Source organism: Rathayibacter sp. AY1F6 (assembly GCF_002932035.1).
In the GTDB taxonomy this organism is placed as follows: Bacteria; Actinomycetota; Actinomycetes; order Actinomycetales; family Microbacteriaceae; genus Rathayibacter.
Map to the genome: position 1 here is coordinate 1 of NZ_PSVD01000011.1, position 57,220 is coordinate 57,220.

Below are 57,220 nucleotides of genomic sequence, written 5' to 3' on the forward strand. Positions count from 1 at the left end.
GGGTGGGCCGGGATCGCGGGCACCTCGGAGCCGATCGAGCCGGCTCCGGCCTGGACGGTGATGATCGCGGTGCCGACGTCGACCGTCTGGCCCTCGTCGACGAGCACGTCGACCACGGTGCCGCTGAACGGCGAGGGGAGCTCGACGAGCGACTTGGCGGTCTCGATCTCGACGAGGACCTGGTTGACGGCCACCTCGTCGCCGACCTTGACCTTCCAGGCCACGATCTCGGCCTCGGTGAGGCCCTCGCCGACGTCGGGGAGGAGGAACTGCTCTGTCATCGGGGGGACTCCTGTGGGCTCGTGCGGGCGGATGTCGCGCGCGTCAGTACGCGAGCGAGCGGTCGACGGCCTCGAGCACGCGGTCGACGTCGGGGAGGAAGAGCTTCTCGACCTTGGCGGGCGGGAAGGGGGTGTCGAAGCCGGCGACCCGGAGGACCGGCGCCTCCAGCGAGAAGAAGGCGCGCTCGGTGACGGTCGCCGCGATCTCGGAGCCGAGGCTCACGTTCGCGGACGCCTCCTGCGCGACGACGAGCCGGCCGGTCCTGCGGACCGACGCGAGCAGCGGCTCCCAGTCGATCGGGGAGAGCGAGCGCAGGTCGACGACCTCGACGCTCGTGCCCTCCTCGCCCGCGAGCTCGGCGGCCTGGAGGAGGACGGCGACCATCGGGCCCCAGCCGACCAGCGTGACCTCGGTGCCCTGGCGGACGACGCGGCTGGCGTGCAGCGGCGCGGCGGACCCGCTGAGGTCGACGTCGCCCTTGGGCCAGTAGCGGCTCTTGGGCTCGAAGAACATGACGGGGTCGTCCGAGGCGATGGCCTCCTGGATCATCCAGTAGGCGTCGTTGGGAGTCGACGGGCTGACCGCGCGCAGGCCCGCGGTGTGCGCGAAGTACGCCTCGTTGCTCTCCTGGTGGTGCTCGACCGCTCCGATGTGCCCGCCGTAGGGCACGCGGATGACGACGGGCATGGTGATCGCACCCTCGTGGCGGTTGGTCATCTTGGCCAGCTGCGAGGTGATCTGGTCGAACGCCGGGTAGATGAACCCGTCGAACTGGATCTCGCAGACCGGGCGGAAGCCGCGCATCGCGAGCCCGATCGCGGTGCCGACGATGCCGGACTCGGCGAGCGGCGTGTCGAGCACGCGCTTCGCCCCGAACTCGGCGTGCAGGCCCTCGGTGATGCGGAAGACGCCGCCCAGGGGGCCGATGTCCTCGCCCATCAGGAGGACTCGGTCGTCCTGCGTCATCGCGCGGCGGAGGCCGGCGTTGAGCGCCTTGGCCATGGACATGGACTCGAGCTGCGACCCGGTGAGGGGCGGCTGCGCGGCCGTCGTGCTGGTGTCGATCGTCATCACTCGCCTCCGAACGATTCTTCGTAGCGCTGCAGCCACGCCTTCTGCTCCTCGACGAGCACGTGCGGCTCCGAGTAGACGTGGTCGAACATGACGCCCGTGGGTGGGACCTCGAGGGCGAGGAGGCGGCGGCGGATGTCGGACGCGAAGTCCTTCGCCTCCTCGTCGACCTCGTCGAAGAAGGACTGCTCCACGCCCTCGCTCCGCAGGAACGCGGCGAAGCGGGTGATCGGGTCCTTCGCGACCCACGAGGCGAGCTCGTCGTCGGTGCGGTACTTCGTCGGGTCGTCGCTCGAGGTGTGCGCGCCGATCCGGTAGGTCAGCGCCTCGATGAACTGGGGACCGCCGCCGGAGCGCGCGTCCTGCAGGTGCTTGGCGGTGACCGCGTAGCTCGCGAGCACGTCGTTGCCGTCGATCTGCACGCCGGGGATGCCGAAGCCGGAGGAGCGGAGGTAGAGGGGGCTGCGCGACTGCGTGGCCACGGGGACCGAGATCGCGTAGTGGTTGTTCTGGAGGAAGAAGACCTCGGGAGCCTGGTAGCTCGCGGCGAAGACCATCGCCTCGCTGACGTCGCCCTGGCTGGAGGCGCCGTCGCCGAAGTAGACGACGACGGCCGCGTCCTTCTCGGGGTCGCCCGTGCCGGTCGCTCCGTCGAGGGTGAGGCCCATCGCGTAGCCGGTCGCGTGCAGGGCCTGCGAGCCCAGCACCAGCGTGTAGAGGTGGAAGTTCCCGTTCGTCGGGTCGGTCGGGTCCCAGCCGCCGTGCGTCGTGCCGCGCAGGAGCGCGAGGACGCCGAGCAGGTCGATGCCGCGGATCTTGCCGACGACGTGCTCGCGGTAGGAGGGGAACACGTGGTCCTGCGGGCGCATCGCGAACGCGGAGCCGACCTGCGCCGCCTCCTGCCCGTGGCTCGGGACCCACAGTCCGAGCTGGCCCTGGCGCTGCAGGTTCGCGGCCTCGGTGTCGAAGCGGCGGACCACCGCCATCTCGCGGTAGAAGGAGCGGTGCTGCGCCTCGTCCACCCCGTCGAGGTAGGAGGCGTACTGCTCGGCCGCGGGGGTCGGCGAGAACCGCCCGTCCGCGGAGAGGAACTGGACAGTCGGCGACTCCGTGCTGGTGGCTACCACCCGACTAACCTATCCGTCTCGCGGGGTGGCCCTCGGGGAGGGAAGCCACAATCTCGGCCGCCGCGCTGAGGAGCTTGTCGACAGAGCGCGCCTCGCCGACGGAGACGCGGATCCCCTCCGGCGGGAACGCGCGGACCACGACTCCGGCGCGCTCGAAGACCTCGGCGGCCCGCGCCGTGTCCTCGCGGGTGTCGAACCAGAGGAAGTTCGCCTGCGACTCCGGGATCGTCCAGCCCTGGTCGAGCAGCGCCCGCCAGAGGTCGTCGCGGAGGCGGGTGATGCGGTGGACGCGCTCGAGGAGCTCCTCGCGGTGCTCGAGGGAGGCGACCGCCGCTGTCTCGGCGAACTGGGTGACCGAGAGCGGGATGGCGGTGGAGCGGGCGGCGTCGAGGATCCGCGCGTGGCCGATCGCGTAGCCGACGCGGAGGCCGGCCAGGCCGTACGCCTTGGAGAAGGTGCGGGCGATCACGAGGTTCGGGTAGCGGCCGAGAAGGCGGGTGCCGTCCACGGCCCGCTCGTCGTCGACGAACTCTGCGTAGGCCTCGTCGAGGAGCACGAGGACGTCTCCCGGGACGCGCTCGAGGAGCGCCTCGACGTCGTCGGCGGTGGCGACGGTGCCGGTGGGGTTGTTGGGGCTGCAGACGATCAGCAGGCGGGTGCGCTCGGTGACGGCCTGGGCCATGGCGTCGAGGTCGTGGGTGTCGTCGGCGCGGAGCGGCACGCGCACGCTGGTGGCGCCCGCGGTCGTGACGAGCGAGGGGTAGGCCTCGAACGAGCGCCAGGCGTAGACGACCTCGTCGCCCGGGCCCGCCGCCGCGGTGATCAGCTGGGCGATGACCGCGACGGAGCCGGCTCCGACGATCACCTCCTCGATCGGGACGCCGTACTCCGCGGCGAGCGCTGTGCGCAGGGCGGTCGCCGCCGCGTCCGGGTACCGGTTGAAGTCGTCCACCTCGCGGACCCGCGCGAGCACGGAGGGCAGCGGGTCGAACGGGTTCTCGTTGGAGGAGAGCTTGAAGGCGTCGGCGGCGGCCGCGCGGCCCTGCTTGTAGGCGGGGAGCGCCAGGATCTCGGGGCGGAGGCGGACGGGAGGCTCCTGCTGGTCGGTCACCCGCCCCATGCTAGGCGGCGCGGCGGCGGGCGCCCCGCCGTTCCGCGCGCGCCGTCCCCCGCCCTCGACGGGTGTGCGCCGGGCCCCCTTCCCACCGGTCGAGCGCCGTGGGTGCGGCCCGGAGGTGCGGCCGACCCGGGTCTCGGATGCGCGAACCGCCCCGCTGACCGGCGCCCACGGCGGCCGTCCCCCGATTAGGGTGCAGTGATGCGGAGTCGAGGGCGAGCCGAGCGGCGCGGGGGTGCGCGCCCGCTCCTCCGGGGCGCCACGGCCGCGATCGCCCTGCTCGTCGCCGCCGGCGCGCTCACCGGATGCACGCCCGCCGCGGAGGGCACGCAGGCGACCCCGACTCTCCGGGAGACGTCCATCGACGTCGCCGCTCCCCCGGCCTACACCGCCGCGCGCGAGGCCGGCCTCGCGCTGCGGGACGACTCGCTCGCGCTCCTCACCGCGACCGACGGCACCGTCGCGGGCGCGGCCCGCACCGATCTGCTGGTGGCGATCGGAGCCCTCAACGCAGCGCTCGAGGGAGTCTCGGCCGACGCCATCACCACCGCGACGACCGCGGCCGGGGAGCAGCGGACGGCGCTGGCCGAGCGCGTGCTCGGCCTCGCCACGTCGACCCTCGCCTCCGGTCGCGGATCGACGTCCCGGCGGGCGGTGCTGACCGACGCGGTCGAGCAGCTCCGGAGCGCCCTCGCCTCGGGAGCCGCAGTCGCTCCGCTGGCCGTCGCCGTGATCGAGGCGCGCGAGCCGCTCGTCCCGGAGCCGGGCAGCGGATTCGCTCCTCCCCCGCGCCCCGCGCCTCCCGCCGCTCCCCGGCCGACCAGTGCGCCCGAGCCGACCCAGGAGCCGACGCCCGATCCCCCGGCTCCGGAGCCGGCTCCCGCGCCCGCCCCGGAGCCGACCGAGGCCCCGCAGCCGACGGCGGAGCCCCTGCCGCAGCCCGAGCCCACCGCGGTGCTCCCTCCGCGGACCTGCGCCGACGACCCCCGCCTCTGCACTCCTGCGCCCGAGCCGACCATCGGCGGGCCCCTCACCTGAGCCCCGGCTCGCGGCGCGCCCCGCCTGCGGGGATAGTGGAGGCATGAGCAGACTCCTCCTCGGCCTCCTGACCAACGCCGTCGCGATCTGGCTCACGACCCTGGTCGTGGCGGGCGTGCGCGTGGACCCGTACGAGGAGGGCCCCGCAGCGGCGGTCCTCACGTACCTGCTGGTGGCGGTGATCTTCGGCGTCGTCAACGCCGTCGTCGGCGGAGTGGTGCGGGTGGTCGCGTTCCCCCTGTACGTGCTGACGCTCGGCCTGGTCTCGTTCCTCGTCAACGGCCTCCTGCTGCTCGTGACCGCCTGGATCAGCGGCCTCTTCGGCTTCGGCCTCGTCGTGGACGGCTTCTGGTGGGGCGTGCTCGGCGCCCTCGTGCTCGCCCTGGTGAACTGGTTCATCGGCCTCCTCCTGCGCCCCTTCCTCCGCCGCCGTCAGGACTGACACCACGGCCTCGGCAGTCAGCATCGGCCACGCCGCCGCCGCCCGGGAGGCGTCGCGCGCCATCGGTGGACGGCGGCCGCGATCGGCCTGCTGTGGAGGAGCCGCGGTGCGCCATGATGGGCGGGTGACCCCCGACTCCCCTGCGCCCTCGGCCTTCGCCGTGTGCTTCGTCTGCACCGGCAACATCTGCCGGTCGCCGATGGCCGAGGTGGTGCTGCGCTCCCTGGCGGAGCAGGCGGGGCTCGGCTCCGCGATCGAGATCAGCTCGGCCGGCACCGGCGAGTGGCACCTCGGCGAGCACGCCGACAGCCGCGCCCTCGCGGCGCTGGAGCGTCACGGCTTCGACGGGGGCCGCCACCGCGCCCAGCTCTTCGACCCGTCCCGCTTCGCCGAGTTCGACCTGGTCGTCGCGCTCGACCACGGGCACGAGCGCGCGCTGCGCTCCTGGGCGCGCACCGAGGTCGACCGGCAGAAGATCCGCCGCCTGCTCGACTTCGAGCCCGGCCTCTCCCCGCAGGGCGACGTCCCCGACCCCTACTATTCCGATGCGGCGGCGTTCGACTCGGTGCTCGCGCTGATCGAGCGCGCCTGCCGGGCCCTCTTCGCCCAGATCGAACCAGGACTGCGCGGCAACCGCTCGGTCCGCCCCGACTCCACCGACGCGCGCGCCGCCCTCGCGCAGGACACCTGAGAACCGGAAGGCACCACCGCATGACCTCGCTCCCCACCCAGCCGCTGAGCCCCCTCGACGGCCGCTACAGCGGTGCCGTCTCGTCGCTCGGCGAGTACCTCTCGGAGGCGGGGCTGAACCGCGCGCGGGTGCACGTCGAGGTCGAGTGGCTGCTGGCGCTGACCGACCGCCGCCTCTTCGGCTCCGAGCCCGTCGACGCGGCGACCGCCGAGGAGCTGCGCCGCCGCGCCCGCGACTTCGGCCAGCCCGAGATCGACGAGCTGGCGACCCTCGAGGCCCGCACCCGCCACGACGTGAAGGCCGTGGAGTACCTCGTCCGCCAGTGGCTCGAGGAGCTGGGCCTGCAGCGCATCGCCGAGCTCACCCACTTCGCCGCCACCAGCGAGGACATCAACAACCTCTCCTACGCGATCGTGGTCCGCCAGGCCGTCGGCGAGATCTGGCTGCCGAAGCTGCGCTCGGTCGTCGCGTCGCTCCGGGAGCTGGCCGTCCGCTACCGCGACGAGTCGATGCTCAGCCGCACCCACGGCCAGCCCGCGACCCCGACCACGATGGGCAAGGAGTTCGCCGTCTACGCGTACCGGCTCGAGCGGGTCGTCGCGCAGATCGAGGCGACGGAGTACCTGGGCAAGTTCAGCGGAGCGACGGGCACGTTCGCCGCGCACCTCGCCGCCGACCCCGGCACCGACTGGCCCGCCCTCGCGGAGGAGTTCGTCACCTCCCTCGGCCTGGTCTTCAACCCGCTGACCACCCAGATCGAGTCGCACGACTGGCAGGCCGAGCTCTACGGCAGGGCCGCGCACGCGAACCGCATCCTGCACAACATCTGCACCGATGTCTGGACCTACATCTCGCTCGGCTACTTCCGGCAGATCCCCCAGGCCGGGGCGACCGGCTCGTCCACGATGCCGCACAAGATCAACCCGATCCGCTTCGAGAACGCCGAGGCGAACCTCGAGCTCTCCAGCGCCCTGCTCGACTCGCTCGCGCAGACCCTGGTCACCTCGCGCCTCCAGCGCGACCTCACCGACTCGACCACGCAGCGCAACATCGGCGTCGCGTTCGGCCACTCCCTCCTCGCCCTCGACAACATCGCCCGCGGCCTGCTCGAGATCGACCTCGACCCGACCGCCCTCGCCGCCGACCTCGACGGCAACTGGGAGGTGCTGGCCGAGGCGATCCAGACGGTGATCCGCGCAGAGGTGGCGGCCGGCCGCTCCTCGATCACCGACCCGTACGCGCTGCTGAAGGACCTGACCCGCGGCAAGCGCCTCGGTGCCGACGACCTCGCCGTCTTCGTGCAGGGTCTCGACATCGGCGACGCGGCGAAGGAGCGCCTGCTGGCGCTGACGCCGGGCGGCTACACGGGCCTCGCCTCGTCGCTGGTCGACCGCCTGAGCTGATCCGCCGGGCAGCGAGCGCGCGGGTGCCGCCGTCCTCGAGAGCGAGCACTCCGACTCCTGCGTGCTCGCGGCGGCGCGGTCGACGGCGGCGCGATGTCGGGGGTCGCACCTAGCGTCGGCGGCATGTCAGCGTGCGCGATCGGAGGGTGCGCCTCCTCGGCCGAGACGGGCGCCCCCCTCGCGCTCTGCGCGGCGCACCTCGGGCTCGCGCACGACTGGGTCGCCCGCGAGGACGGCGTGATCGACGTCCTGCCCTCGCCGTGCGCGGCGTGCGGGTCCCGCCTGGGCGTCCGGCTCCCCTCCGCCTGGCTCTGCGCCGCCTGCGAGTGGCGGCTCGGCGACGCTCCCGACGGCGAGCTGCCGCCGCCCCGGGTCGACGTCGTCTACTACATCCGCTTCGGCGAGCGGATCAAGATCGGCACCAGCGGCAATCCCCGGCAGCGCCTCCACCGGCTCCGGCACGAGGAGCTCCTCGCGTTCGAGCGCGGCGGGCGAGCACTCGAGCAGCATCGGCACGCCCAGTTCGCCGACGAGCGCTTGGAGCGCACCGAGTGGTTCGCGCGCAGCCCCGTGCTCGACGCCCACATCGAGACCGTGCGCGCCGGGGAGCCCGACCCCTGGGCCCTGCACCGCCGCTGGCGCAGCGAGGCGCTGGCCCTGCGGCTCTGACGCGTCGGCTGCGAGCCGGCGGCGACGACTCGACCGCTCCGACTCGCCGGCTCCCACTCGACGGTTCCCACTCGCCGGCACTGCATCCACGGGTCCCGCTCCGCCGAGCCGGACACCGCGACGGAGTGCCGGGGAGGGCGCGCCGGGGACGGGTCCCCCGAGGACCGTCCCGCAGCCGCCGCACGACGCGCTCAGCGCCCCCAGGCGTCGACGAGCAGCGGACCACGGACATCGCGGAGCCGGTCGACCAGACGGTCCGCCAGCGCGGCCGTGACCCCCGTGGCGACCAGGTCGTGGGGGCCGAGCGGCAGCAGCTTCCCCGTGCGGATGCGCACCACCTCCCATCCGGCGGAGCGGAGCGCGCGGTCCTTCCGCCGGTCGGCCTCCTCGCGGTGCCCGACGTGCTCGAGTCCGTGACGGCCGGTGGAGTCGTACTCGATCGCGACGCGCAGCTCGCCGAGCACCAGGTCGGGCCACGCCTCGCAGTGCTCGAAGAACGGCCGCGCGAGACGCACCGCCGTGTGCGCCGGATCGAAGACGAGCCGCTCGGCGAGGAGCGCCCGGAGCCGGGCCTCGACGGCGGAGGCGGGAGGAGGCGCGCACCGGCTCGCGAAGGGCTCGCCGACGGGGAGGTCCGGCGTCTTCGGGCACACGCGGGCGGGCCGGGCTCGGGAGCGCGGCCGGAGCGGCGGCAGTTGGAGGGGTGGATCGAGCGGACGGAGGAGTCGACGACGCGGCGGGCGCGGATCCGCTCGGGTCGGCGGGTGACGCGGACCCGCGGCCGGTGGGCGACGCGGACATCGGGAGCCCCCGCGCGATCACGGCGGGCGGCGCCAGGAGGACGAAGGAGCCGTCGTCGGGAGCGGCCGTCGGCGCGAGCACCTCGGCGAGCCGGCCGCCGATCATCGGCGCGGCCCGGGGCAGGCGCGGCGAGGCGAGCTCGGCGCAGTCGGGGCACCAGGAGGAGCGGCGCCGCTCCCGGCCGGGACGGTGGCGCTGCTCCTCGGGGGTGGCGACGAAGACGTGTCCGGCGTCGCAGAGCCAGCACAGGTACACGTCGGCCGCGGGCGGGATCTGGCTGAGCACGATGCCCTCGTTGTACTCGGGCCGGTACTGCCGCACCAGGACGGGGTAGGACGCCCAGGCCTCCCGGTAGGTGCCGACCGCGTAGGGGACGTCGGCGCCGCGCGAGAACCGCCGCCGCTGCCACCACCGCCCGATCGCCTCCGCCACCCTCCGCACGCTACGCGCGACCACCGACGCGGAAGCGGCGCCCGCGTGCGCAGGCGGGATCTCGAGACGCCCTGCGGGCTGCTCGATCGGCATGCGCGGCGGAAGGGACTATCCGCCCGCGCGGCGTGCTCCCGGCCGACTGGGAGCGGCGGAGCCGTCCCTCGCCTAGTGTGCGGAGTCCTGCTCGTCGATGTCCGCGATCTCGGCCTCGTCGGGCTTGAAGGTCAGTGAGAACATGGCGATCGCGACGAGCACGACGATGAAGGCGACGCCGAACGAGATGAGCGCGACGACAGGCTCGCGGGTCGAGAGCATGACGACGAGGCCGACGAAGGCCGCCATCACCGCGGAGAAGCCGATGAGCTCGAGCGGGCGCAGGCGGTCCTTGCGGGTCGGCTGGAACGTGCGGGGCGTGAACTCGCCGGGGTCGCGCGCCGGGGCGGAGTCGGCCGCCGAGGCGCGGTCGGCGGGAGAGGCGGGGTCGGGCTGCTGGCCTTCGGCGGTCATCGGTCTCCTCCGGAGGTCGGTGTCGTGGGGGCGACGGGATCGTGTCCGGTGGCTGCGTCGGCGCCGGCGGCCCATTTGAGCGAGAACGCCGCGATGGCGAGGAACACGGCGACCATCACGGCGTAGGCGCCGAGGAGGCCGACGGTGACGACGGGGTGGGGCGGGAGGAGTCCGAAGGCGGCGCCGAGGAGCATCGTGCCGACGCCGACGATCACGGAGTCGCGGGCGGCGAGGCCCTGACCGCGGCGGCCGCTCGAGAACTCGAGGAAGCCGGAGAGCAGCGCCCAGCCGGCGACGAGGGCGACGAAGGAGAGCAGGTTGGCGACCGGGAGCGCGACGAGCGCCGCGACTCCGGCGACCAGGGTGAGCACCGCGGAGCCGAGGGCGAGCGGGCGGGCCCGGCCGCTCCAGCTGCGGAGCCCGAGAGCGAGCGAGACGGCGCCGGTCGCGATCGCGAAGCCGCCGAAGACGGCGAGGCCGAAGGCGGGCCCGTGGTCGGGCGAGAAGGTGACGACGCAGCCGGCGACCGCCGCGATCACGGCGCGCGCGAGGGGCAGGGTCCACAGGCGGCGGTCGGAGTCGGCGGCGATGGCCACGGTCGAGCCTCTCTGGGATGGAGGGAGAAGGCGTCCGGGAGCGGACGGCTGGGCGCGCGACGGCACGGCGACGCGGACTCCAGCGATTTTACGCTCCCGCGGCTCCGCCCAGGCCCGGAGCGGGGCCGGGGGCGCGATCCGGGGCGAAGTCGCAGGCGGCTCAGCCGAGCCAGACCTCCTCCACCCGCGGGAACACGGCGTCGGCGGAGAAGCGCTCACGGAAGCGCGCCCCGGCCTTCTCGACGACCTCGGCCCGGGCGTCCTCGTCGGTGATGAGCTCGGTCAGCGCGGCGGCGAGGCCCTCCACGTCTCCGGGCGCGACCACGCGGCCGCAGCCGTCGCCGAGGACCTCGGGGATGCCGCCGACCGCGGTCGAGACGACGGCCGCGTCGCGGGCGAGTGCCTCGAGGATGAAGATCGGCATCGCCTCGTCGCGCGAGGGCAGGACGGCGATGGACGCCTCGTCGAGCAGGGCGAGCAGGCGGGCGTTCTCGAGCGAGCCGAGGAACTCGATCCCCGGGACGCCGCGGTCGACGACCTCCGGCTCGCGGATCGGACCGGCGACCAGCAGGCGCCAGCCCTCCTTGCCCTCGACCTGCGCCCACGCCTTCTGCAGCACGTCGACGCCCTTGCGGTGGCTGACGACGCCGCCGAAGACGACGGTGCGGGTCTTCTCGCGCGGGGTGCCCTGCTCGAGCGCGTTGGGCACGAGGTGCACGCGCTCGGCGGGGACGTAGCGGCGGCAGATCGCCGAGGTCTCCTCCGAGAGCGAGATGATCTCGTCCGCGCTGCGCAGCACGTCCTTCACCAGGCGCGGGTGCGCGGCGGTGAAGGCGGCGAACTCGCTGCCGTGCAGGTGGGCGACCGTGCGCAGGCCCAGGCGGTGCGCGAGGCGGAGGAGGGACCCCTCGCGGAGGAACGAGCCGCGCTCCGAGAGGTGGACGACGATCACGGCGCCGGGCTCGCGGCGCGCGATCGCGGCGATGCGGGCGGCGGCGCCGGCGGCCAGGCGGGCCGCGGCGACGTGCTCGCCCGGAGCGGTGCGGGAGGAGATCACCCGGACGTCCGAGCGCTCGAACGGCCAGCGCAGGTACCCGTTGACGACCTGCGTCATGCCTCCGGGGACCTCTCCGCTGCGGCCGACGTGGTACACCCGCGTCTTCGGGCCGGCAGGAGCTGCCGCGGCGGCCGGGCGGCTGCGGGGCGGCACGGCGAGCAGCGCCTGGATGTCGTCGCGGACGCCGCGGAGGCGCCCGCGGGCGACGAGCAGCTTCTCGAGCAGCTCGCTCCGGCGGGCGACGACGGCGGAGAAGGTCTCGACGCCGGCGGCCGGGGTCGTCCGGGACATGTCGACCGTGACGTCGTGGATCCCGATGGTCTCGAAGTGGCGCGAGGCCTTCGTCGATCCGTCCATCTGCAGGCTCACCGGGGCCGCGCCCTCGGTGAACGCCATGATGATCACGTGCAGCCGGTCGCTCATCGCGACGCGGGCCGTGCGGTAGAGCTCGCGCAGCAGGATCTCGTGCTCGTCGTGGGTGTGCGCCGGATCCCAGTCGAGGATGTCCGCGTCGAGGTCGGCGGCGAGACGGCGGGAGCGCTCGGCGTCGACGGCGACCTGCGTGACGACGACGATGTCGAGGTCCTCGCGCTCGGCGAAGCCCTTGATCGCGGCCAGCCACTCCTGCTCGGGGTAGGGGCGGGCGTCCACCTCGTGGTCCTCGCGGAGGGAGAGGACCAGAACGCGCCGCTCCTCGTCGGGCTGCGCGGCGAACGCGGTCAGCTCCGCGTCGCTCGAGCCCTCGCCGTAGCCGAGGTCGGGCATGGCGGCGCCGACGCGCATGTAGCCGGCCGTCTTGTCGTCGCGCCAGCGGGTGTAGCTCGAGAGCGCCATCGAGGGCCACATGATCGCGCGGGGCAGCGGGGCGAAGTTGCGGGTGCCCACGCCGGCGCGGATCACGCGGCCGCCGCCGAGGCGCACGAGGGCGATGCCCGGGAGCATCACGAGGTGCTCCTTCATCCCGATCAGGGTCAGCTGGATCTCTCCCGGCTTGAACACCGAGTTCGCCCGGCCGGCGAGGGCCTCGCGGGCGAGCGCCGCGTACCAGCGCAGGAGCGAGCGGTACACCGTGTCGTCCGGGCCCAGGCGCAGGCCGTCGTCGTAGCCCCACGGCGAGTGGCCCACGTAGACGTGGAGCGGACCCGACTCGCGGAGCCAGTCGAGGAGCTGGCGACGCAGGATGATGTCGCCGATGTTCTCGTACTGGCCGCGGCCGACGGCGAAGATCGATCGGGCAGGTGTCACGGGCGGGCCTTTCGGAGGGGTTCGCGTGGGGGTGACCGGTGCGGAGCGGGGAGCGTCGCGGGTCTCCCCGGTCGATCCTCCTGCCGCGCTGCCGTCGTGGGCCGGGCCGGCCGGGCTCCGCAGGAGCGGGCTCGGGGCCGATGGCGCCCCGGGCAGACTAGCGCAGGCGGGCTCGGCGGCTCGAGGAGGAGTGCTCGCGTCAACAGCCGTTGGTGACCAGGAAGGCCTTGAGGAACGCGCCGGTCTGGTAGACGTACTGGTTCACCAGGTAGTCCAGGCCCATCGGCTCGCCCGAGGGCACCATCGAGAGCTCGCCGGAGTAGCAGCGCTCGATGATAATCTCGGCGCGCACGAGGTGGGAGGCGTTGGTGATCACGATGACGTGGTCCCAGCCGTACTGCTCGGCCATGTCGCGCAGCTGCCGGGCCTCTCCCTGGGTCGTGAGCGGGTCGGCGGAGTAGCAGAGGACGTCGCCGCCGGGCTCGTTGCACTTCTTGTACTTCTTGGCCTCGTAGGGAGCGTTCATCTCGCCGGGGCCGACCGAGAGCACCATCGTGTCCGTCGCCCCGGAGGTGATGATCCGGCGGGCGAACTCGACGCGTGCCCTCGTGGAGGGGCCCAGCACGAAGACCGCGTCCGCCTGCTCGGGGATCGGGTCGATCGGGGGCGTGACGTAGAGCGGGATCCCGGCGCCGAAGAGGGCGAGGACCACGAGGGGGACGAGCAGGAGCCGTCCGATCACGGTGCGAGCGCGGACCCGGGGGCGCCTCGGGCGCTCCCGGGACGGCGGGGTGGACGGGCGGTCGCCGGTCGCGGTCGTGGCCGTGTCCATCGCGTCCTCCCTCTCGTCGGGACCGCCGCTCGCCCGCGGCGGGTGATCCGCGACGCGGGTGCGACGGCGATCACCAGTGGAGAGCCCATCATCGCAGTGTTTCGGCGCGGGGTCGGCCCGGTGAACGCTCGGTCAATTCTCTCGCCCAGCGGCCCGGCCCGGGGCCGTGTCCAGAGTCGCCGGGTAGGGTCGCCGTTCCTCGACCGAGCAGCACTCCCCCTCGTCCATTCCGCGGACGGGCATTCCCGGAGTCCCCTCCCGATCCGACATCCGCCCTCCGATCCGTCGTCGACAGCGCGTGTGACCGTTCCGTATACACGCATGCGCGGCGGTCCGCCAGTCCTTCAGCGGAATCGCTGATATAAGCCCGACCACCACGCCCGAATGGGGTACTACAACCTGAATCCGTCTCATCCAGCCATCAGTCGCAAGGCCCGTCTATAGCGTCGGGAGGACCAGCACCACCCCCTTGAGCAGCCCCCTCGAACCGCCCCCGACGCCCCCTCGAAGACCCGGAGCCGATCGTGAATCCTCAGACGACGCCAGACCCGACCCGCCCTCGCCGACGACGCGCACGCCTCTCCCTCACCACCGCTCTGATCGCCGCTCTCGGCATCCTGGTCGCCCCCCTCACGGCGCCCGCCGCCTCCGCGGCCACTCTCGACCCGGGCGCCGGGCAGAGCACGCGGATCCAGGAGACGAACTCCTCGCTGACCTACAGCGGCTCGTGGCGCACGATGACGGGCGGCGACAGCGGCGGCGGGATCACGTTCCTCAACAGCACCGGCTCCGTCTCGTTCAGCTTCCGCGGCACCGGCTTCAGCTGGGTCAGCCGCACCACCGCCTCCGCCGGCATCGCCACCGTCACGGTCGACGGCGCGAGCACCTCGGTCGACCGGTACACGAAGACCACGGCGTACCAGGTCCCGGTGTTCACGAAGAAGGACCTCGCCGACACCGTCCACACGGTCAAGATCGCCTGGAGCGGCACGGCCAACAGCTCCGCGAGCGACAAGAACCTGGTCATCGACGCGTTCGACATCACCCGCGCGACTCCCGCCACCGAGGAGCCGACCGACGAGACCGGCGGCGGCGAGGACGACGGCCCCGTGCTCGATCCTTCCGGAGCGACCAGCCTCCTCGTGCAGGAGACCGACCCCGCGCTGCAGTACACCGGCTCGTGGAGATCGATGGCGGGCGGCGACAGCGGCGGCGGGATGAAGTACCTGACCTCCGCCGGATCGGTGAAGTTCACCTTCGTCGGCACGTCGTGGCGCTGGATCAGCCGGAAGACCTCCTCCTCCGGCATCGCCGCGGTCTCGGTCGACGGCGGACCCGTCACCAAGGTCGACCGCTACAGCTCGACCGCGCAGTACCAGGTGCCGGTCTACGAGACGACCGACCTCGCCGAGGGCACGCACACCGTGACCATCTCCTACACGGGGACGAAGAACTCCAAGTCGACCGACAAGAACCTGATCATCGACGCGTTCGTCCTCGCCGAGGACGGCCTCGCGACCGACGCCGTGGAGCTCTCCCCCCTGACCGACGGCTACACCGTCGCCTGGGACGCGCCCTTCAGCTCGCGGGTCGTCTCGTACGACGTGCACCGCTCGAACGAGGACGGCTCCGGCGACACGGTCGTCGGCACCGTCGCCGACCCGGTGCGCCAGTACCGCGACGAGACCGCCGAGGCGGGACGCGCCTACACGTACACCGTCACGGCGACCGACGACGCCGGCCGCGACTCGCGGCTGAAGGAGTCGGCCACCACCTCGGCCGACATCCTCGCCTCCCGCGCCTCGCTGCTCGCGGCCTTCGACTGCCCCGCCGCCACCAAGACGGTGTCGACCTCGGCGCAGCTCGTCACGGCCCTGACCAACCCCTCCTCCGGCGACGTCATCCGCCTGGCCGACGGCGTCTACACCGGCAAGTTCGCCCTCCGCGGCACCGCCGCCCAGCCCGGCTCGATCTGGATCTGCGGCTCGCCCAACGCGGTCCTCACCTCCGGATCCACCTCGAGCGGCACCGCACTCATCCTGAACACGGTGAGCGACGTGCACCTCGTGGGCTTCTCGGTCCGCAGCTCCTTCCAGGGCATCCAGGTGCTCGCCAGCAAGGGCGTCCAGATGGCCGGCCTGACGGTGAGCGAGATCGGCTACGAGGCGGTCCACTTCCGCAGCCAGACCACCGACTCCCTGATCGTCGGCAGCACCATCCGCCGCACCGGCCTCGTCTCCGCCAAGTACGGCGAGGGCGTCTACGTCGGCACCTCCGACCGCAACTGGTGCGAGTACAACAGCTGCAACCCTGACCGCACGGCCCGCATCGCGGTCGTGGACAACGCGATCAGCGACACCGGCGCCGAGCCGATCGAGGCCAAGGAGGGCACCCTCGACGGCGACATCATCGGGAACACGGTCCTCGGCGGATCGCGGCTCGCCTCGGACGTCGTCTCGCTGATCCTGGTCTCGGGCAACAGCTGGCTTGCCGCGGGCAACTCCGCCGCGGGCACCACCACCTACGGCTACCAGGTGATCACCCGCGCCGACGGCTCGGGCAACGACAACACCATCAGCGGCAACCTCGCGCTGAAGACCAGCAACGCGGTGGTCTACCTCCACCAGCCGTCCAACTGGTCCACCAGCGGCAACACGCTGAGCTGCTCCAACTCCGGGAAGGACCTGATCGGGAACGTGGCCTGCACGCCGTGACCTGATCCGCTCCCCGCGCGCAGAACCGCCGCCGTCGTCCCCTCGACGGCGGCGGTTCTGCGTCTGCCCGCCTCCCGCCGACCACGCGGGAGTCGGCGGAGTCGCGCGCCAGTACGGCGACTTCTGCGGACTCGCGGGGTGAGCGGGCTCCCGGGAGCCGGTTCCGGCCACGGCGGGCGCTGGAGAGGGCTGGACGGGCCGGGCAGGTCCCGGGGAGTTGAGCGGGCCCGGACGGCGACGCCGCCTCCTGTCGAGTCCGCGGAAGTGGGCGGAGTCGCGCGCGAGTACTGCGACTTGTGGGGGCTCGCGGGGTGAGCGGGCTCCCGGGAGCCGGTGAGGCACGTGATCAGGCCACGGCGGGCGCTGGAGACGCTGAGGAAGGACGGACCGGTCGGTCGGCCCCGGAGAGCCCGCGGGCCCGGACGGTGACGCCGCCTCCTGCCGAGTCCGCGGAGGTGGGCGGAGTCGCGCGCGAGTACCGCGAGTTCTGCGGGCTCGCGGAGTGAACGGGCTCGCGGAGGGGTGGAGGGGGCTGGAGTGCCGGCCAGGCGTCGGAGGGGCCGGCTGGGCCCGGAGAGAGGGCAGCCGGGCCCCCGCCGGGCACCGCGCAGTCCCCGGACGCGGAAGAGCGCACCGCGGCCGGGGCCGGGGTGCGCTCTTCCGCAGCGTGCGAGGACGCGATCAGACGATCGCGGGGGCCTTCTGCAGCTTGTGGCGGGCCAGGACGACCGCGCCGACCACGGGGGTGCCGGCGGTCTCGATCCAGTGCACGTCGGCGGCGGCCTGGGGCGAGTCGACCCTGCCCTCGATCAGGACGAGGACGGCGCCGTCGGCCACGCCGCGGAAGGTCGGCGACTGCTCGGTCGCGCCGAGAGTGCCGGTGACGATCAGGACGATGTCGTAGACCTTCTCGAGCTCCTCGACCAGCGCGCGGAGGGCGTCGGTCGGCATCGGCGTGCCGGCCTGGGCGCCGCCCGCGGGGAGCAGGTCGACGCGGTCGGTCGAGCGCTTGATGATCGCGTCGTCGAGCGAGGCGGCTCCGGCGAGCACCTCGCGCAGGCCCGGGCGTCCGCCCGAGGCGGAAGCGAGAGCCGAGCCCTCGGCGGTGCCGTCCACGATCACGACGGACGAGCCGAGCACGGCCAGCGCCTTGGCGAGCAGCACCGCGCTGGCGGTGTGCGGGGTCTTCTCGGACGCCGGGGCGATCGCGAAGGAGGAGTACGAGCGGGTGCGCGCGATGGCGGAGAGCTCGAACGCCACGGCCGAGTAGCGGGCCGGGATCTCGGTCGAGTTCAGCATCTCGTCGAGCTTGGTGGCCTTGACCGGGACGATGCCCAGCAGCGGCCGGTCGATCGCGGAGCGGACGTCGTCGCCGCTGCGGAGGCGGCGGTCGAGGGCGGTCATCACGATCGCCACTCCCACGCCGACCACGGCGCCGCCGAGGATGCCGAGCGCGAGCAGGACGAGGATGCCACCGGTGACCGGCAGCTCCGGCGGGAGCGCCTGGCTGAGCACCTGGAGCTGGATCTGCGGGACGGCGACGCCGTTCGTGGTGGTCGCCGGATCGGCGCCCTTCACGGCCGCGTCGAGCTGGGCGGCGATCGCGTTCGCGATGACCGCGGCCTGCTCGGGCGAGGGGTCGGTGGCCGAGATCGTGATGACCACGGACTCCGGCTCGGCGAGGACGGTCACGCGCTTGGCGAAGTCCTCGATGGGCTCGTCGATGCCGAGGCCGTCGATGACGCCCTGCAGGACGGTGTCCGAGGTGCCGAGGGCGACGGAGGTGACCGTGGCCTGGGAGGCGGCGCTGTTGGCCGCGACCCGGTCCGCGGTCGAGAGGACTCCGGACGAGGAGACCGCGACGTACACGCGTGCGTCCGCCTTGTACTGCGGGAGGAGGACGGCGTTGAGTACCAGGGCCGCCACGGCGCCGAGCAGAGCGAAGGCGACGATGTAGACCCACCTCCGGCCGATGCCGGCGAACAGTCCGTTCAAGGTCATGGTGTGTGGTGTCCCTTTCGTCGACTGCACCGGAGTGCAGGGGGTCTGACTGTAGCGTCGTGATGTGTCGTCCGCGTTGCGCGGAACCGGCCGCGAGGTTTCGCGCGGGAGCGGTGGATCAGAGGTGTGCCTGCAGGAAGGCGAGGATCGCCTTCTTGTTGTTCGGGGTGTTGTTCTGGAGCCCGTGGTGGCCGGAGCCGTCCACGCCGACCTCGGACGCCACTCCGGCGTCCTGCAGGGCGACCTGCATCGCGTCGGCCTGCTCGACCGGGACGAGCTCGTCCTCGGAGGTCAGCCAGATCTGCGGGGCGTCCGTGGAGTCGACCGAGGTGATCGGCGACGCGGGGATGCTCTGCGGGCAGGTCGTCGAGTCGATCTCGTCGCAGTCCAGGTAGGAGAGGATCTGCTCCTTCGCCTCGGGCACCGGCGTGCCCAGCGACATCCCGGTCTCGGTCATGTCGGCGACCGCCGAGAAGGCGACGACCGTCTTGACCCGCGAGCCCTCGGTGAGGGAGCCCTCGCCGAGCGTGCCCATGGTCGCTCCGATGATCGCTCCGGCGGAGCTGCCCATCACGCCGATGCGGGCGGGGTCGAGGCCGAAGCGCGTGACCTGCGCGGGCTCGCGCAGCCACTCCACGGCGGCCTGCGCGTCCTCGATCTGCCCGGGGTACCGGCTGTCCTGGAGGAGGCGGTAGTCGACGGAGACCGAGACGAAGCCGCGCTCGGCGTAGTACTCGCAGAGCTCGGTCATCCCGCCCTCGTCGCGGGCGCCGTCGACGAACCCTCCGCCGTGCAGCATCAGCAGCGCGGGGCGGTCGGTGCCGCCCGCGGTGGGGAGGCAGGCGTCGGCCTTCAGCGAGACGCCGTCGACCGAGCGGTACTCGATCGCCTTCTCCGTCGTGAAGCCGTCGGGCGTGCGGACGGGCTCGGGCTGCGAGGAGCAGCCGGCCAGCCCGAGGGCGACGGCCACGACGGCCGCCAGGACTCCGGCTCTGCGTGCTCGTGTCGTCTTCACTCGTGGGACTCCGCTCTCTTCTTCTCGTAACTGGGGGAGGTGCCGGGCTCATCGGCCGGGACCGCGACGGGATCGGAGACGACTCCGGGGCCGCGCGCAGGGACGGGCACGGGCTTGCGCCGCTTGCCGGGGCCGCCGAGGGCGGCCGGGGGGACGTAGATCCACTTGACCTTCGAGAGGTAGCGGGTCACGAAGAGCGAGAGGACGACCGCGAGCACCATCACGACCAGCAGCAGCGGCACCTCGAAGCCGCCGATCTCGGAGCGGTCCTCGGGGAGGATCACCCGCAGGATCGTGATGGCGATCACGATGAAGTAGAGGTGCAGCAGGTAGATGTGCAGGCTGCGCTCGCCGCAGATCGTGAAGAAGTTCAGGAATCGCACTCGGGAGAGGGCCCGCGACACGAGGATGCCCATCGCGACGGCGGCCATCTGGCCGGCGAGGGCGAGGAACGGAACCCAGCGGATCGGGAAGAGGAAGAGCACCGCGCTCAGCACGACGAAGACCGGAGTGACGTAGAGGAACGCGCGGCTCCCCTTCTGCTCGACGAAGTCGATGATCCTCTTCGAGTAGAGCGTGCCCACCAGGAAGAAGACGAACAGGGCGCCGATGCGATTCCAGCCCACGTTGGTCGTGTTGAGGAGACCGGTGGTGAACATCGTCCCCATCACCGCGGCGAGGGCGACCTGCACACGGTGGTCGACCTTGCGCAGGAGCCACGCGCCGAGCGTGAAGAGGACGAGGCCGTAGATGAACCAGTAGCTGCTGCTGGGCCAGAAGAACAGCAGGAGCAGGTTGAGCGGGTCGGTCGCGGGGAGCTCGCCGAGTCCGCCGTTCGCGAGCGGCACGACCAGGTAGAAGGCCATGCGGATCACGGACCAGACCACGTAGAGCCAGAGCAGCGGGTAAAGCCTGCGACGCCAGAGGTCGGGGAAGCTCCAGGTGCGGATGCGCGAGCCGAAGAGGCCGGACACCAGGAAGAAGAGGGGCATCGGGAAGAGCTCGAACACGACCTTGATGCGGCCGAGAGTGTTCTCGACCCCGATGTCGCCGAGGTACAACGACGTGTGGTAGTACACGACCATCAGGATGGCGGCACCCTTGGCGAAATCCACCCATTCGCGGCGGGCCCCGCCCGCAGGCTTCAGCAGCTTCATTCTCTCCCCCTTGTGCCCGGTCGTACCGCTCGTGAATTCCATCCGAGGTGAACAAGGCTCAGAGAAGGACGCAGGCTCGGTCGCAGAATGCGACCGAGGATCAAGACTAAGGGTGTACCGTCTGCGCCGCACATTCGTCGGAATAGTGACGAGGACTCGATTGCCGGGAAGCGCACTCCGGCCTCTCCGCTCACCGGGGGGACGACGGTCACCGGCGTCCGTTCCCGGCGCTCATCGCCGCACGGTAGAGCGCGGGCGCCGCGGCGGCGAGCCCGAAGAGGACGGAGCGCTTCAGGTCGCGCCGGCGCACGAGCGCGACCAGGTGCCGGAGCCCCGCCTCGTCGTGCGCGGCCCGCCAGAGCCGGCCGGCCTCCTCGGGGCTGTGCGCGCCCGAGGTGGCGTCCTTGAAGCGGGAGAGAAGGGAGAAGCGCGCGCGGTAGTAGGAGTAGTCCTGCGAGTCGAGGAGGCGCGGGTCGAGCCCGCGGGCCGTCCGCTCGATCACGGCGGCGAGCCCGGCGAGCGAGTCGGCGCGCTTCGCGCCCGAGCGGATGATCGAGCCGGAGCGGAGGCGGTACTCGTAGACGGAGTCGGGGACGACGACGACCTCGTCGGCCGCGGCGAGCAGCTGCGCGACCTGCGCCTGGTCCGAGTGCTGGCGGATCCGCGTGAAGTCGATGCCGTCGAACAGCTCGCGGCGGAACAGCTTGTTCCAGAGGTGCCCGGTCAGCTCCCCGACCAGGAGCGCGGTGAAGGCGCCCCGGCCCGAGAGCGCGAGCGGGCCGCGCAGGGAGCCGACGGGCGTGGATCCGGTGGCGTCGACCGTGACCGCCTGGGCGACCACCACGTCGGCGCGGCCCGCCTCCCCCGCGGTGAGCATGGCCTCGACCGCGGTCTCCGGCCACTCGTCGTCGGCGTCGACCAGCCAGACCCACTCGCCGGCGGCCTCGCCGACGGCGCGCTCGCGAGCGGCGGCGACGCCCTGGTTCTCGTCCTGGCGGAGGTAGCGGATCCGCTCGTGCTCCTCGGCGAACGCGCGGCCGATCGCCTCGGTCCCGTCGGTCGAGGCGTCGTCGACCACGAGGATCTCGAGCTCGGCGTGGGTCTGCCGCAGCAGGCGCTCCAGGGCGGAGGCGAGGTGCGCCTCCTCCTGGTGCGCCGGGACCACCACCGAGACGAGGGTCACTTCTGCCCCACGACCCGGCGGAGCACCGTCTCGAGGTCGCGGCCGCTCGACTCCAGCGAGAAGCGGTCGAGCCAGCGGTCGATGCCGGTGATCTCGAGCTCGCTCGCGCGGATCAGCGCGTCGGCGAGGTCGGAGGCGGAGGGGGTGAGCGCGAGCTCGCCGGTCAGGCCGGGGACGATCGCGTCCGCGACTCCGAGCGCCCCGGACACGGCGACCGAGGGGACGCCGGCGGCGGCCGCCTCGACCAGCACGTTGCCGAAGCCCTCGCGCAGCGACGGGAGCAGCACGACGGCGTTCTCGTCGAAGTGGTGGAACCAGTCCTCGACCCAGCCCATGTCCTGGAAGTCCACGCCGCGCGCGGTCGCCTCCGCCTTCATGCTGCCGAGCAGCGGGCCGCCGCCGAAGGAGACGACCTTCGCGGGGATGCCGCGGCGCTCCAGCTCCTCGGCCGCGAGGATCGCGAGCTCGGGGCGCTTCTGGACGACGAGGCGGCAGGGCAGCACGATCTGCAGGCCCGCCGCGGTGCCGGGGGTGCGCGAGACCTGGCGGGAGCGGTCGACCTTGGCGGTCGCCGGGTTCGGCACGACGGTGCAGCGCTCGCCCGAGACGCCGAAGCCGGCGACGAGCTCGCCTGCGACGGGGTGCGAGATCGCAATGACGTGGTCGGCGCGGCGGTAGAGCGTCTTGGCGAGCCCGAGCTGCACCTTCTGGGTCTTCGAGAAGCCCGGGATGCCGAGCGAGACGAGGTTGCGCTCGCTCACGATGGTCTTCGGGCGGTCCGCCTTCGCGGTCATCTCCGCCGAGGCCAGGAGCACGATGTTCGGGTAGCCCTGCAGGGCGACCGCGACGTCGGGGGTGCGGCGGCGGAACAGCTCCTTGAGCATCCGCGCCTTGCCGACGTGGCCCTTGCCCTCGCCGATGCGGTGCAGCACCGCGCCCTCGGGGAGGTACTCGTCGGTGCCCTTCACCGACGTGGTGACGACGTCGACGTGGTGGCCCTGCTCGAGGAGCCAGCCCATCCAGGTGCGGGCGACGAACTCGGCCCCGCCGCCGTGCAGCGACGTGACGACGAACATGATCCGCATGCGCGGTCCCTTCTCCTGCGCCGCGCTCATCGCACGACCTCCGCGCCGAGGCCGCGGGTGTTGAGCGCCGAGAGGCGGCGCACCTCGGGCATGGCCGCGTCGATGGTGGCGCGCACGCCGCCGTCGCCCGGCTCCGCGAGGATGCGGTCGATCACCGGGAGGACGCGGTCGGCGAAGCCGGGGACCGGCTCGACGCACAGCTGCGGCAGGCCGATGAGGCGCATGATGCCCTCGACCTTGCCCTGGGTGGCGAGGGTGATCGCGGGGACGCCGAGCGAGAGCGACATGATCGCGAGGTGCATCCGCCCGGTGACGGTCAGCAGGGCGTCCTCGGCGAGGCCGCGGATCTCGGCGGGCATGAGCACGCGGTCGACGACGGTGACGCCCTCGGTTCCCACGCGCTCGGCGACCGCGCGGACGGCCACCTTGTCGTCGCCGATGGGGCGGGAGACGTGCGGGAGGAGCACGACGTGAACGCCGGCCGCGCGCAGGCGGTCGACGATGCGCTCGTACTCCGGCACCTGGTCGACCATGCCGGCGACGAGGGCGCTCGCGTTCACGAGCGCGAAGGGGACGCCCTCGGGCAGTCCCAGCCCCTCGCGGAAGCTGCGGTCGCGGGTGCGCGCCGAGAAGACGATGTCCGTGACCTCCTCGACGCGCTGCACGCCGATGCTCCGGGCGCGCTCCGCCGAGAGCGGGTCGCGGAGCATCGGGACGACGCCGGCGCGGGAGGCGGCGATCAGGGAGCGGCGGGCGGCGAGGCGGGCCGCCGCGTTCCAGGAGAAGCCGAGGACGCGCGTGGGCACCCCTGCCTCGGCGGCGGCCTGCGCGAGCAGGGAGCGGCGGACCGAGCCGCGGAGGCTGTACTTGCCGTCCATCATGTCGGCGCCGACGACCGAGACCGAGCGGGCGCGGCGGATCAGCGCGGCGTAGGCGCGGAGATCGGCGGCGTGCGCGTCGCCCACTCCGTAGACCAGGTGCGGGAGCTCGACGACCTCGACCCGGTCGGCCTGCTCCTCGGGGATCACGACGTCGCCGGCGTAGCGCTGGACGACCACGACGGGGCCGGTGGTGTTCTCGAGGAACGCCTCCAGCATGGCCTGGTCGCCGATGTTGCCGCTGCCGGGAGCGGCGATCACGAGGTGAGACTCGGGCTCGGGTCGGAGGTCCGCGAGGGCGGCGCGGAGCACCGCCGCGTCGCGTCGGGCGGGCAGGCGGGTCGTCGTGACGAAGTCCTTCTTCCAGGACTTGACGACGCCGAGCTTGAGTTTCATCGATCTCTTTCGGTGGGAGGAACGGCGGCGGGAGGCCGCTCGGAGTCGGGGATGCCGGCCGTGACGGCTCCGTCGACCAGCGCGCTGTCGCCGGTGGGGCTGATGGCATCGACCGTGGCCGGGGCCGGAGCGGCGGCCGGGCGGCTGCGGCGGAAGTGGCGGCGCAGGTCGGCGAGGCTGAGGATCTGGCGGCGGAACGCGGGGAGGATCAGCATCCAGAGCCCGACCCCGACCAGGACGGCGGCGCCGCCCACGAGGAGGCGGAGGACGGGCTGGTCGGCGGCGATCCAGACGGTGGAGAAGTAGGCGCCCACCGTGATCGAGCCGAACGTGATGCCGCTGCGGAGGCCGTTGGTGAACATCTCGCGGACGGGGGCATCGGAGGTGCGGCCGATCCAGATCAGCGCGGTCGGCCAGGTGAGGGCGAGCGAGCCGGCGTACGCGACCGCGACGCCCGTCACTCCCCAGTTGGAGCCGAGCAGGATCAGGACGACCATCAGCGGGCGGGTCGCCAGGCTGTACCAGACGCTCTGGCGCACGAGGCCCTTGGCGAGGAACACCCAGTTGGAGCAGTACGCCGTGGCCTGGAAGAACCCGGCCACGAGCAGGATCTGGAAGATCGGGACCGAGGCGAGCCAGCGCTCCCCCACCAGGATCCGGATGACCGAGTCGGACTGGGAGCCGAGGACGGCGAGCACGAGGCCCATCGCCGTCAGCATCGCCGACTGGCCGAAGAGGATGAACGTGCGGAACCGCTCGCGCTCGTCCTGCAGCTTGGACAGCACGGGCAGTGCCACGCGCTGCACCGGAGAGTTCAACTGCTGCAGCGGCAGCATCATCAGCTGGAACGCGCGGTTGTAGAGGCCGAGGTCGACCGGGCCGAAGCGCGCGCCGATGATGACGGAGTCGACGTTCTTGCTCACGTAGGTCAGCGCCTGGGTCGCGAAGACCCCGCCTCCGTAGCGGAGGAAGTGGCCCATCGCCTCGCCGCGGCGGTAGCGGCCGGGACGCCAGCCCGTGATGAAGACCAGCATCAGCACGCTGATGAGCGGCTGCACGATCTGGCTCCCGGCCAGCGCCCAGTAGCCGGCGCCGCCGAGCGCCATCAGCACGCCGACCACGAGGCCCAGCACCTGGGCGACGATGTCGACCAGGGTGATCTTCACGAAGCGGAGGTGACGGGCGAGGTCGGCGCGGAACTGCGTCGAGATTCCGTTGAGGAGGAACGTCGAGGAGAGCACGACGGTCAGCAGCTGGAGCCGGTCGTCGCCGTAGAGGGCGGCGATCGGCCAGGAGGCCGCGATGACCACCAGGGTGAGGGTGAGGCCGATGCCCGAGTTCATCCAGAACAGGTTGCTCTTCTGGCCCGGCGTGATCTCCTTCGCCTGGATGGCGGCGGAGGAGAGGCCGAAGTCGCGGAAGATCTCGCCGATGCCGATGATCGCCGTGACCATCGCGAGCAGGCCGTAGTCGGCCGGCGAGAGCAGGCGCGCGAGGATGACGATGCCGCCCAGCTGGACGGCGATGCGGATCGCCTGCCCGCCGATGGTGACGGCGGCGCCGCGGCTCGCCGAGCGGCTGAGGCTCGGTGACGGCTTCTGCGTGGTCCCGGTCATCGGGTCGAGCCCTTCTTGGTGGCGATCGCGCCCTCGTAGGCCTTCTTGAGCTGGAGTCCGAGCACGTCCCAGTCCCGACCGGAGAGGGCGGGGAGCCCCTCCGGCGGACGGGTCCGCGTGCGCTCGAGGGCGGAGGTGATCAGCTCGGGCGTGAGCTCGCCGTCGTATTCGATCACCCAGTCGCTGCCGACCTCCTCGGCCAGGGCCGTGTTGGTGGGCGTGCGCGGCACCAGGATCGGCCGGCCGAGCGAGAGGGCGACCAGGATCGAGCCGGAGTTGTGCATCTCGCGGTAGGGCAGGACGATCAGCTCGGCCCGGCCGATCTCGTCGACCATCTCGGCGTCGTCGACCCGGCGGAGCGTGGTGCGCACCCGGGTGTCGCGGGCGGCCCGCTCCTCGACCAGCTCGCGCTGGCCCGTGCTGGGGCTGCCGACAACGTGCAGGGAGAGGGAGTCGTCCTCCACGCCGCGGAACACGTCCATCAGCTCGACGACGCCCTTGTACGGGCGGATGATGCCGAAGTAGAGGACGCGGCCGTGCTCGCGCTCGGGCAGCGGGTGCTGCGCGAACTGGTCGCGGTAGTGGCCGTGCAGCACGGTGACGGCGGGCGCCCGGCCGGGAGCGACGGTCGTCGGGTTCAGGCGGACGAACAGGTCGGTCGCGCGGTCGACCCGGGCCAGCGAGCGGCGCTCGGCGGCGGGACCGAGCTCGTGCGGGTGCAGGTTGTGCACCGTCCGCACGAGCGGGATGCGCTGGAGCGCGAGGCGCACCAGCAGCACGTCGAGGGCGCGGCGGCGCAGGAAGCGGTGCAGCGGGCTGCGGCCGCGGATCATCAGCTCGGGCCAGTGCACGTGCAGCACGTCGTAGTCGGCGAGCAGGGCGCTGCGCCAGGAGAAGAACAGCAGCTCGACGCCGGGCGCGAGGCCGTCGACGATCGAGTCGACGTACTGCGTGGTCGAGTCCGGCGGCGCGAGCGACTGCTGGACGACGAGCGCGGCCGGCGACGAGTCGTTCCGGCGGGAGCGGCGGCTCACCGGTCGCCCCGCATCCCGACGGCCATCGGCGCGTCGAAGATCCGCGCCCCGAGAGGCTGGCGCATCCGGATGCCCTTGGAGAAGTCGGGGACGTGCACCGGGTTCAGGCAGATGATGACGAGGAAGCCCAGGAGCAGGTGGCTGGGGCGGACCGCGTCGATGGCGTTGTAGCCGGCGAGGCAGACCATGAAGCCGAGCAGGCCGGCCGCGGGGCCGACGTCGCGACGGCTGAGCGTGGCGCCGAACATCGCGGCCACCATGATCACGAAGAGCAGCAGGCCGGGGATGCCGACGCTGATCAGCAGCTGCAGGAACGAGTTCTCGATGACGACGTCCGAGAACCGCCTGCCGCTGATGCCGGACGTCGCCGCTCCGGAGCCGAGCCAGTGCGTGAGCTCGGCCGCCTTCAGCGACACGGTCACCGCGAGGTCGCGGGCGCCGGCCGAGATGGAGGCGTCGAGGTTGTTGTTGCGGGCGGTGACGGGCTCGAAGTTCAGGACTCCGACACCCGCGACGAGCCCGGCGATCAGGATCGAGCCGGGCCGGAGCAGCGAGCGGTTCGGGTTGAGGAAGCCCACGGCGACGAGCGCGACGATGACCGCGACGGCGATGGCCGCCATCGGTCCGCGCGAGACGGTCGCGACGACGCCGCCCGAGGCCAGGATGCCCAGCAGCAGGTCCGACTTGCGGGAGCCCTGGAGCCAGGAGCCGAACGCGAGACCGGCGCCCACCGTGAGGAAGGTGCCGGCGAGCAGCGGGTGGCCGAAGGTGATCTCGGCGCGGTAGAGCGACCAGTGCTGGTCCTGCTCGTAGCCGAGGGCGCCGTAGACGGCACCGAGGATCGGGGAGCTCTGCGCGACCAGCTCGAGGGCGGCGTAGAGGGCGAGCAGCCCCGAGAGGATCACCCACGTCTTGCGCAGCAGCACGGCCTCGCGCTGGGCGTCGAAGACGAGCATCGGCACGCCCACGCAGATCGCGAAGCTGAACATCCACGAGACGCCCTCGGTCGCGTAGGAGCTGCGCACCGTCGCCAGGGCCGACCAGAGCATGAGGGCGATGAACGCGAGGATCACCACGGCCCGCCACGGGGAGAGCACGAGCTCGCGGGTCCACGCCTTGACGGGGGCGCGCCACAGCTCGGGAGCGAGCCCGCGCCGGATCGCCCAGATCACGAGGATGACCGCCCAGAGCGTCATGCGGAACGTCAGGGTCGAGGGGGTGAGCGGCGTCGGGACGAGCGCGAAGAACGCGAGCGCCATCGCCGGCAGCCAGTGCGCGGGGACCCTCAGCAGCACGTAGGCGCCGACGATGCCGCCGACTCCGGCGGCGATCACCAGGAGGCCGGTGGCCGGCTCCCGGGTCGAGAAGATGTACCCCATCCCGAGGACGATCACCAGGGCGACCGAGAAGAGCGCGCCGACGAGGAGTCGTCGCGGGAGGATGTCGATCACGTCAGGGAGTCCTTCTGGCGTCGGAGCGGAGTGGTGGAGGAGGGGGCGGGCGGTGCGGCGCTCACGGGAGTGGTCCCGTCGGCCTCGATGAGGATCGCGATGCCCTCGCGAGCCGCCTCTCGGCGGCTGGGACGCCTGCGATGCCGTGCCCTCCTCCTCCACTGCTCGACCCTGGCGCCGACCCCCGGGGAGGAGGGGTCGCGTCGATCCTGCCGCGGATCAGGCGGGGCCCTCCTGGAGCCAGCGGCGGAAGGTCCCGACCGAGTCCTTGTTGGTGAAGTCCGGGACGACATGGCCGCCCTCGTAGCCGGCGCTGTTGTGGTAGGCGATCGTCGCCTCCTTGGCGACGGGGAGCGCGAGGCGGCGGAGGCGTCCGCCGTGGAGCTCCGCGGGAGCGAGCTGGTCGGCCGTGCCGGCGCTGACGCGCAGACGAATGCCCCTCCACGCGTCCTGCGGCAGACGGGCGGGATTGGTCGCGCGCATCAGCGCCCGGTCTCCGCCGTACACCGCGAGGACGCGGTTCGACTCGCTGTCGTCGCGCGCCGCGAGGTCCTCGACGTCGAAGACGCTGCTGGCGTGGTAGGCCCCGTAGATGTTCGGCACCATCTTCTTCGCGTAGGCCCAGCACATCATCGCGCCGCCGCCGGAGTTCGAGCGGAGGAAGCTCCCGCGGACGTTCCAGAGGCTCTGCACCCAGGCTGTGGCGGCCGTCTGCACGGCGAGCGCCGTGGGGTTGGTGTAGTTGCTCGGGCCGCCGAAGTCCGGGCAGATGCTGACGAAGCCCAGGTCGACGAGCGGATCGGCCGAGTAGAAGTAGGCCTTGTCGAGGGCCCTGAAGCTGCTGCCGCTGGCGTGGTAGAACCAGGCGACCGGCACCGAGGAGCCTGATTTCGGCTTCGCCGAGTGCGGGACGAAGAGGCGGGTGGAGTCGCCGCCGATCTTCACATCGATGATCTCGTAGGGCTTGCTGCCGCTCTTCGAGAACTTGGTGTCGAGGCGCGAGACCTCGCCCGGGAGCCTCGGGATCACGCTGTAGTTCGGCGCGGCGAGCGCCGGGGTCGCTACGAGAGCGGAGGCGGTCGCGGCGGCTCCGACAGCGGAGGCGGCGAGCAGGAGGCGGCGCGAGAGGCCGCGCGGGGTGTCAGTCATATCGAGAATCCTTCGGAGCTTTCGCCATCAGTGTCGAGTCGGCCGACCATTCCGAATTCGACGCACATGAAGTGACGTCCGGCCCCCCAACCCATTCGAGAGTGTACGGGCCGCGGATGACGCGTGGATGTCGTTCTCATCACGTCTGGTCGCTCGGGCGGGGATCAGCGGGAGGAGGGGAAGAGTCGGCGGGAGAGGCTCGAGGACTTCTCGGCCGTCTCGTGCACCACGAAGGGCACGGCGGAATCGGCGGAGACGACCCGCCTCGCCGCGGCGAGTTCGAGCGTCTCGCGGGAGAGGCCCTCGATGTCGACGGTGACCGCGAGGCCGGAGTCGGCCAGGCGCGTGGCGATCTGCACCTGGTGGTCGTCGACGTGCTCGCCGAACGAGGCGCGGCGCGGAACCAGGATCGGCACCCGGCCCTGCTCGATGGCGCTGAGCGCGGTGCCCACTCCCCCGTGCGCGATGACGACGTCGGCCGCCTTCATCGCGGCGTTGAGCTCGTCGTGCGGCACGGAGTGGCGGCCGTCGATCCCGAGCCCGGAGACGTCGTTCGCTCCGGTCTGCCAGAGCACCTCCACGCCCTCGAGCAGCGGCGCGAGCGCGGCGAAGAAGCGGGGGAACGGGTAGCCGTCCTGCGTGCCGACCGAGACCACGGCGCGGCGGATCGGCTGCGGGACGACGTCCTCGACGCGGTAGGTGTCGAAGATCGAGCCGCCGAAGCTCCAGCGGTCGTCGGCCCAGGAGCGGTACTGGGTGTAGGTCGAGACGGCGGGGACCCGGGCGAGGATCCGACCGGTCATCGACGGGCCGAGCACGCGGGCGGCGCTCTCGATGTAGTGCGCGGGGATTCCGCGCGAGGCCGCGAGCGGCAGGAAGGAGAGGGCGGGGCTGGCGCCGGTGCTGAAGACGGCGTCGAAGGACCCGCGGGCCAGCAGGGAGCGGCCGATCATCGCGTTGCGGAGCACCGGCACCACGGCGCGGGGCGGCGGATCGGCGAGGTGGGTCACGCGCCGGTCGGCGAGGAGGGTGCGGCTGAGGGCGCTGTCGACGGTCGCCCAGTGCTGCTCCTCCGGGTCGACTCCGAGGAGCCCCGAGAGGGCGAACATCTCCTTGAGATGCCCGCCGCCGGAGCAGACGAAGAGATACGAAGCCATACGCGCCTTCACTGGTGATGATCGAGATAACAGGCGTGTGGATGATCGATCGTCCGCCGAGAACGACCCCCCGGTCCCTGGTGCAGAAGTCGCCCGATCATAGCAGGGAGGGTCTCCGAGGGGCACTTCTCTGAGAGAACTGTTCACCTCGCCGGAAAGCGATAGGGGCTCATTCGACAGGCGATATCCGCTCACTTCTCCGGAGGGTGGAAAGCGATATCCGCTCGACTCGGGGATGGTCGGGAACGCTCATCGAGCGCTCGATACCGGACTGGCCGATTCCCGTCGATCACCTGCACCGCACGGGCCGCGCGCGTAGCGTCGGACCACCGGCGCAGAGGCCGGTCGACCCAGGAGGAGCGCCATGAGCGACAACGAGCAGAACAGCCCCGTGATGGACGGAGCCGAGGACGCCAGCAACGACGAGAAGCTCGGCGGCCTGATCGACCAGGTCGAGCACGACCACGGAGCCGAGGGCGCCGGCGCGATGGCCGACGCGCTCCGCGACCGCGCCGACGAGACCGACACCGAGATCACCGAGGAGTCGGACGCGTCCGGCCCGGTCGAGGACAGCGGCACCGCCCAGGTCTGAGCGACGGGGCCCGGAGGACGACTCCGGGCCCCGCTCCCTGATCGCTGGGGAGAGCGGTGGGCCCTCCGGATCGCTCGTCAGAGCGGCCCGGCGAGCGCCGCCCGATGTGCACCGGAGCGGCTCGGTGAGCGCCGCCCCACCCCCAAAGCCCTGTTTGACGGTGCGGGAGCCGCCGGTCACCATGGCCGCATGTCCTCTCTCGACGAGCTGCGCGCCACCGCGCATCCGATCCGCCTCCGCCTGCTGTCCCTGGTGACGGGAGCGGCGATGAGCGCCGCGGAGGCCGCCCGCGAGCTGCAGCTGTCGCAGGCGACGGCGAGCTACCACTTCCGCGTGCTGGAGCGCGCCGGGCTCGTGGCCGTCGTCGAGACCGTGCGCCTGCGGGGCGGCGAGGCGAAGAGGTACCGGCACGAGGCCTCCGGAAGGCCCTTCGACGTGACGGCGTCCGTGGACGCAGGGCCGGAGGAGGAGCGGGACCTGCACCTCGAGGCCCTGATCGAGGAGCTCCGGCGGCGCTCGTCGAGCCGGGCGGACGGTCCTCAGCTCTCGACGGACGCGGAGCTCTGGGTCGACCCCGAGGTCTGGCGGCGGGTGGTGCGGCACGTCGGGGAGGCGTCCGCGCTGCTGCACGCGGCGGCCCGGCCGCCGAGGACGCCCGGGACCGCGCCGGTGTCGATGACGACCGCGATGTTCCCGCTCCGCCGGCCGTGACCCGCGACGGGCGCGGGCCGCTGGCGCACGGGCCTCTCGCGCACGGCCCCTTCCGCTGGCTCCTCGCCGCCCGCACGACCGGCGTCCTCGGCAACGCCGTCGCTCCGATCGCCCTGGCCTTCGCCGTGCTGGACCTGACGGGCTCGCCGACGGACCTCGGACTCGTCGTCGCCGCGCGCTCCCTCGCCAACGTCGCCGTCCTGCTGCTCGGCGGCGTCCTCGCCGACCGGATCCCCCGCTCCGTGATCCTCGTCGGCACCTCGCTCGCGGCGGCGGCCACTCAGGCCGCGGTCGCCGTGACGGTGATCACGGGGACGGCGACCGTCCTGGCCCTGGTCGTGCTCAGCGTGCTCAACGGCGCCGTCGCGGCGATGAGCCTGCCCGCCGCGGCCGCCCTCGTCCCCGAGACGGTGCCGGTCGGCGAGCTCCGCCCGGCGAACGCCCTGCTCCGCCTGGGCCTGAACGCCGGGAGCATCGTCGGCGCCTCGGCCGGGGCCGCGCTCGTCGCACTGGTGGGTCCCGGGTGGGGGCTGGCGGTCGACGCCGCGGGCTTCGCCCTGGCCGCGGTCCTCTACTCCCGTGTGCGGCTGCCGCGGACGGTGCGCTCGGGCCCGGGCGCCTCCGTCCTCGCCGACCTCCGCGAGGGGTGGCGGGAGTTCACGAGCCGGCGCTGGGTGTGGATCGTCGTGGCGCAGTTCACCGCCGTCAACGCCGCGTTCGTCGGCGCGACCACGGTCCTCGGCCCGGTCGTCGCCGACCGGTCCTTCGGCCGAGCGGCGTGGGGCCTCGTGATCGCCGCACAGACCGTCGGTCTGGTCGTCGGAGCCGTGATCGCGCTGCGCTGGCGGCCCCGCCGGGCGCTGGGGGCGGGCGTCGCCCTCATGTCGGTGACGGCCGTCCCGGTCGCCGCCCTCGGGATCCTCCCGGCGCTCCCCGCCCTCCTCCTCGCCTTCGCCCTCGGCGGAGTCGCGCTCGAGATCTTCGCCATCGCCTGGGACCAGACGCTGCAGACCCACGTCCCCCGCGAGGCGCTCGCCCGGGTCTACTCCTACGACATGGTCGGCTCCTTCCTCGCCGTGCCGCTCGGGGAGGCGCTCGTGGGCCCGCTCGCCGACCTCGTCGGGCTCGACCGCACCCTGCTCGGCTGCGCCGCGGTCGTCCTCGTCGCCTCGCTCCTCGCGGCCTCCAGCAGGAGCGTCCGCGGGGTGGGCACGGACCGTCCGCGGCCGGAGACGCTCTAGCGCGTCACCGGAGGCGCGGGTGCGCAGGAAGGGGCGCACCACCCGGAGTCCGGGGGGAAGCAGCTCCAGGACGCCGTCCCAGGTGGCGGGGACGTCCGGGAAGCCGTGCACGAGCACGAGCGGAGTGCCGTTCACCGGTCCCTCGTCGAGGTAGTGGACGTCGGTGAAGCGCGTGGACAGGACGCGCGCACCCGTCCCCTCCTGCTCCGGCCCGTCCGAACGGGAGTGCCGCGGCCCGCTCACGGGCGGTAGAGGGAGTCGACGGGGACCTCGCGGCTCGAGCCGTCCCGGGTGGTGATCGTGACCGTGCCGGCGGGCCCGGCGGCGAGACCGTCGGACGAGGGCCACCAGGCGGTCCAGGAGCCGCCCTCGAGGGTCGCGACGACCGGCTCGACGCCGGCCTCGTTCAGCACCACCGATTCCACGTCCGCGGCCGCGAAGCCGACCGCGTAGATCAGAGCGGCCTCCCCCTCTCCGAAGGTTCCGGCCGAGCTGAGCTGGACGGCGTCCGCGGCGAGGGGGCCGACCGGTGCGGCGTCCGCCACCTCCCACATCCCCGCGCCGTTCCCGGCGCTGAGGCAGTAGTAGAGGGAGTCGTCGAAGCGGTAGATCATCGAGGCGGCGTCGCCGCGCGCGTCGAGGTGCGAGACCTCCGCCGGCCCGGCCTCGCCGTTGGGGCTCTGCAGGTTCGTCGCACACCACTGCGTCGCCGACTGCCCGAGCTCGGAGCTCGGCAGGAGGCGCTCGGGGATCGCGGTCCAGGAGGCGAGCACCGCGCGGTTCAGCCCGACGGAGCCGGTGCCGGGGATGAGACCCGGGACCACGACGATCACCGCGGCTGCGGCGGCGGCGGCCAGGAGCACGGTCGCCGCGCCGGCGACGGCCCAGTCGCGGGGGCGGAAGAAACGGGGAGCGGCCGCGTCCTCGCTGACCAGGATCTCGCCGAGGAGCGCGTCCCGACGTGCGGCCTCGGCAGCGGTGAGGGGGGTGCGGGGCTCGGCGTCGTGGGCGCGGAGCAGGTCGAGGAGCTGGTCGGTCATGAGAGGGTCCGTTCTGCCGTGCCGGAGAGGAGGGTGGAGTCGAGGGGGGCGAGCAGCGCCGCCAGCCGCCGCTTCGCGCGGGTGAGCCGCATCGCGTAGGCGGCCCGGGAGCAGCCGAGCACCTGCGCCGCCTCGGCCTGCGGGAGGTCCTCCCACACGTGGAGGGCCAGAGCCTCCTGCTCGGCGAGGGGCAGCCGCTTCCACGCGCTCGCCAGGTCGAGGCGGTCGCCGACCGACGGGTCGGCCTGCTCCTCCGGGGCGAGGGTCCCGATCCGCACGGCCGGCGCCTGCCGGCGGTTCTCGCCGCGGGCGGCGTTGAGGATCGCGTGCCGGGCGGTGCCGAACAGCCAGGGCCGCACGTTCTCCGGCAGGTCCTGCCTGCGACGCCAGGCGGCGAGGAAGGTCTCGCCGTCGATGTCGTCGACCGTCGCGGCGGGAGCGCGGCGGCGGACGAAGCGGAGCAGGTCGTCGTAGTGGGCGCGGTACAGCTCGGAGAAGTCGTCTCGGGAGCGGATGCTCATGGTTCCCCTTTCGCGGAGTCACAGGTACATGTCCGGCTGCGGCGGCGGTGCAACATCCGTGTCGGCGGGAGTCCCGCTGGGGCGGTGGCCGCGGCGTCCTGCGCGGCGCTCCGTGTCCGGGCAGGATCCACCGCGCGGGGGAGGTCCTGCGAGCGGCAGGCGGCGATCCGCATCGACCGCACGCCGGAGAGGAGGGGCCCTCGGCGGGTGGCGGGCTGTCGGAGGGAGCAGCGGACGCGCGGTCATCCCCGAGGCGCACCGGACGCGACTCCCGGACGACGCACCGGACTCCTCCGGCCCGGGACTCTGGCAGAACGCCGCCGAGCCTCTGCTCCCGGCGCCCGTCCCGCCCCAGGAGACCCTCGTGCACCGCGCCCTCGCCCTCGCCGCCGCCTCAGCCCTCGTCGTCGTCGACGTCGTCGCCGCCGACCAGCGCGCCGCTGACGCCCGATGACCGGCTCCGGGAAGCCGGCCGGCGATCAGGCTCCGCTCCGCCTCACGCTCGTGCACGTCGACTTCTGGTCGGCCGTGAAGCTCTCGTTCCTGCTCGGCCTCGCGCTCGCGGTACTCGGCCTCGTCGCCGTCCTGGTCGCCCATCCGCTGCTCGTGCACTCGGAGCTCTTCACCCAGGCCGACACGCTCCTCGGGCAGGTCGTCGGCGATCAGGTCGACCTCGACGCGATCCTCTCGCTGCCGAACGTGCTGGGCTTCGCGCTCGTCGGAGCCGTGCTGAACACCGTCGTCGCCACCGCCCTGGGCGGGGTGGGGGCGCTGCTCTTCGGATCCGCCGCCGCCCTCGCGGGCGGGCTCCCGGTCGACCTCGCCCGGCACTGAGGGGCTCCGCTCCGACTAGGCCGCGAGCCCTCCCTCGGGAACCGGGGACGGACGGTCGTCACCGAGGAGCGGCGCCTGCTCGGGCTCGGCGGCGACGACCATGTCGCGCCCGGACGCGGGGTGAGGAGCTCGCGCGGCCAGAGGCGGTTCACGGCGTGCAGACGGGGATGATCGAAGCGGTATTCCAGCACCGCGTTCGGCTGCACGAGGATCGCGTGCGAGCGCGGCTCCGACTCCTGCAGCGTCCTCCAGGTCAAGCGGAACGGCTGCCCCTGCTCCATCCGCGCGCGCACGGCGATCCGCACGTTCGCGAGCGTCCGGTCCTCGAACTCGATCCGGCGCCGCCAGGCGCCGAAGATCAGCACTCCCACGGGGGCTCTCCTCATCGTGTCGGTCGAGCAGCCCGCAGAACGGCGGGGCGGCGGGCGCGAGGCTCGCAGGGCCGGACCGCCATCGGACGGTCCGGTCGTGGGGACCGGAGTAGAGGTGGGTCCGAGGCTGGTCCCTTCCCGGAGGTGTGCGGACGGAGTGCGCTCCCGCGTCAGTCGGCGAAGATCGCGCCGACCGGCTCGCGCTTCTCGGCCTGGAAGCGGTCCTCGGCGCGGCCGAGAGCCCAGTAGGCCGAGAGCGAGAGCGCCCGGCGCTCCACGCCCCACTCGTCCTGCAGGAGGGCGCGCAGCTGCTTCATCGCGGTGCGCTCGCCGTGCGCGAAGACCTCGAGCACGCCCTCGGGCCTCGGCTCGGCCCGCACGGCCACGACCAGCGCCCGGCCGGCCTCGAGACCGCCGCGGTGCAGCCAGCGCACCTCCACTCCGGCCGGAGCGGGAAGATCGAGCTCGTCGGCGGCCGAGTCGACCTCGATCAGGACCAGGCCGCGCGCGTGCGCGGACATCCCCTCGAGGGCGGAGGCGATCGCCGGCAGAGCGGAGTCGTCGCCGAGCAGCAGGTGCACGACCTCGGGGTCGGCGCTCGGCGACCAGGCGCCGCCGGGCGCGGAGAGGGCGATCCGGTCGCCGGGAGCCGCGGCGAGCGCCCACGGTCCCGCCACCCCTTCGTCGCCGTGCACGACGAAGTCGACGGCGATCGAGCGCCGCTCGAGGTCGACCGAGCGGACGGTGTAGGTGCGGCGCACGGGCAGCTGCTCGGGGGCGACGCTCGCCCGGAGCGCGTCGAGGTCGAAGGGCGGCTGGAGGTCGGAGCCGCGCGGCGGGAGCAGGAGCTTCACGTAGCGGTCGGTCGCGGCGAGGCGCTCGGGGTCGGACTCGGCGAGGAACGCGTCGAGCCCGTCGCCGCCGAGGTGCACGCGGACCAGGTGGCCGGTGAGGCGCTCGGTGCGCAGCACGGTGAGCACGTGCTGGCTGCGGGCACGGCGCGGGCGGTCGGGGGACGGGGCGGCGTCGGTCATCCGTCCAGCATGCCCGGTCGTGCTCGGTGCGGGCCGAGTGCAGGCCGCTCGCGGGCGGGCGGGCGCCGAGGGGTCACGAACGGTCGCTTCGGGAGGGAGGAAGGGACCGTTCGTGACGCATCGGAGCAGGCCGATGCGAGGCCGGGACGTCGCGGCGGTGCCGAGCGCGAGGCGGCGGCGCGGGCGCGCGTACGGACGAACGGTCGTCGAAGGGTCACGAACGGTCGCTTCGGAAGGGAGGAAGGGACCGTTCGTGACGCATCGGAGCAGGCCGCGGCGAGGCCGGGACGTCGCGGCGGCGCCGAGCGCGAGGCGGCGGCGCGGGCGCGCGTGCGGACGAGCGGGCGTCGAGGGGTCACGAACGGTTGCTTCCGACGGGTGGAGGGGACCGTTCTCGACGCATCGGAGCGGGCCGGGGGCACGGCCGGGACATCCTGCGCCCAGCGCGAGGCGGCGGCGCGGGCGCGCGTGCGGACGAACGGGCGCCGAGGGGTCACGGCCGGTCGCTTCGGGAGGACGGAAGGAGCCGTTCGTGCCGCATCGGAGCAGGCCGAGGGCACGGACGGGGCATTGCGGCGGGGATCCGCGCGAGGCGGCGGCGCGGGCGGGCGCTGATCCGTCGCTCACGGCCTGCGGAGGAGCGCAGGACGGGCCGTCCGCGACGGATCGGAGCGGGCCGGGCGCGCCTGGGCGCCGCATGCGGAGCGAGCGCGGGCCTGCCGGAGGGCGCCGGGCGTCGATCCGTCACGAACGGCCCGTGCGTGAGGGCGGAACGGGCCGTCCGCGACGGATCGGAGCGGGCCGGGCGCGACTGGGCGCCGCATGCGGAGCGAGCGCGGGCCTGCCGGAGGGCGCCGGGCGTCGATCCGTCACGAACGGCCCGTGCGGGAGGACGGAACGGGCCGTCAGCGACGGATCGGAGCGGGCGGCCGGAGGCCGGGCCGACGGAGGGGAGCGGACAGCAGCGCACGCGGGCGGGGCGGGCGGCGCCGCGGCCGGTCAGCGACGGCTGGGAGCGGGCGGCCGGAGGCCCCGGCCGACGGAGGGGAGCGGACAGCAGCGCACGTCGGCGGAGCGGGTGGCGCCCCGGCCGACGGCCCGGCGGACGGCCCGGCGGACGGCCGGTGGCGCGAGGTGCGCTCGCGCGGGGCGCGGCGGCGGGGGCGCGCCTACTCTCGCGGGATGACTGCGACGGCTCCGCGACTCCGGCACGACCGACTGGTCGCCCCCGACGTGCTGCGCGGAGTGGCGGTGGCGGCCATGCTCGTCGCGCACGCGATGCCGCTCGTGCCGAGCGCCCGCACGGGGGTCGTCGGGTTCCTGGCGTGGAACGTCAACGATCTCGCGTCGCCGCTGTTCGCGCTGGTGATGGGGATGTCGGCGGCCCTGGTGCTCGCGCGGCCCGGTGCCTCGCCAGGGCGGGTGCTGCTGCGGAACGCGATCCGCAGCGCGGTGCTCGTGGCGCTCGGCGTCTGGCTCGAGACCTGGGGCAGCTGGATCGCGATCGTGCTGCAGTACCTCGGCGTCGTGCTCGTGCTCGGCACGCCGCTGCTGCTCCTCCGCTCCCGGACGATCGCCGCGCTGGCCGCTGTGCTCGCGCTCGCCGCCGGGCCCGTGAACGCCGCGGTCGCCGCCGCCGCATCCGGCTCTCCGCTCGCCCTCTGGCTCTTCAGCGGGCCGAGCTACCGCGCGACCAACCTGCTCCCCTTCTTCCTCCTCGGAGCCCTGCTGCTGCGGCACGGCGCGCAGCGGGACCGGCTGCTGCCGGTGCTCGCGGTCGTCGCGTATCCGGTGCGGCCGCTGGTCGCGCTCCTGCTCGGCGTGGAGTCGCCCTCCGGCAGCCTCCCGGACACCCTGCACGACCTCGGGCTCGTGCTCCTGGCCTACGTCGCGGTGGTGCTGTCGACCACGTCGCGCTCCCCCGCTGTCCAGCGGCTGCTGGTGCCGCTCCGGGCGATCGGCACGCTCGCGCTCTCGGTCTACGTGCTGCAGGTGGCTCTCGTCGCGGCGCTCGCGCGGGCGGGCCTCGGCTACTCCGCCGACACTCCGCTCGCCGCTCTCGCCCTCGTGCTCGGGCTGTGCGCGGCCGCCGTGCTGTGGTGGCGGTTCCTCGGTGCGGGTCCCGTCGAGCGGCTGACGGCGCGGCTCACCGGGCTCGTGCCGCGCTGAGCCGCCCGGCCGCCCGGCTGGGTCCGCGGCGAGGACCTGAGCCCGCTGCGGTCCGCGGCGAGCTCGCCTGAGCTCGCGTCGGTCCGCGGCGACCCCGGCTGAGCCCCCGACACCCGACGGCCCGCGCACGGGCCGCCGGGCGTCCCCTCCCTCAGCGCGCGAGCGCCGACGCCTCCTTCGCGAGGGCCGGCCCGTGCGCCGCGAGCACCAGGTCGCGCACCGCGGTGGCCGGGAGCGACGCGGCTCCGGCCGGCAGCAGGTCCGCGTCCGAGGCCAGCACGAGCGGGGTGTCGGCCGATGAGGACGGCAGCCTCCCGTGCGTGCCGCGCACGAGCGACGCGTCCAGCGGCACCAGGTTCATCGCGTAGCGCAGCCCCAGCGCCTTCTTGGCGAGGTTGCCCGCCGCCTTCGCCTTCACCAGCGGGTCGGCCGGGTCGAAGAAGAGCTCGGCCGGGTCGTAGCCGGGCTTGCGGTGGATGTCGACGCCGCGGGCGAAGTCGGGCGCGCGGTCGTCGTCGAGCCAGTAGTAGTAGGTGAACCACGCCCCCGGCCGGGCGACCACGACGAACTCGCCCGAGCGCTCGTGGTCGAGGCCGTAGCGGGCCTGCGCCTCCCGGTCGAGCACCTCGTCGACGCCGTCGAGCCCCTCGAGGATCGAGCGCACCCGCGGCAGGTCCGCCGCGTCCTGCACGTAGACGTGGGCGACCTGGTGGTCGGCGACGGCGAACGCGCGCGACGTCCACGGGTCCAGCTGCTCGCGGCCGTCCTGCACGTAGACCTCGAGCAGGCCCTCGCGGCGGAGCGCCCGGTTCACGTCGACCGGGGTGTCGGCGTCGGCGATCCCGTACTCGGCGACCACGATCACCGACGCGCCCAGCGCCTCCGCGTCGTCGAGCAGCGGAGCGAGCACCACGTCGAGCTCCGACGCGGCCCGGCGCGCCTCGGGCGAGTCCGGACCGAAGCGCTGGAGGTCGTAGTCGAGGTGCGGCAGGTACGCCGTGGTCAGCTCGGGCGGGCCGGAGCCGTCGCCCGCCAGCACATGCCGGGTCGCGTCGACCATCCACTGGGTCGAGCGGAGCGACGCGGTCGGCCCCCAGTACTGGAACAGCGGGAAGGCGCCGAAGCGCGAGACCAGCTCGTCGTGCAGCGCCGGCGGGCGCACGTACGCGTCCGGCGACTTGCGGCCGTCGGCGTGGTAGATCGGGCGCGGAGTGACGGTGACGTCGGTCGTCGCCCCCATCGCGTACCACCAGCCGATGTTGGCCGCGCGGTACGGCTCCCCGCTCAGCCGGCGCGCGGTCTCCCAGACCTTCTCCCCCGTGACCAGGCGGTTGTGCTGGCGCCACAGGTGCACCTCGCCGAGGTCGCGGAAGTACCAGCCGTTGCCGACGATCCCGTGCTGCGCGGGCATCGAGCCGGTGAGCATGGTCGACTGCACGCTGCAGGTGACCGCGGGCAGGACCGTGTCCAGCGGCAGGCGCCCGCCCGCGCGGGCCAGCCGCGAGAGGCGGGGCATGTCGGCGAGCGCCGTCGAGGTCAGCCCGACCACGTCGAGCAGCAGCACGGGCCTCACAGCGCCGCCGCCTGCGGGAGGAGGGGCGCCAGCAGCGCCTCTCGGGAGGCGGGCGTGAGCAGGTGCGCGGCCGCCCAGGCGAGCTCGGCGCCGATGCCCGTCGAGAGGTCGCTCGGGGCGTCGGCGAGCACCGACCAGGTGTAGGTCTCGACGTCGAGGTGGATCTCGTCGTACGGCCAGGCGGCGTCGACCGCCGAGACCGCCTCCGCCAGGACGGCCGTGGTTGCCGAGAGCGGCGCCTCCGGCCGGTGGTGCAGCGGCACGTGGAAGTGCACGCGCCACGGGCCGGTGCCGGGGAGCGTGTCCAGCGCCTCAGGCAGGTCGTCGACGCGGAGCACTCCGTCGATCCCGTTCTCGCGGGTCTGGTGCAGGTAGCGCTTCTCGACGAACGGGGTGAGCGCGGCGCGGCCCGAGGGGTCCTCCAGGTGGAGCGCGGCCGAGGCCTGCACCTTGACCACGCGCAGGCCCGCGTCGCGGATGCGGCGGACGGCCGAGGCCGGGTCGGCGAAGGAGACGGCGAGGTGGCAGGTGTCGAGGCACACGCCCACGTACGCCGGGTCGACCACTCCGATGCGCGGGTGCAGCCAGTCGACGACGTCGTCCACGGTGTCGAGGATGCAGCCGGGCTCGGGCTCGATCGCCAGGCGGATCGCGTGGCCCGTGGAGCGGCGCAGGTCGCGCAGCTCCTCGACGAGCCGGGCGAGGTTCCGGCAGGCGGCCTCGTCCTGCTCCCGCCCCCAGCCCTCGCGCCAGCCCAGCGGCAGCGTCGAGATGCTGCCGTCGGCGCCGGCGGGCAGCAGGTCGGCCAGGATCCGCGCGCAGTCGATCGTGTACTGCAGGCGCTCCGGCGTGGTCCAGTCGGGGCGGTAGACGTCGAGCTTCACGACCTCGGCGTGGAACGCGGCGTACGGGAACGCGTTGAGCGTGCGCACCTCCAGGCCGTTGCGCTGCAGGGCCGCGCGGAGGACGGCGCGGTCCTCGGCGCTGGCGACCAGGCGGGCCGCGAGGTCACGCGGGATCCACAGGCCGACTCCGACCAGGGCGAGCCCGGCGGCCACGCGCGCGGGTCCGGCGTAGACGTCGAGCTGGCGGACGACTCCGGCCAGGTCCTCGGCGGGATGGACGTTGGTGCAGTAGGAGAGGTGCATCACACGACCTCCGCCACGCGCGGCGCGCCCCGGAGCACGGAGTTGCCCTCGAAGGTGCGGCCGGCCGACTCCTGCACGTCGAAGCCCGCGACGGGCGAGAGGTCCAGGCGTCCGCTCTGCCCGTAGAACTCGACCGGGTTCTGCCAGAGCAGCCGGTCCACGTCGCCCGCGCTGAAGCCGGCGACGAGGAGGAGGCGGCCGGTCTTCGCGGTCGTGAGCGGGTCGGAGCGGCCCCAGTCGGCTGCGGAGTTGACCAGCACGCGGTCCAGCCCGATCCGCTCGACCAGCGTCACCAGGCGGGTCTCGTCCATCTTCGTGTCGGGGTAGATGGAGAAGCCCATCCAGCAGCCGGAGTCGCGGACCGCGTCGACGGTGACCTCGTTGAGGTGGTCGACGAGGACCCGCCCGGGCTCGAGCCCCGAGTCGGCGACGACCTCGAGGGTGCGGCGGGTGCCCGACTCCTTGTCGCGGTGCGGCGTGTGCACCATCGCGGGGAGGCCGTGCTCGCCGGCGAGCTCGAGCTGCTGGCGGAAGACCTGGTCCTCCTCGGGGGTGAGCGAGTCGTAGCCGGTCTCGCCGACCGCGACGACGCCGTCCTTGGCGAGGTAGCGGTCGAGCTCGGGCAGGACCGCCCGGCAGCGCGGGTCGTTCGCCTCCTTCGGGTTGAGCCCGATGGTGCAGTGGTGGCGGATGCCGAACTGCGCGGCGCGGAAGCGCTCCCAGCCGATCAGGGCGTCGAAGTAGTCCGTGAACGAGCCGACGTTCGTGCGCGGCTGTCCGAGCCAGAAGGAGGGTTCGACGACCGCGCGGACGCCGGCGTCGAACATCGCCTGGTAGTCGTCGGTGGTGCGGGAGGTCATGTGGATGTGCGGGTCGAAGATGCGCATCGTCGCGCCTTTCTCATCGGTGGTGGTGCCCCGCGGTCGGGGCGGCGTTCGGGGGCGGTCAGCTCGGCAGGAGCACCGCCAGATCGTCCGGGAGCGGGCGCCCGGCCGCGCGGCGCTCGTCGGCGAAGCGGCCGGCCATCGCGCGCAGCTCGGCGTCGCTGCGCTCCTCCAGCCCGGCGACCGCCGCGAGCGGGACGCCGAGGAAGACGAGCTTGAGCACCCCGTGCCGCCAGGCGTGCGGGTCGAGGTGGCGGCGGGCGAAGGAGCCCATCGCCGCGGCGACGAGCCGGGTGTCGTTGGCGCGCAGGGCGTCGGCGGTTAGCTCGAGGCCGGCGAGGGTCGTCGCCGGTCCCGGGTCGCCGAGGGCGTTCAGTCCGGCCAGCACTCCGCGGCGCTCGGCGCCGTCCCCGCCGCGGTAGAGGCGGAGGAGGAGAGCGGCCAGGTCGTCGTCGCCGAGCGCCTGCGCCGCGGCCTGCACCAGGGCGGCGCGGGCCGCGTCGTCGTGCGTGCCGTGGACGAGGCCGTGCGGGTCCTCGGCGGGCCGGAGCGGCTCGCGTCCGGCCTCGCGGCCCGCGGCGGGGAAGAAGCGCTCGATCCGCGACGGGCGCTCGAGGACGGCGGAGCGGGCGGCCGCGGTCCACGGGTGCTCGGCGTGCGAGGAGGCGCCGCCGAGCGCCTCCTCCATCGCCGCGAGGCTCGCCACGGCCAGGCGGGGCGCGTCGTGCGAGTGCCGGGGCAGCTCGACGGCGGCGATCCCGCGGTAGCCGATCTCGGCGAGGGTCGCGAAGGCGGCCGCGAGGTCGAGCGATCCGGTGCCGAGCTCGAGGTGCTCGTGCCGCTCCGGGAGCATGTCGTCGACCTGCACGTTCAGCAGCAGGTCCCCGGCGCTGCGGAGGGCTCCGACCACGCCGTCCGGCTCCACCACGACGCAGTGGCCGAGGTCGACCGTCAGCCCGACCGACTCCGGGTCGCCGAGCTCGCGGCGCAGCAGCAGCGCGTCGGCCACCGTCTCCACCAGCATCCCCGGCTCGGGCTCGACGGCCAGCCGCACGCCGTGGCGCTCGGCCGTCGCGACGACGCCGCGCATCCGCTCGACGAGCAGCCGCCAGGCCGCGGCCGCATCCGCGCCCGCCGGCACGACCCCCGACCAGAGGGAGACGGCGTCGGCGCCCAGCAGCGCGGCGATCTCGATCGCGCGCTCGAGGAAGCGGACCCGGGGGCCGGCCTCCTCGTCGACCAGCGTGGGGCGGTGCTTCCCGAACGGGTCGAGCAGGTACCGCGCGCCCGTCTCGACGACCACGCGCAGGCCCAGCTCGTCGAGACGCGACCGGAGCGCCAGCGTCCGCTCGCGCCAGTCGGCCGCGAAGGGATCGAGGTGCGGGTGCCCGAGGGTGAGCGCGACGGCGCGGTACCCCGCGGCGTGGATCACCGTGAGCGCGTCGTCGAGGGTGTGGTCGGCGAAGCCGTTGGTGCCGTAGCCGAGGACGGGTCCGGTGGCGCTCATGTGATGTCCGCCGTCCGCGGGCGGCGGAGCAGGAGGGAGCCGAGCGCGTCGAGCGCGAGCAGCGCCGCCCCCAGCTCGGGACGCTTCAGACCGGCGAGCGCGGCCTGCAGCGGGATCATGCCGGTGATGCCCGCGCGGGTGGCCGTCCGCGCGGCCGCGGCCGTCGGCGTCCGCACGGCCTGCAGCTGCGCGGTGAGCACGAGCAGGAGCCAGCGCCCGAGGCCCGCGGCGACGACCGCGGCGGGGGCGGCCCGGCGCTCGGCCAGAGCGCCGGCCGCGGTGGACAGCGCGATCGCCGCGGTGCCGGCCGAGACCGCTCCCGCCGCGACCGGGGTGGTGCCGTGCACCTCGCCGCGCGAGAGCACGGTGACGCCGAGCGTGTGCGCGGCCACGGCGGCGGAGGCGGGGGCCGCCGCGCGCACGCCGTCGACGCCCGCGCCGAGCAGCACGTCGAGACCGCGGCAGGCCGCCATCACGACCGGGCCCAGCGGAGTCGGCTTCGCGAGCAGGTCGTACGACCAGATCCCGGCCGCGAGCGGCAGCGAGAGCGCGAGCGAGCGCCGCCCGTCCACGACGGCCGCCACGACGATCCCCGCCGCGGTCAGCGCGGCCGCCGTGCCCAGCGCCGCCGAGCGCCGGATGCGCCCCGAGGGGATCGGCCGCTCGGGCCGCTCCCGGGCGTCGAGCTCGGCGTCCGCGTAGTCGTTGAGCGCCATGCCCGCCGAGTAGAGCAGCGCGGAGGACAGCGGGAGCGCGACCGTGCGCGCTCCCACTCCGCGGCCCGCCCACGCTCCGCCCGCGACGGTGTCGCCGATCACGGTGAGCGCGGCCTTCGCGCGGACGAGCTCGAGGTAGTCGCGCAGCTCAGCCATCGCTCCGCGTCCCGCTCGTCACCGGGGTGCGGCGCTCGGCGACGAGCGCGCCGGTGCGGGCGGACCAGGCCACCAGCTCCGCCGTCTGCTCGGCGAAGCCGTGCACGTCGCTGCCCCACGGGTCCTTGAAGAAGAAGCCGAGCTCGCCGACCGGGCCCGAGACGCCGGCCTCGTCCGCGAGCGCCAGCAGGCGGGCGAGGTCGAGGATCAGCGGCGCCGCGAGGGCCGAGTCGTATGCCGACCAGATCGTCTGCACCGTGATCCGCGAGCCGAGGAAGCCCTCCGCGTGCACGTGGTCCCAGGCGGTCTTGACGTCGCCGAGGTCCGGGACGTTGTCGATGTGGAGCGGAGTGACGACGTCGTCGCCGAGGAGGGAGCGGAGTCCGCGGTTCTTCGAGACGAGCTTCGAGCGCACCGCCTCCGGGTCGGCGAGGGTCTGCCCGTCGCCGCCGCCGAGGAGGTTCGCGCCCGCCCACGAGAGCACGCGCATCCCGCGCGCCGTGAACATCGGCGCGAGCACGCTGCGGAGCAGGGTCTCCCCCGTCTTGCCGTCCTGGCCGGCGATCGGGATCCCGGCCTCGGCGGCCCACTCCTCCAGGGCCGGCAGAGCCAGCGCGGTCGAGGGAGTGAAGCAGGCGTAGGCCGCGCCCGCGACGACGGCCGAGAGGGCGGCGATCGAGCTCGGCGGCAGGAGGCGCTCGCCCGGATGCGCCAGGGCGGCGCGCAGAGCGGCGAGGTCGTGGAACTCGGGACGGTCGGCCGGCAGCACCTCGGTCGAGGCGACGTCGATCACGACGACCCGGGCGAGGCCGTGGCGCTCGCGGAAGGCGACGATGTCGGCGGCCCGGCGGTCGATCTCCTCCTGCTGCGACGCGGCGTCGGCGGGGGCGAGGCGGATCTCGGCGTCGGTCGCGTCGATCCGGTCGGCCACCTCGGCGACGACCGAGGTCGGGAACATGCCACCGGCCGCGAGGCCCGTGGCCTTCTCGAGCAGCGGGGTCGGCGAGACGTCGTGGCCGCCGATGACGATGTCGGCGAACCCGGCGAGCGGGACGTCCTCGAAGGCGGGGGTCGCGGTGGCGCAGCCCGAGCTGGGCGCGGCTCCGGCGGCGATGGCGTGCAGGCCCACGGCGGCCGTGGTGGCGACGCTGCCCCGGGCCCCGATCAGCCAGAGGCCGATGCGCCCGCTCGATCGGGGGGCGCCTGTGGTGGTGGTGTCGGACGAGGTCATCGTTCTCTCCTGTCTGGAAGGGCTGGCTGAGCGGCGATCGTCGGGGCGCACCCGGGCGATCGGAGTGGGGAGGGGCCTCGGCCGGGCGCGCGTCGCGCCTCCGGCCGGCCGTGTTGCGCAGGACCCGCACGCAGGGCCCGCCGAGATTGCGCGACCGTGCGTCGACTGGTTTCCTCAGGTGTGCTGTCCCCCGAACCCGTCCTCCGGGCCGAGAGAAGGAGCTGAGCGTGGCCGAGCGCGCCGGTACCGCGACCGGCGACATGCTGAGGCTGTTCGCCGACGGTCGACCGCGCACCCGCGCCGAGCTGGTCGAGGAGACGGGCCTCGCGCGGACCGCGGTGATGACGCGCCTGGAGCAGTTCTTCGAGCTCGGACTGATCGCGCACCTCGACCGCGCTCCGTCGACCGGGGGCCGCCCGTCCGCGCGCCTCGTCTTCGACCCGGCCGTCCGCTCGCTCCTGGCCATCGACCTGGGCGCGGCGCACTCGACCATCGCGCTGACCGACTTCGACGGCCGCATCATCGCCGAGCGCCGCGAGGAGCTCGACATCGCGCAGGGCCCCGTGGCGGTGCTCGGGCACGCGCTCGACGTCTGCGACGGGATCCTCGCCGCGGCCGGCGTCGACCGCTCCGCCCTCGCGGGAATCGGGGTCGGCGTGCCCGGCCCGGTGGAGCACGCGAGCGGCCGCCCGGTGCGCCCGCCGATCATGCCCGGCTGGGACGGCTTCGACATCCCCGCCTTCGTGCGCCGGCGCTACGACACCACGGTGCTCGTCGACAACGACGTGAACCTGCTGGCGCTCGGCGAGCGGGCCTCGCGGTTCCCGCACGCCCTCGATCTGATGTTCGTGAAGGTCGGCACCGGCATCGGCGCGGGCATCGTCTCGTCCGGGCTGCTCCAGCGCGGAGCCCTCGGCTCCGCGGGTGATCTCGGCCACGTCCAGGTGCCGCGCACGGCCCCGGCCGCGGCGGGCGGTCAGGAGGGGGACCTCGAGGCGGTCGCGGGCGGCTCCGCTCTGGCCGCCGGGCTCGCCCGGGCGGGCCGCGACGTGCAGTCGGTGCGCGAGCTGATCGACCTGCTGAAGGCGCGCGATCCCGAGGCCGTCGAGGCGGCGCGGATCGCGGGCCTCCAGCTCGGCGAGGTGCTGGCCACCTGCGTGAGCCTGCTGAACCCCTCCGTCATCGTGCTGGGCGGCGCGGTCGCCCTCGCCAGCCCGGAGATCCTGACGGCCGTGCGCTCGGTGATCGACGAGCGCTCCCTCCCCCTCGCGACGCAGCGGCTCGACGTGGTGACCGCCGAGCTGGGCGGCAGCGGGGGCGTGCGCGGTGCCGCGCTGATGCTGCGCGGGCACCTGCTCAGCCCCGCCGTGGTGGACGGCTTCCTCGAGCAGCTGCGCGCCGAGGGGCGGGCGGTCCGCTAGAGCGGCGGCCGCGCGCCCGGAGACGGCGGGCCGCGCCGGCGCGATCCCCCGCGGACCGCGTCGGCCGCACCCGGTCAGGAGCGGACCTCCGCGCGGTCGGCGTCCTCCGGCTGGGCGCCGAGAGCGGCGGCGACGGCGGCGTCGATGCGCGCCTGCTCCCCCGCGGCCCGGCGGCGGCGGCGGACGACGGTCAGCACGATGAGCCCGATGAGCAGGGCGAGGAGGAGCACGGCGCTCCACGGCACGGCCGCGGCCGAGGTCTCGGCGGTGGCGACCGGCACGTCGGGGACGACGACGGCGGAGTCGGCCTGCGCGGCCTGGTCGGCGGTGACGACGGTGCCCGAGAGCGCGGCGCGGGCGGTCGCGACGAAGAGCGGCCAGACTCCGGCGACGGTCACGGTGCGCGAGACGGAGGTTCCGGGGAGGAGCTCGGGCAGCGGCTCCGGGTCGGTCGCGGACACCGGCGCGAGGCCGAAGAGGCCGGCGACGCTGATCTCGGCGCCCGGCGCGATACGGGTGTTGCCCGCGTTGGTCACGGTGTAGTCGACGGTCGCGGAGCCGGGGGCGAAGGGGTTCCAGCCGCCCTGGTACGAGACGGCGAGGCCGTCGATCGACAGGCGCGGGGCGAGCTCGCCGCCGACGCGGAGGTACATGCGCGAGCCCAGGCGCCGGTCGACCGAGACTCCGGTCTCGCCCTGCACCAGGATCGAGGAGACGACGCCCGCGGCGTAGTCGCCCGGGGTCACGTCGTCGGGGACGACGACCTCGAACGGGACCTGCACGCTCTCGCCGGCGGGCACGGTGACCTCGGGCTCGGGGAACGCGATCCAGCTGCCCAGCTGCGTCGAGGGCTCCGCGGCGGGGAGCAGGTCGAGCTGGCCGGCCTCAGTGATGAAGCCGTCGGAGCCGTAGACGCGGAACGTCTGCTCCTCGTCGTCGTAGTTGGAGACGATCAGGGCGTCGCTGAGGCGTCCGCCGGGATCGAGGGCGTACGCGTAGTTCGGCCGCTCGCTGCCCTGCTCGGTGTCGGCGGGGCGCACCCCCCAGGTGACCGGCGTGGAGGCGGGGTCCGCCTCCTGGGCACCCGCCTGAGCCGAGAGGCCGCCGGCTGCGAGGAGCGTCATCAGCAGCAGGGCGGCGGTGGTGCGGGAGGTGCGTGGCATGAGCGACATCGATCAGGCTTCCGTTGCAAGGGGGGGATGCCTCCCCGCGGGACGCCGCTCCGGTACGCGGCACGCCGAGCGGGGCGGACCGGAGTGGCGTCTCGCGGGGAGACGGGGGGAGGGTGGGGCGGCCCGGAGGCCGCCCCACCGGTGCTAGCCGAGCGCGGTGAGCGTCAGCGTCGCGGTGTAGGTGCCGGTTCCGACCGAGAGCGGGAGCTTCAGGTCGAGGTCGGCGCCCAGGACCGAGGATCCGGTCGGGTGCTGCGCCGCGGCGGAGCCGAGGACGCGGGGCGTGGCGAGGCCGTTGCCCGAGTCGAACCCGGAGGGGACGGCTGCGCCGGCGACGGCACCGCCCGTGTTCTCCAGGACCTCGGGGGTCCAGCCGAGGTGCTTGCCCGAGAACGTCTTCTCGCCGGAGCGGAAGTCGCTCAGCTGGCCGGTGACCGACCAGGCCGGGCCGTTGAGGCGGGTGTCGGTCACGCGGACCGGCACGAGCTCACCGGAGGCGGCGAAGTGGTCGCCCTGCTCCTCGGCGACGCCGAGGTTCACCAGGTTGCTGGTGCCCTCGAGCGTCCAGGTCAGCTCGCCCTTGTTGGCCTCGGGGACGATGACGGCCACGGCCTGGTCGCCGGCCGCCGCAGCGCCCGCCGCCGTTCCCGTGAAGGTGCCGTCGACTCCGGCGGCGGTGTTGCCCGCACCGAAGTTGACCGCCGGCGCGTTGTCGGCGAGCGCGATGCGCCCGCCGACCGTCGAGCCCGCGAGCTGGACGTTGCCGGAGTTGCCCGAGAGCGTGAGGTTCCCGCCCACCGTGTTGCCGAGGGCCGAGGCCGAGCCGTCCTCGTTCGCGCCCAGGAGGACGCCGCGCGAGGAGCCGGTGACGGCGAGCGAGCCGCCGACGATGGCGCCCTGCACGTTCACGCCGAAGTCGCTGCCGGCGAAGGTGGCGTCGCCGCCGACGCTGGTGCGGTCGACGTCGACGTAGTTCGCCGCGTCGGTGCTGACCGAGCCGTCGACCGAGAGGTCGCTGAACTCGACGTCGATCCCGCCGGCCTCGACCATGCCGCCGACCGTGAGGTCGCGCAGGTAGAGGAAGCCGTTGCGGCTGCCGTCCGAGAACGACACGACGTCTCCGCCGACGCTGGTGCCGTCGATCGAGATGCCGTACGCATCGGTGCCGATCACGTCGCCGCCGATGGTCGCCGAGGTGGCGTCCAGCCAGGCGTCGTCGCCGACGATGACGTTGCCGGTGACGGTCACGTTGCCGAGCACGCAGGTCTGGCCCGCGCCGACGTTGAGGTCTCCGGTGATCGTCTGGTTCCCGAGCTCGGTGGCGCAGTCCGTCGTCGCCGCGAAGGCGGACGGTGCGGCGACCATCGCGAGGGAGGCGGCCGCGAGGACCGCCGTGGGCGTCTTCCACTTCATGGGGGTTCTCCTCGGTGCGCTCGTGCGCGTCGTGCTGGTGGTGGTGCTGTCGGTGCGGCGCGCGCGGCGCGAGGTGCGCTCAGCCACGGAGCGCAGCGATCGCGGAGTAGCTGCGGGAAGCGGCCTCGAGGGAGTTCCCCGTGCTCGGCGGCGTCGTCAGCGTGGGAGCCGTGTCCTGCTCCCAGACGCCGAAGCGCTGGCCGCGGTCGCGCAGCTCCGAGAGGAACGCCTGGTAGGGCAGGTTGCCCGCACCGAACTCGACGATGTCGTAGCCGTTGGTGTTGGCGTTGTTCGTCTTGCCGTCCTTGAGGTGCAGGATCGGGTAGCGGCGCGGGTTGCGCTTGATGTAGTCGAGCGGCTCGAAGCCCGGGTAGAGCTTCTTGCCGACGTACGCCCAGTAGACGTCCATCTCGAGGTACACGTGACGCGGGTCGGTGTTGTCGTAGAAGAGGTCGTACAGGCGGGTCTTGGGGTCGTCCGTGGCGAACCCGAACTCACCGGCGTGGTTGTGCTGGTAGAGCTTCATGCCCGCGGCCGAGACCTGCTGGCCCCACTTGTTCCACTCCTCCGCGGCGGCGAGGTAGCCCGCCTTGGTGTTGACGTTGGTCGGCGCGTTGCCGGTGCCGAGGTGCGGCGTGCCGAGGATCTGCGCGATCTCGATCTGCTTGCCCAGCTCCGAGCGGAGGAGGTTGGTGCCGACGTGCGAGCCGACGGCGCGGAGGCCGTTGTCGTCGAGCAGCTGGCGGATCTGCTGCGGGGTGATCGCTCCGACGTTGCCCTGGGTGTACCCGGCGAACTCGATCTCGCTGTAGCCGATGCGGCCGAGCTCCTCGAAGACGGCCCGGAAGCCGAGCGACGAGACCTTGTCGCGGACGCTGAAGAGCTGGATGCCGATGCGGTTGATCGGGACCAGGCGCGTGGATCCGGACGAGGGCGCGGGGGCGGCCGTGGCGGGTGCCGCGAGGGCTCCCGCTCCGACGCCGACCGCGACGGTCGATGCGGCCAGGGCCGTCATCAGCGAGCGCCGGCTCATCGGCTTGGCCGTGATGGATGCGTGGTGGTGGTGCATCATTTCTCCTTCGAAATGGCAGATGGTGCAGGGGGTGGGGGGCCGGCCGGCCCGGTCGAGCCGGCCGGCCCCTGCGCGGGGGCTACTGCTGGACGGTGAGGTTCAGCAGCGCCGACGCGGCGTTGGTGTCCGCCGTGGCGGTGTGGGTGACGGTCAGCTTGTAGCTGCCCGCCGCGAGCTTCGGGAGCGTCACCACGACGTGCCCGTTCTCGTCGAGGGTCCCGGTGAGCATCGCGACGGTGGAGAGGTTCCTCTTCACCATCACGCTCACCTGACCGGTGCCGGCGACACCCGTCGAGGACTTCGCGTCGACCGTGACCTGCGCGCTGGCGCCCGGCTTGACCGGGTTGGGCGAGACGGTCGCGGTGAGCTCCGAGGCGGCCTTCGAGACGATCAGGCGGGCGGTGCCCTCCGAGGCCTTGAAGGTGGCGTCCGAGCCGTACGCCGCACGGAGGGTGTGGGTGCCGGCGCCGAGGGTCTTCGGCAGGGCGAAGGTCGCCTTGCCGTCCTTCAGCGTCGCGCGGCCCAGCTCGGTGGCGCCCTCGTAGAGGACGACCTCTCCGCCGGGGTTCCCACCCTGACCGGTGACCGTGACGGTCGCCTCGCCGGGTGCCCCGAAGGTCACGCGGGGAGCCGAGAGCGCCACGGTGGTGGTCGACGCGGCGGTCGGGGCGTTCGCCGCGGCCAGGTCGATCGTGAACTTCACCGTGCCGACCGCCGAGACGTTGCCGCCGGTGTCGGTGGCGCGGTACTGGATCGTCCGGGCGCCGTTCGTGGTGAACGGGACCGTGTACGCGCCGTTGACGGCGCGGACCGTGGTCCACGTCGTGCCGTTGTCGGCGGAGTACTGGACGGTGGAGATCGCTCCGTTGTCCGTGGCGGTGAGGCCGAGGGTCACGGGCTTGTTGTAGACGCCGCCGACGCCCGCGGGCGCTGCCGGGTCGAGGGTCGCCGCGACGGTCGGAGCCGTCTTGTCACCGGCGCCGGCACCCTGGAAGGTGAGGGAGTCGAGCGACAGGCCGCTGGGCGAGGTCACGTAGAGCGAGCCGGTGCCGCGGGGGACGTTGGTGCCGAAGGGGACGAGGACGTCCTTCCAGCCGGCTCCCGCGGGGATGGTCGCCGTTCCGAAGGGCGCTGCGTCGGCAGCGTTCCAGCGGAGGTCGACGGTGCCCTCACCGGTGGCGCGGACCACGACGCCGGTCAGGTTGGCGAAGTTCACCGGGTCCCAGCGCAGGAAGGATCCCGCACCGAGTCCGCTGACGGCGTTGCCGCCGCTGGCGGTGGTGTCCGCGTAGGGCAGGACGCCCTCACGGGCGGCGTGCTCCGCCTCCTGCGTCTTCGGGTTCAGCCGCAGCGTCGCCTCGGCCGCAGCCGGGGGCAGGCCGTTGAAGCCGCCGTCCGTGTAGGTCACGACGACGGTGCCGTACAGCAGCGCGCCGGGGCCGTGCTCGGGCGAGTCCTTGGACGTCGGGAACGCTCCCTTGGCACCGGTGCCGGTGACCTCGGGGTGGGCGTGCTCGTCGTGGCCGAGGCCGTAGGTCCAGCCCACGCGGCTGCTGACGATCTGGTCGCCGTCCTCAGCGTCCTTGCCGGTCACCTGGTAGGGGATCGCGTCGCCCCAGCTGAAGAACGAGCCGTTGCCGGGCGTCTGGATCTGGATCTGCGGCGCCTGGTTGCCCACCGAGATGACCCGCGAGGTCAGGCTGAACTTGCCCTTGGCGTCGGTGACGCGCAGACGGGCCGTGAACTGTCCGAGCTCGGTGTAGGTCTTCTTGACGGTCACTCCGGTGGCGTCGAAGGTGCCGTCGCCGTCGAAGTCCCAGTCGTAGGTGAGCGCGTCGCCCTCGGGGTCGGTCGATCCCTTGGCGTCGAACGTGACCTCGAGCGGGGTCTGCGAGGCGGACAGGGGGGTCGCGGTGAAGCGGGCCTGCGGCGCCTTGTTGCCCTCGGCGTAGTCGATCCGGTACAGGCCCGCGTCGGGGTTGGCGCGGAAGAATCCGTCGCCGTACTCGATCACGTACATCGACCCGTCGGGGCCGAACTCCATGTCCATCGGGTTGTCGTGGATCGGCTGCGCGGCCTGGCTGAGCGCCGCGTTGGGGAGGAAGTCCTCGATGTGCGTGACCGCGCGGTCCTCATCGAGCGTGAACGCCGCGATGTAGTCCTGCGAGAACTCGCCGAAGAAGGTCTTCTTGTCCCAGTACTCCGGGAACTTCGACGTCGAGGTGTTGTCCGCGTCGAAGTGGTACACCGGTCCGCCCATGGGGCCCTGGCCGGTGCTGGTCCCGAAGTTGACGAGCTCGTCGAACGGCTGGTCGCCGGGGTTGTCGCCGTAGTAGACGGTCGCCGCCTTGGCGTCCGGGATGTCGACGAGGCCGGTGTTCCAGCGCGAGTTGTTCTTCAGGTTCTCCGGGTCGAAGAAGCCGCGGGGCGTCGACGTCTCGAAGTTCCACTCGTTGTACGGCGCGTTCGGTCCGTGGACGTAGGGCCAGCCGGAGTTGTGCGGCTCGTCCAGTCCGGTCGCGTTCCACTCGACGAGGCCCATCGGGCCGCGGACGCCGTCGGCCGCAGCGGCCTTCGTGGCGTCGGGGCCGTAGTCGCCCCAGGAGAGGGTGTTCGTCTCGGCGTCGACGTCGATCTTGAACGGGTTGCGGACGCCCATCACGAAGATCTCGGGGCGGGTCTTCTCGGTTCCCACCGGGAAGAGGTTGCCGTCGGGGATCGTGTACGAGCCGTCCTCCTGCACGGTGATCCGGAGGATCTTGCCGCGGAGGTCGTTCGTGTTGCCGGCGCCGCGACGCGAGTCGAAGCCCGGGTTCATGCGGGGCGCGTCGTTGTTCGGCGCGAAGCCCGCGGCACCCGGAGCGCTCGCCGGCGTGTTGTCGCCGGTGGAGAGGTACAGGTTGCCGTCGGCGTCCCAGTCGAAGTCGGCACCCACGTGGCAGCACTGCCCGCGTTGGGTCTCGATGTCGATGATCTTCTGCTCGCTCGCGAGATCGAGGCCCGAGCCGGTCCACTTGAACCGGGAGAGGCGGTTGATGCCCTTCCACTGGTCCCAGTAGCTGTCGGTCGCGCCCTCGGGCAGCATGTTCGGAGCCGCGCCGGTCGGGGTGTTCCCGGGGGGCGCGTAGACGAGGTAGACCCACTTGTTCTCGGCGAAGTCGGGGTCGATGCCGACGGACTGCAGTCCGTCCTCCGAGTTCTGGTACACGGGGATCGTGTTGACGACACGGGTGGTGCCGGTCTTGGGGTCGGTGTGGCGGATCTCGCCGTTCCGAGCGGTGTGGAGGACCGACTTGTCCGGGAGGACGGCCAGGTCGAGGGGCTCGCCGACGTTCTTCGTCAGCAGGACCTTCTCGTAGTTGCTCCAGTCGAGAGCGGATGCTCCGCCCTCGGAACCGTGGTCCACTCCGTCGTGGGCCGAGGCGGGCAGGCCGAGGGCGGTGAGTCCGGAGACCGTCACCATCCCGGCGATGCCGAGTGCGAGAAGACGCCTGATGCTTCTTCTCGAGGATCGCTTACCATTCATGCGTGATGTGATTCCTTCAATGAGGTGTTCATCGCAGAGGCCGGGTCCGTCGCTGTCCGCACGACTGAGCGGATCCGGTCTCCTCCTGTCCGGCCCTGGGGCCGGTGTCTTGCACTCCTCCTCCTCTCGCGGATGCCGGTGGCGCTGCGCTGCGGGTCGTCAGTGATCCCGGGGCGGCGCCGAGGTGGGGGTCGGCGCGGGATGGTTCCCGCGCCGACCCGGGCTGGTGGGGCCGATCAGGACTCGAAGGCCGAGGGCAGGTACTCGGAGACGTTGTCCTTGGTGACGACCGGCGCGAAGAGCTGGATCTGGCGGGGGACGCCGAGCGAGCTGGTGTCGGCCATCGACTTGTTCTGCTCGACGAGGCGGGCGAGCTTGATGCCGTCCGCGGCCTGGGTCGAGGGGTAGACGACCGTGGCCTTGACGACGGAGTCGTCGGCCTCGATCGCACGCATCACGTTGGCCGATCCGGCGCCGCCGACGAAGAGGAACTCGTCGCGTCCGGCGGTGTCGATCGCCGCGAGGACGCCGACGCCCTGGTCGTCGTCGTGGTTCCAGATGGCGTCGATCTTCGGCGCGGCCTGGAGGAGGTTGGCCGCGGCCTGCTCTCCGCCCTGGACGGTGAAGTCGGCGGCGACGCGGTTGTCCACGTCGAGTCCGCAGCCCTCGAGCGCGTCCGAGAAGCCCTGGCTGCGCTCCTGAGTCAGCGGGAGGGAGTCGATGCCGGCGATCTCGGCGACGACGGCGTCGGGGTTGTCGCCGAGCTCCTCGCAGATGTAGGTGCCGGCGCTGACGCCCATGCCGTAGTTGTCGCCGAGGATGGTCGATCGGGCGGCGAAGGGGCTGGAGAACTCGCGGTCCACGTTGATGACGGTGATGCCCGCCTCCATCGCCTGGGTGGCGACCTGCGTGAGCGCCGCTCCGTCGATCGGCAGGAGCACGATCGCGTCGACGCCGTCGTTGATGAAGGTCTCGACCTGGCTGATCTGGAGGTTGACGTCGTTGGTCCCCTCCGCGGTGCGGAGCTCCACGTCGTCGTACTTCTCGGCCTCGGCGATGGCGGCGCGGCTGACCGCGCCCATCCAGCCGTGGTCGGCGGCGGGAGCGGTGAAGCCGATGACGACGTTGTCGCCGGAGGCGTCGTTGTCCGAGGCGGCCACGGCGGCGGCGGTCCCGCCGGAGGCGGCGTTGCCGGTCTCGACCGGGGCGTTCGAGATGCAGCCGGTGAGCATCAGCGCGACGGCGCCGAAGGCGACGCCGGCCGAGCCGAGTCGGGCGGTGCGGGAGAGGCGGCTGCGGGTGAAGGGGCGTGCGGGCATGGAAGTGATCTCCTTCGATCGATCCGAGGGGTCCGAGGGCACACGTGTCCTGCGGAGAGGTGACCTGAGTGGTCGGGTGGGTTGCTGTGTGTGGAGGAGCGGGGCCGGAGCCCCGGGGTCAGGACTTCCTGCCGCGGGCGGCGAACCGCTGCTGCAGCAGGACGGCGGCGACGATGATCGCGCCCTTCGCGACGGCCTGAGTCGAGGTCGACATGTTGTTCTGCGTGAACACGTTGGTCAGGGTCGTGAAGATGAGGACGCCGAACACGGTGCCGACGATGGTGCCGCGGCCGCCGGCCAGCAGCGTGCCTCCGACGACGACCGCCGCGATGGCGTCGAGCTCGTAGAGGAGGCCGTTGGTCGAGCTGCCGGCGGTGGTGCGGGCGAGCATCATGACGGCGGCGATGCCGGCGGTGAGCCCGGCGAGGCCGTAGACGTACATGGTGTGGCGGCGGACCTTGATGCCGGCGAGGCGGGCCGCCTCGGGGTTGCCGCCGACCGCGATGGTGCGGCGGCCGAAGGTGGTGCGGTTGAGCAGGATCCAGCCGGCGACGGCGACGACCACGAAGATCAGCACGAGCACCGGGATGCCGAGCACGTCGGCGCGGAAGAAGTCGAGGAACGGCGTGACCGTGACGACCTGCGTCTGGCGGTTCGAGATCAGCTCGGCGAAGCCGCGGGCGGCGACGAGCATCGCCAGGGTCGCCATGAAGGCGACGACCCGGCCGTAGGCGATCAGCGCGCCGTTGATCAGGCCGCAGACGAGGCCGACGACGACCGCGGTGAGCACGATCACCAGCCAGGAGGTGTTGGCCGCGTAGTACTGGGTCGAGACCGTGCTCGCCCAGACCGTCGCGAGCCCCATCACGGAGCCGACCGAGAGGTCGATGCCGCCGGAGGTGATGACGAAGGTCATGCCGATGCTCAGCACGCCGATGACGGCGGCGAGGCGGAGGATCGTGAGCACGTTGTCGACGCTGGCGAAGCGCTCCCCCGCGGTGGCGAATCCGACGACGCAGAGGATCACCAGCGCGAGCAGCAGCCCGACGTTGCGGCCGAGGGAGCCCTGCATGAGGCGGGCCATCCCGGAGCGGGAGTCCTTCGAGGGCACGCCCCCGGAGGAGCCTCCCGTCGCGGCCGACGCGTGACGGGCGGCGTCCTCCTGCGGACCGCCGATCGACGGCGACGCGGTGTCGAGCTGTCCGCTCACGCTGCACTTCCTTCCATGACGAGATCGAGCACGCGGTGCTCGTCGATCGAATCGGCCGGGCCCTCGTGGACCACGGCGCCGTCGGAGATCACGAGCACTCGGTCGGAGAGTCCGAGGACCTCGCCGATCTCGCTGGAGACCACGAGCACGGCGGCGCCGTTGGTCGCGAGGTCCCTGATCAGGGTGTAGATCTCGGCCCGTGCGCCGACGTCG

General features: G+C 73.2%; 48 protein-coding genes (1 of these 48 cut by a window edge). 12 read left to right on the forward strand and 36 right to left on the reverse strand.

All coding sequences use genetic code 11. The annotated features are described in order from the left end of the window. The 4 genes from C5C44_RS10470 to hisC form a co-directional block, all read right to left on the reverse strand. Positions 1–281, reverse strand: a 281-nt coding sequence (locus tag C5C44_RS10470) for a biotin/lipoyl-containing protein (protein ID WP_308470923.1), incomplete at its 3' end; no start/stop codon positions are given. Between the two features lie 43 nt (positions 282–324). Further along, a complete protein-coding gene (locus C5C44_RS10475; RefSeq protein WP_181027250.1) occupies positions 325–1,290 on the reverse strand; it encodes an alpha-ketoacid dehydrogenase subunit beta in 966 nt (321 codons plus the stop codon). Between the two features lie 62 nt (positions 1,291–1,352). Beyond that, positions 1,353–2,480 (reverse strand): thiamine pyrophosphate-dependent dehydrogenase E1 component subunit alpha, encoded by a 1,128-nt coding sequence (locus C5C44_RS10480; protein ID WP_104226633.1) that lies wholly within the window; start codon positions 2,478–2,480, stop codon positions 1,353–1,355. A gap of 4 nt (positions 2,481–2,484) precedes the next feature. After that, on the reverse strand, positions 2,485–3,600 hold the full coding sequence (hisC, locus tag C5C44_RS10485) for a histidinol-phosphate transaminase (RefSeq protein ID WP_104335817.1): 1,116 nt from the start codon (positions 3,598–3,600) through the stop codon (positions 2,485–2,487). 198 nt (positions 3,601–3,798) lie between these two features. On the opposite strand from hisC, the gene C5C44_RS10490 reads away from it, so the two are divergent. From C5C44_RS10490 to C5C44_RS10510, 5 genes are all read left to right on the forward strand, one after another. Next, on the forward strand, positions 3,799–4,635 hold the full coding sequence (locus tag C5C44_RS10490) for a hypothetical protein (protein ID WP_146084334.1): 837 nt from the start codon (positions 3,799–3,801) through the stop codon (positions 4,633–4,635). A gap of 43 nt (positions 4,636–4,678) precedes the next feature. Then, on the forward strand, positions 4,679–5,077 hold the full coding sequence (locus C5C44_RS10495; RefSeq protein WP_104237970.1) for a phage holin family protein: 399 nt from the start codon (positions 4,679–4,681) through the stop codon (positions 5,075–5,077). Positions 5,078–5,201: 124 nt separating this feature from the next. Further along, positions 5,202–5,768 (forward strand): low molecular weight protein-tyrosine-phosphatase, encoded by a 567-nt coding sequence (locus tag C5C44_RS10500; RefSeq protein WP_181027248.1) that lies wholly within the window; start codon positions 5,202–5,204, stop codon positions 5,766–5,768. 20 nt (positions 5,769–5,788) lie between these two features. Then, positions 5,789–7,171: an adenylosuccinate lyase gene (gene purB / locus C5C44_RS10505; RefSeq protein WP_104225198.1), complete on the forward strand. Its 1,383-nt coding sequence runs from the start codon at positions 5,789–5,791 to the stop codon at positions 7,169–7,171. Positions 7,172–7,294: 123 nt separating this feature from the next. After that, entirely contained in the window at positions 7,295–7,840 is a 546-nt protein-coding gene (locus tag C5C44_RS10510) for a GIY-YIG nuclease family protein (protein WP_104288118.1), read from the forward strand. A 191-nt stretch (positions 7,841–8,031) separates the two neighbouring features. On the opposite strand, the gene C5C44_RS17535 is transcribed toward C5C44_RS10510, so the two are convergent. The 5 genes from C5C44_RS17535 to C5C44_RS10535 all read right to left on the reverse strand — a co-directional run bounded on the left by C5C44_RS17535 (position 8,032) and on the right by C5C44_RS10535 (position 13,310). Further along, the gene (locus C5C44_RS17535) at positions 8,032–8,493 is read right to left on the reverse strand and encodes a hypothetical protein (RefSeq protein WP_308470791.1); all 462 of its coding nucleotides are present in this window, start codon (positions 8,491–8,493) and stop codon (positions 8,032–8,034) included. A 745-nt stretch (positions 8,494–9,238) separates the two neighbouring features. After that, positions 9,239–9,580, reverse strand: coding sequence for a hypothetical protein (locus C5C44_RS17350; RefSeq protein ID WP_258059918.1), 342 nt, complete (start codon positions 9,578–9,580; stop codon positions 9,239–9,241). Then, positions 9,577–10,176, reverse strand: coding sequence for a DUF308 domain-containing protein (locus C5C44_RS10525; protein WP_104225185.1), 600 nt, complete (start codon positions 10,174–10,176; stop codon positions 9,577–9,579). The genes C5C44_RS17350 and C5C44_RS10525 overlap by 4 nt, the downstream gene beginning before the upstream one ends. 160 nt (positions 10,177–10,336) lie before the next feature. Next, positions 10,337–12,478 (reverse strand): glycosyltransferase family 4 protein, encoded by a 2,142-nt coding sequence (locus C5C44_RS10530; protein ID WP_104335819.1) that lies wholly within the window; start codon positions 12,476–12,478, stop codon positions 10,337–10,339. Between the two features lie 199 nt (positions 12,479–12,677). Continuing rightward, positions 12,678–13,310 (reverse strand): YdcF family protein, encoded by a 633-nt coding sequence (locus C5C44_RS10535; RefSeq protein WP_104335820.1) that lies wholly within the window; start codon positions 13,308–13,310, stop codon positions 12,678–12,680. A 524-nt stretch (positions 13,311–13,834) separates the two neighbouring features. On the opposite strand from C5C44_RS10535, the gene C5C44_RS10540 reads away from it, so the two are divergent. Continuing rightward, positions 13,835–16,024, forward strand: coding sequence for a hypothetical protein (locus C5C44_RS10540; protein ID WP_104335821.1), 2,190 nt, complete (start codon positions 13,835–13,837; stop codon positions 16,022–16,024). Between the two features lie 681 nt (positions 16,025–16,705). Here C5C44_RS10540 and C5C44_RS10545 read toward each other — a convergent pair. The 11 genes from C5C44_RS10545 to C5C44_RS10595 form a co-directional block, all read right to left on the reverse strand. After that, positions 16,706–18,025 (reverse strand): Wzz/FepE/Etk N-terminal domain-containing protein, encoded by a 1,320-nt coding sequence (locus C5C44_RS10545; protein WP_104335822.1) that lies wholly within the window; start codon positions 18,023–18,025, stop codon positions 16,706–16,708. Between the two features lie 118 nt (positions 18,026–18,143). Beyond that, complete coding sequence (locus C5C44_RS10550; RefSeq protein WP_104247646.1) at positions 18,144–19,040, reverse strand: alpha/beta hydrolase; 897 nt, start codon at positions 19,038–19,040, stop codon at positions 18,144–18,146. Next, positions 19,037–20,197, reverse strand: coding sequence for an acyltransferase family protein (locus tag C5C44_RS10555; protein WP_181074569.1), 1,161 nt, complete (start codon positions 20,195–20,197; stop codon positions 19,037–19,039). The genes C5C44_RS10550 and C5C44_RS10555 overlap by 4 nt, the downstream gene beginning before the upstream one ends. A 208-nt stretch (positions 20,198–20,405) precedes the next feature. After that, the gene (locus C5C44_RS10560; protein WP_104335823.1) at positions 20,406–21,380 is read right to left on the reverse strand and encodes a glycosyltransferase family 2 protein; all 975 of its coding nucleotides are present in this window, start codon (positions 21,378–21,380) and stop codon (positions 20,406–20,408) included. Continuing rightward, positions 21,377–22,465: a glycosyltransferase gene (locus tag C5C44_RS10565; RefSeq protein WP_181118449.1), complete on the reverse strand. Its 1,089-nt coding sequence runs from the start codon at positions 22,463–22,465 to the stop codon at positions 21,377–21,379. The genes C5C44_RS10560 and C5C44_RS10565 overlap by 4 nt, the downstream gene beginning before the upstream one ends. 26 nt (positions 22,466–22,491) lie before the next feature. After that, positions 22,492–23,739, reverse strand: a complete 1,248-nt coding sequence (locus tag C5C44_RS10570) for a polysaccharide pyruvyl transferase family protein (RefSeq protein ID WP_104222480.1) — start codon at positions 23,737–23,739, stop codon at positions 22,492–22,494. Continuing rightward, positions 23,736–25,355, reverse strand: a complete 1,620-nt coding sequence (locus C5C44_RS10575) for a lipopolysaccharide biosynthesis protein (RefSeq protein WP_104222479.1) — start codon at positions 25,353–25,355, stop codon at positions 23,736–23,738. Before C5C44_RS10575 ends, C5C44_RS10570 begins: the two co-directional genes overlap by 4 nt. Next, entirely contained in the window at positions 25,352–26,389 is a 1,038-nt protein-coding gene (locus tag C5C44_RS10580; RefSeq protein ID WP_104222478.1) for a glycosyltransferase, read from the reverse strand. Before C5C44_RS10580 ends, C5C44_RS10575 begins: the two co-directional genes overlap by 4 nt. Continuing rightward, entirely contained in the window at positions 26,386–27,840 is a 1,455-nt protein-coding gene (locus C5C44_RS10585; protein WP_104222477.1) for an O-antigen ligase, read from the reverse strand. Before C5C44_RS10585 ends, C5C44_RS10580 begins: the two co-directional genes overlap by 4 nt. Before the next feature lie 219 nt (positions 27,841–28,059). Further along, positions 28,060–28,989, reverse strand: a complete 930-nt coding sequence (locus C5C44_RS10590; protein WP_104335824.1) for a S9 family peptidase — start codon at positions 28,987–28,989, stop codon at positions 28,060–28,062. Between the two features lie 164 nt (positions 28,990–29,153). Next, the gene (locus C5C44_RS10595; RefSeq protein ID WP_104324895.1) at positions 29,154–30,146 is read right to left on the reverse strand and encodes a glycosyltransferase; all 993 of its coding nucleotides are present in this window, start codon (positions 30,144–30,146) and stop codon (positions 29,154–29,156) included. A 364-nt stretch (positions 30,147–30,510) separates the two neighbouring features. Between C5C44_RS10595 and C5C44_RS10600 the strand changes: the two genes are divergently transcribed. The 3 genes from C5C44_RS10600 to C5C44_RS10610 all read left to right on the forward strand — a co-directional run bounded on the left by C5C44_RS10600 (position 30,511) and on the right by C5C44_RS10610 (position 32,690). After that, positions 30,511–30,738 (forward strand): hypothetical protein, encoded by a 228-nt coding sequence (locus tag C5C44_RS10600; protein WP_104222474.1) that lies wholly within the window; start codon positions 30,511–30,513, stop codon positions 30,736–30,738. A gap of 189 nt (positions 30,739–30,927) precedes the next feature. Further along, positions 30,928–31,449, forward strand: coding sequence for a helix-turn-helix domain-containing protein (locus tag C5C44_RS10605; protein ID WP_104222473.1), 522 nt, complete (start codon positions 30,928–30,930; stop codon positions 31,447–31,449). Then, positions 31,446–32,690 (forward strand): MFS transporter, encoded by a 1,245-nt coding sequence (locus tag C5C44_RS10610; RefSeq protein ID WP_258066717.1) that lies wholly within the window; start codon positions 31,446–31,448, stop codon positions 32,688–32,690. Before C5C44_RS10605 ends, C5C44_RS10610 begins: the two co-directional genes overlap by 4 nt. 239 nt (positions 32,691–32,929) lie before the next feature. Here the strand turns inward: C5C44_RS10610 and C5C44_RS10615 are convergent, their stop codons facing one another. After that, positions 32,930–33,730, reverse strand: coding sequence for a hypothetical protein (locus C5C44_RS10615; RefSeq protein ID WP_104335825.1), 801 nt, complete (start codon positions 33,728–33,730; stop codon positions 32,930–32,932). Next, positions 33,727–34,251 carry an RNA polymerase sigma factor gene (locus C5C44_RS10620; RefSeq protein ID WP_104335826.1) on the reverse strand — a complete coding sequence of 175 codons (525 nt, stop codon included), beginning with the start codon at positions 34,249–34,251 and terminating at the stop codon, positions 33,727–33,729. Before C5C44_RS10620 ends, C5C44_RS10615 begins: the two co-directional genes overlap by 4 nt. A gap of 450 nt (positions 34,252–34,701) precedes the next feature. On the opposite strand from C5C44_RS10620, the gene C5C44_RS10625 reads away from it, so the two are divergent. Beyond that, a complete protein-coding gene (locus C5C44_RS10625) occupies positions 34,702–35,085 on the forward strand; it encodes a DUF3566 domain-containing protein (protein ID WP_104267451.1) in 384 nt (127 codons plus the stop codon). Between the two features lie 541 nt (positions 35,086–35,626). On the opposite strand, the gene C5C44_RS10630 is transcribed toward C5C44_RS10625, so the two are convergent. Continuing rightward, complete coding sequence (locus tag C5C44_RS10630) at positions 35,627–36,490, reverse strand: siderophore-interacting protein (protein ID WP_104335827.1); 864 nt, start codon at positions 36,488–36,490, stop codon at positions 35,627–35,629. A gap of 1,182 nt (positions 36,491–37,672) precedes the next feature. Here C5C44_RS10630 and C5C44_RS10635 point away from each other — a divergent pair. Next, positions 37,673–38,659 (forward strand): DUF418 domain-containing protein, encoded by a 987-nt coding sequence (locus C5C44_RS10635; RefSeq protein WP_181132810.1) that lies wholly within the window; start codon positions 37,673–37,675, stop codon positions 38,657–38,659. A gap of 151 nt (positions 38,660–38,810) precedes the next feature. On the opposite strand, the gene C5C44_RS10640 is transcribed toward C5C44_RS10635, so the two are convergent. The 6 genes from C5C44_RS10640 to C5C44_RS10665 are packed head-to-tail and all read right to left on the reverse strand — an operon-like array spanning position 38,811 to position 45,874. Further along, complete coding sequence (locus C5C44_RS10640; RefSeq protein WP_104267455.1) at positions 38,811–40,232, reverse strand: alkaline phosphatase family protein; 1,422 nt, start codon at positions 40,230–40,232, stop codon at positions 38,811–38,813. Continuing rightward, complete coding sequence (eboE, locus tag C5C44_RS10645; protein ID WP_104226604.1) at positions 40,229–41,380, reverse strand: metabolite traffic protein EboE; 1,152 nt, start codon at positions 41,378–41,380, stop codon at positions 40,229–40,231. The genes C5C44_RS10640 and eboE overlap by 4 nt, the downstream gene beginning before the upstream one ends. After that, a complete protein-coding gene (locus C5C44_RS10650) occupies positions 41,380–42,267 on the reverse strand; it encodes a TatD family hydrolase (protein ID WP_104222466.1) in 888 nt (295 codons plus the stop codon). The genes eboE and C5C44_RS10650 overlap by 1 nt, the downstream gene beginning before the upstream one ends. Positions 42,268–42,325: 58 nt before the next feature. Continuing rightward, complete coding sequence (locus C5C44_RS17355) at positions 42,326–43,771, reverse strand: EboA domain-containing protein (protein ID WP_104335829.1); 1,446 nt, start codon at positions 43,769–43,771, stop codon at positions 42,326–42,328. Next, complete coding sequence (locus C5C44_RS10660; RefSeq protein ID WP_219812291.1) at positions 43,768–44,643, reverse strand: SCO3242 family prenyltransferase; 876 nt, start codon at positions 44,641–44,643, stop codon at positions 43,768–43,770. Before C5C44_RS10660 ends, C5C44_RS17355 begins: the two co-directional genes overlap by 4 nt. Beyond that, the gene (locus C5C44_RS10665; RefSeq protein WP_104335830.1) at positions 44,636–45,874 is read right to left on the reverse strand and encodes an inositol-3-phosphate synthase; all 1,239 of its coding nucleotides are present in this window, start codon (positions 45,872–45,874) and stop codon (positions 44,636–44,638) included. The genes C5C44_RS10660 and C5C44_RS10665 overlap by 8 nt, the downstream gene beginning before the upstream one ends. Before the next feature lie 227 nt (positions 45,875–46,101). On the opposite strand from C5C44_RS10665, the gene C5C44_RS10670 reads away from it, so the two are divergent. Further along, positions 46,102–47,295, forward strand: coding sequence for an ROK family protein (locus tag C5C44_RS10670; RefSeq protein ID WP_244229502.1), 1,194 nt, complete (start codon positions 46,102–46,104; stop codon positions 47,293–47,295). Positions 47,296–47,369: 74 nt separating this feature from the next. On the opposite strand, the gene C5C44_RS10675 is transcribed toward C5C44_RS10670, so the two are convergent. The 7 genes from C5C44_RS10675 to C5C44_RS10705 all read right to left on the reverse strand — a co-directional run. Further along, on the reverse strand, positions 47,370–48,458 hold the full coding sequence (locus C5C44_RS10675) for a hypothetical protein (protein ID WP_146078976.1): 1,089 nt from the start codon (positions 48,456–48,458) through the stop codon (positions 47,370–47,372). 153 nt (positions 48,459–48,611) lie between these two features. Continuing rightward, a complete protein-coding gene (locus tag C5C44_RS10680; protein ID WP_104335831.1) occupies positions 48,612–49,880 on the reverse strand; it encodes a hypothetical protein in 1,269 nt (422 codons plus the stop codon). 79 nt (positions 49,881–49,959) lie between these two features. Continuing rightward, the gene (locus tag C5C44_RS10685) at positions 49,960–50,949 is read right to left on the reverse strand and encodes a sugar phosphate isomerase/epimerase (RefSeq protein WP_258066718.1); all 990 of its coding nucleotides are present in this window, start codon (positions 50,947–50,949) and stop codon (positions 49,960–49,962) included. Positions 50,950–51,031: 82 nt separating this feature from the next. Next, positions 51,032–54,478 carry a PQQ-dependent sugar dehydrogenase gene (locus tag C5C44_RS10690; protein ID WP_146084335.1) on the reverse strand — a complete coding sequence of 1,149 codons (3,447 nt, stop codon included), beginning with the start codon at positions 54,476–54,478 and terminating at the stop codon, positions 51,032–51,034. A 236-nt stretch (positions 54,479–54,714) separates the two neighbouring features. Further along, a complete protein-coding gene (locus C5C44_RS10695) occupies positions 54,715–55,797 on the reverse strand; it encodes a substrate-binding domain-containing protein (RefSeq protein ID WP_104222461.1) in 1,083 nt (360 codons plus the stop codon). Positions 55,798–55,915: 118 nt separating this feature from the next. Beyond that, positions 55,916–56,881, reverse strand: a complete 966-nt coding sequence (locus tag C5C44_RS10700; RefSeq protein WP_104335849.1) for an ABC transporter permease — start codon at positions 56,879–56,881, stop codon at positions 55,916–55,918. 122 nt (positions 56,882–57,003) lie between these two features. Continuing rightward, a protein-coding gene (locus C5C44_RS10705) for a sugar ABC transporter ATP-binding protein (RefSeq protein WP_219812904.1) crosses the window boundary here: on the reverse strand, positions 57,004–57,220 show its 3' end. The gene runs 1,268 nt beyond the window's last position; the window shows 217 of its 1,485 coding nt (coding positions 1,269–1,485); its start codon lies beyond the right edge, outside the window; its stop codon occupies positions 57,004–57,006.

Bases quoted from the DNA above. Each gene is read 5' to 3' on its own strand.
- purB (WP_104225198.1), top strand. From the start codon at position 5,789: ATGACCTCGCTCCCCACCCAGCCGCTGAGCCCCCTCGACGGCCGCTAC.
- C5C44_RS10570 (WP_104222480.1), bottom strand. From the start codon at position 23,739: ATGAAACTCAAGCTCGGCGTCGTCAAGTCCTGGAAGAAGGACTTCGTC.
- C5C44_RS10575 (WP_104222479.1), bottom strand. From the start codon at position 25,355: ATGACCGGGACCACGCAGAAGCCGTCACCGAGCCTCAGCCGCTCGGCG.
- C5C44_RS10700 (WP_104335849.1), bottom strand. From the start codon at position 56,881: ATGGCCCGCCTCATGCAGGGCTCCCTCGGCCGCAACGTCGGGCTGCTG.
- eboE (WP_104226604.1), bottom strand. From the start codon at position 41,380: ATGCACCTCTCCTACTGCACCAACGTCCATCCCGCCGAGGACCTGGCC.
- C5C44_RS10535 (WP_104335820.1), bottom strand. From the start codon at position 13,310: ATGGACACGGCCACGACCGCGACCGGCGACCGCCCGTCCACCCCGCCG.
- C5C44_RS10615 (WP_104335825.1), bottom strand. From the start codon at position 33,730: ATGACCGACCAGCTCCTCGACCTGCTCCGCGCCCACGACGCCGAGCCC.
- C5C44_RS10680 (WP_104335831.1), bottom strand. From the start codon at position 49,880: ATGAAGTGGAAGACGCCCACGGCGGTCCTCGCGGCCGCCTCCCTCGCG.
- C5C44_RS17350 (WP_258059918.1), bottom strand. From the start codon at position 9,580: ATGACCGCCGAAGGCCAGCAGCCCGACCCCGCCTCTCCCGCCGACCGC.
- C5C44_RS10630 (WP_104335827.1), bottom strand. From the start codon at position 36,490: ATGACCGACGCCGCCCCGTCCCCCGACCGCCCGCGCCGTGCCCGCAGC.
- C5C44_RS10605 (WP_104222473.1), top strand. From the start codon at position 30,928: ATGTCCTCTCTCGACGAGCTGCGCGCCACCGCGCATCCGATCCGCCTC.
- hisC (WP_104335817.1), bottom strand. From the start codon at position 3,600: ATGGGGCGGGTGACCGACCAGCAGGAGCCTCCCGTCCGCCTCCGCCCC.
- C5C44_RS10625 (WP_104267451.1), top strand. From the start codon at position 34,702: ATGACCGGCTCCGGGAAGCCGGCCGGCGATCAGGCTCCGCTCCGCCTC.
- C5C44_RS10695 (WP_104222461.1), bottom strand. From the start codon at position 55,797: ATGCCCGCACGCCCCTTCACCCGCAGCCGCCTCTCCCGCACCGCCCGA.
- C5C44_RS10635 (WP_181132810.1), top strand. From the start codon at position 37,673: ATGACTGCGACGGCTCCGCGACTCCGGCACGACCGACTGGTCGCCCCC.
- C5C44_RS10620 (WP_104335826.1), bottom strand. From the start codon at position 34,251: ATGAGCATCCGCTCCCGAGACGACTTCTCCGAGCTGTACCGCGCCCAC.
- C5C44_RS10690 (WP_146084335.1), bottom strand. From the start codon at position 54,478: ATGAATGGTAAGCGATCCTCGAGAAGAAGCATCAGGCGTCTTCTCGCA.
- C5C44_RS10600 (WP_104222474.1), top strand. From the start codon at position 30,511: ATGAGCGACAACGAGCAGAACAGCCCCGTGATGGACGGAGCCGAGGAC.
- C5C44_RS10490 (WP_146084334.1), top strand. From the start codon at position 3,799: ATGCGGAGTCGAGGGCGAGCCGAGCGGCGCGGGGGTGCGCGCCCGCTC.
- C5C44_RS10565 (WP_181118449.1), bottom strand. From the start codon at position 22,465: ATGCGGATCATGTTCGTCGTCACGTCGCTGCACGGCGGCGGGGCCGAG.
- C5C44_RS10650 (WP_104222466.1), bottom strand. From the start codon at position 42,267: ATGCGCATCTTCGACCCGCACATCCACATGACCTCCCGCACCACCGAC.
- C5C44_RS10510 (WP_104288118.1), top strand. From the start codon at position 7,295: ATGTCAGCGTGCGCGATCGGAGGGTGCGCCTCCTCGGCCGAGACGGGC.
- C5C44_RS10675 (WP_146078976.1), bottom strand. From the start codon at position 48,458: ATGCCACGCACCTCCCGCACCACCGCCGCCCTGCTGCTGATGACGCTC.
- C5C44_RS10660 (WP_219812291.1), bottom strand. From the start codon at position 44,643: ATGGCTGAGCTGCGCGACTACCTCGAGCTCGTCCGCGCGAAGGCCGCG.
- C5C44_RS10475 (WP_181027250.1), bottom strand. From the start codon at position 1,290: ATGTCCATGGCCAAGGCGCTCAACGCCGGCCTCCGCCGCGCGATGACG.
- C5C44_RS10495 (WP_104237970.1), top strand. From the start codon at position 4,679: ATGAGCAGACTCCTCCTCGGCCTCCTGACCAACGCCGTCGCGATCTGG.
- C5C44_RS10595 (WP_104324895.1), bottom strand. From the start codon at position 30,146: ATGGCTTCGTATCTCTTCGTCTGCTCCGGCGGCGGGCATCTCAAGGAG.
- C5C44_RS17355 (WP_104335829.1), bottom strand. From the start codon at position 43,771: ATGAGCGCCACCGGACCCGTCCTCGGCTACGGCACCAACGGCTTCGCC.
- C5C44_RS10555 (WP_181074569.1), bottom strand. From the start codon at position 20,197: ATGAAGCTGCTGAAGCCTGCGGGCGGGGCCCGCCGCGAATGGGTGGAT.
- C5C44_RS10590 (WP_104335824.1), bottom strand. From the start codon at position 28,989: ATGACTGACACCCCGCGCGGCCTCTCGCGCCGCCTCCTGCTCGCCGCC.
- C5C44_RS10665 (WP_104335830.1), bottom strand. From the start codon at position 45,874: ATGACCTCGTCCGACACCACCACCACAGGCGCCCCCCGATCGAGCGGG.
- C5C44_RS10685 (WP_258066718.1), bottom strand. From the start codon at position 50,949: ATGCACCACCACCACGCATCCATCACGGCCAAGCCGATGAGCCGGCGC.
- C5C44_RS10545 (WP_104335822.1), bottom strand. From the start codon at position 18,025: ATGACCTTGAACGGACTGTTCGCCGGCATCGGCCGGAGGTGGGTCTAC.